This window comes from Curtobacterium sp. NPDC092190 (genome assembly GCF_044755625.1).
In the GTDB taxonomy this organism is placed as follows: Bacteria; Actinomycetota; Actinomycetes; order Actinomycetales; family Microbacteriaceae; genus Curtobacterium.
In genome coordinates this window covers 111455-169125 of sequence record NZ_JBIVRJ010000005.1, presented here as the reverse complement: position 1 = coordinate 169125, position 57671 = coordinate 111455, and the positions used below count along the sequence as shown (strand labels likewise).

Genomic DNA, 57671 nt, shown 5'->3' with positions numbered 1-57671 from the left:
TGACCGTGGACTACTCGATGCCGCAGGAGACCGGACACCGGCCGGGGCTGCGGACGCTGTCGGTCGGGCCGTTCACGGTGTCGACCGTCGGGGCGCACCGGGCGGGCTTCACGCTCTCGCCGTGGACCGCGCAGGAGCTCGGGCGTGCGATGCACCCGTACGAGCTGCCGACGCCGGAGCACGCGTACCTGTACCTCGACGCGGCGCAGCACGGGCTGGGGTCGCGGGCCTGCGGGCTCGACGTGCTCCCGGAGCACCAGCTGTGGCCGCAGGCGTTCTCGTGGAGCGTGGTGCTCGGGTAGGGGCGGCGCGGCGCGGCGGCGGTCGAGTCGAACCAGGAATCCGACATCGAACCAGCCCCAGGGCCTGGTTCCATGTCGGATTCGTGGTTCGGTCCCGGGCGCAGCGGCGGCCGCGCCGCGCCGCTGCCCGGGCTACTCCCCCGCGGTAAGGGCGCGGAGCGCCTCGGGGTCCGACGCGTCGAGGAACTCCGTCAGGCGCTCGGGCTCGCCCGGCTCCTCGATCGCGGACGCCGCGCGGCGCAGGGCGAAGAGCGCCCGGAGCACGCCGCGGTTCGGCTCGTGCGACCACGGCACCGGCCCGGCACCGCGCCACCCCGCCTTCCGCAGGGCGTCGAGACCGCGGTGGTACCCGACGCGGGCGTAGGCGTAGGACTCGAGGGTCGCGCCGCGCGCCCAGGCCTCGTCGGCGAGGAGCGCCCACGCCAGGCTCGAGGACGGGTGCGACACGACGACGCTCGACACCGGGGCGTCGGCGGCGAGCGCGGCAGTCACCTCGGGCTCCTCCGGCAGCAGGGTCGCGGGGTTCGCGGTCGGGTTCGGCAGCAGGTTCTCCGGCATGCCCCCAGCCTGTCACCTCTTGCCGAGGAGCGGCGTCCGCCCTACGGTGGGTGACACCTCGTCGTCACGCGGGGCCGCCGGGGCGGGAGACCGACCGGCAGCACGGGTGGCGGACACGGGGGTCCCCGACGGAACGAGCAGCCTTGCAGTCGATCACCGGTACCGCGCAGTCCTCGCGCTGACACCGTGATCGTCGCGCCCCGTCGGGCGCCCTGGTCGTCGCGCCCCCTCGGGCGCTCCCGTGTGCCGACCCCTCCGGTCGCCGCGGGTCCGGTGTCGTGCGCCCAGCTCACGATCCGGGAGGCACCCCCATGCCCGCAACACCGTCCGTCGTCCTGCACGACCTCACCTTCACCTGGCCCGACGGCACCGTCGCGCTCGACCACCTCACCGCCGCCTTCGGCCGCGGACGCACCGGCCTGGTCGGGAGGAACGGCGCCGGCAAGTCCACGCTGGTCCGGCTCGTCACGGGCCGGCTCCAGCCCACGTCCGGCTCGGTCAGCACGACCGGTCCGGTGGACCACCTGCCCCAGCGGCTGCACGCCCGCCCCGGGGACACTGTGGCGGACCTGCTCGGGATCCGCACGACGCTGACGGCGCTCCGAGCCGTCCTGGACGGCGACGCCTCGGCTGCACACCTCGACGCGGTCGGCGACGACTGGGACGTCGAGGAGCGTGCCGCCGCAGCGCTCGCGGACGTCCCCGGGCTCGACGGCAACGACCTCGACCGACCGGTCACGACCCTCTCGGGCGGGCAGGCGGTCCTGGCGGCCGTGGCCGGCATCCGCCTGCGGGGACGACCGATCGCACTGCTCGACGAGCCGACGAACAACCTCGACCGGCGGGCCCGCGCGGCCCTGCTCGACCTGGTCGACGGCTGGCGCGGCACCCTCGTCGTCGTCGGTCACGACCGGGAGCTGCTGGAGCACGTCGACGAGACCGTGGAGCTCCGCAGCGGCTCGGCGACGGTGTTCGGCGGGACGTTCAGCGCGTACGAGGAACACCTCGCGGTGCAGCAGGCGGCCGTCGCCCGCGAGGTCCGCGTCGCCGAGCAACGGCACCGCGCGGAGAAGCGGCAGCGCATCGAGGCCGAGACGACGATCGCGCGCCGGGCGAGGGCGGGCGAGAAGGCGGGCCGCTCGATGCCGAAGATCCTGGCGAACGAGCAGCGGAAGAAGGCGCAGGAGACCGCTGGTCGGCTCCGGACGGCGCACGGTTCGGCGGAGGCGCGGGCCCTGTCGGCGGTGCGGGACGCCGAACTGCGCCTGCGCGACGACGAGCCCCTGCACGTGGCACTGCCCGACCCGGACGTGCCGGCGTCACGGCGCATCGCCACGATCACCGTGCGCGGGCGGGACATCGTCGTGCAGGGCCCGGAACGCCTCGCCGTGACGGGCGACAACGGCGTCGGCAAGACGACGTTGCTCGACCAGCTCGTCGGGAGCCCCACCGCACGGGACCACCCGGTCCCGGACACCGCGGCGGTGCCGCACGTCGACCGGATCGGGTACCTCGCGCAGCGTCGGGACGGACTCGACGACGACGCCACGGTGCTCGAGAACGTCCGGCGGGACGCCCCGCACGTACCCGACGGGGAGCTCCGGAACCGGCTCGCGCGTCTGCTCGTCCGCGGCGACACGGTGGACCGGCCCGTCCGCTCGCTGTCGGGCGGGGAGCGCTTCCGGGTGGCGCTGGCCGCGCTGGTGCTCGCAGACCCGCCGCCGCAGCTCCTGGTGCTCGACGAGCCGACGAACGACCTCGACCTGACGAGCGTCGACCAGCTCGTGGCGGCGCTCCGGGCGTACCGCGGCGCCCTCGTCGTGACCAGTCACGACGAGACCTTCCTCGAGCGGCTCGACCTGACGGGTCGGATCGCGTTGCGGTAGCCCTTCCGCGCCGACCCGGCTGGCGGCTACCGCTTCCGGGTCGGCCGGATCGCGACCGACTCGATCGTGCCGCGCTCCGGCAGGTCGACGACGGTCCGGACGGCCGCGGCGACGTCCTCGGGCGCCAGGTAGTAGGCGGTGTCGTAGTCCTCGCCGAGCTTCTCGGTCAGGGCGCGCTGCATGTCGGAGTCGGTGCGGCCCGGGTGCACGCTCGACACCCGCACGCCGTTCGCCCGCTCCTCCTCGCGCAGCGCGTCCGCGAAGGCCCGGAGCGCGAACTTCGACGCCGCGTACACACCGCCGCCGGGACCTGCGGTGAACCCCGAGCCGCTGTTGATCGGCACGACGATGCCCCGCGCGGCCCGGAGCGCGGGGAGCGCCAGCCGGGTCAGTTCGGCGACCGCGAAGACGTTGGTGGCGAACACCTGCTCCCACACGTCGCGCGAGGTGTCCGCGATGCGGGTGCCCTGCTCGACCCCGGCGCTGTGCACCAGGACGTCGAGCGACGCCGGCAGGTCCGGCACGTCGCCCGCGCCGAGGTCGCCGACGAACGGTGACGCACTCGGCAGCTCGGCCACGAGCGCGGCGACCGCGTCGGCGGAGCGGCCGCCCACCAGGACGTGGTGGGTCCGCCCGAGGTCCAGCGCGATCGCGCGGCCGATGCCGCGGGTGGCCCCGGTGACGAGCGCGGTCGGGCGGGCGGTGGCGGGAGCGGTGTCGGTCATGCGTCCCACCCTACGGAGCGGGCGTGGCGGACCGGCACCGCGCCTCCCGGCTGTGGAGGGCGGTGCCGGCCGCAGCCGCTGTGCAGGAGCCGGTCAGTCCTTCGAGCGCCCGGCGCTCTCGCGGATCCTGATGCCCTCGAGCACGTCCTTGGCGTGCTGCTCGTCCTGCTTCTCGATCTGGCGGGTGTCGCGCTCGGGGAGCTGGATGTCCTCCTCGGCCCGGATGCCGGCCTGCAGCTGGCGGCCGCGCTCGAGCTCGGCGTCGAACTCCGCACCGAAGAGCAGCGCGTTGTTCGTGATCCAGATCCAGAGCAGGAAGACGATGACGCCACCGAGGGAGCCGTACGTCGCGTTGTAGTTCGAGAAGTTGCCGACGTAGAAGCCGAAGCCGACGCTCGCGATGATCCAGATCGTGATGCCGACCAGCGCCCCGCCGCTCACCCACTTGAACTTGGACTGGCGGATGTTCGGGGCCCAGTAGTACAGCACCGCGACGACGACGATCATGATCGCGAGCAGGATCGGCCACTGCACGATCGAGACCACGAGCGCTGCGGCGTCGCCGAGGCCGATGACGTCGCCGAACGCTCGGGCCAGCGGTCCGGAGACGAGCACGAGGAGCCCCAGCACGAGCAGCACGACGGTGAACACCGTGACGCCGAGCATGGTCGGTCGGAGCTTCCAGATCGGCCGGCCTTCACGGACGTTGTAGATGCGGTTCATCGCACGGCCGAAGGCACCGACGAAGCCCGACGCGGACCACAGGGCGCCGAGCACACCGACGATGAACGTGATCGGCGCCGCAGGCGAACGCACGAGGCCCTCGACCGGGTCGCGGAGGAGCTCGGCGACCTGCCCGCCACCGACGTTCGTGACGACGTCGAGCAGGGTGTCGATCGTGTCCCGCGGGTTCGAGACCAGGCCGAGGATCGACACGATCGCCAGCAGACCGGGGAAGAGCGCGAGCACCGTGTAGTAGGTCAGGCTCGCGGCCAGGTCGGTGCACTGGTCGCTGGTGAACTCGCGGAGCGTCTTCTTCAACGTGTACGTGAACGACGGCTTCGTGAGGTCCGTCGGGCTGTCCGGCTTCCGGGGGTCGTCCGGTGCCGGCTTGTGCTGCATCTCCTGCTGGAGGGTCTTGTCCTTGTGCGCCATGGTCTAGCCCTTCGCCTTCGCGAGGGCCTTCGCCGCCGCCTTCGACCGCGCCGCGGCCTGCTTCCGGTTCTTCGTCGCGCGGCGCTGGACCGCGGCGATGCCGGCCCGCTGCTTCACGCGGTTCTTGTGCACCGGGTCGCGTTCGAGCGACTCCTCGGCCGCCTTGCGCCGGGCCTTCCGCCCCTTCCGTCCGCCGCGCGCCTGGTCGGCGTCGAGCTCACCGCGCGCGCCGAAGGGCAGGAGCGCGGTGAACGCGGTCGAGGCCGCCGGACGGTCGAGGTGCCCGGCGTCGGTCCGCCCGATGCGGGTGCCGAGGACGATCGCCGCGATGCCGGTCGCCGCGGTGACGCCCATCGCGATGAGCGGCGTCGGGTCGCGGTGCCAGCGCTGCCGGGCCTTCGCGAGCGCCAGCCGGGTGCGCGCGGGCACGTCGGAGCGCCGCCGGATCTCGCTGACGCTGTCCGTCAGGCGTTCGCGGGTCCGCACGTTCGCGAGCTCCAGCTCGGGGATGCTGTCCTTGGCCATGCTTCGTGCCTACCAGGCGGTCCCCGGCATGGCACCGAGCGACCGCGGTCTACGGTGCAGCCCATGCTCTTCCGGGACGTCGCCGAGGGGATCCACCGCCTCGAGATCGCACACACCAACACGTACCTCGTCGAGACGGGCGACCGCCTGCTCGTCGTCGATGCGGGGCTGCCCGCCGCGTGGCCGCACCTGCTGCTCGCCGTCCACGACCTCGGGTACACGCCCGCTCGGGTCGAGGCGCTGCTGCTCACGCACGGGCACTTCGACCACGTCGGCACCGCCGCCAGGATGCACCGCGAGTGGGGCACGCCCGTCTTCGTGCACCCGGGCGACCGCGACCTGGCGGCTCACCCGTACTCGTACCGGCCGCAGACGAACCGCTTCGGCTTCGTCGCGGTGCACCCCGGAGGACTCGCACCGCTCGGTCGGATGCTGCTCGCCGGTGCGGCGACGGTGGACGGCATCGCGGAGACGCAGCCGCTGGTGTCCCGCGCCGACGTCCCCGGCAACCCGTGGATCATCGAGACGCCCGGGCACACGGACGGGCACGTCGCGCTGCACTTCGCCGACCGCGACGCGCTGATCGTGGGCGACGCCCTGGTCACCTTCGACCCCTACACCGGTGGGATCGGGCCGCGGGTGGTCGCGCCGGCCGCGACGGCGGACGTCGACGAGGCCGTCGCGTCGCTCGGTCGACTCGAGGACACCGAGGCCCGGCACGTGCTGCCCGGGCACGGCCCCGCGTTCTCGCGGGGCGTGCGCGCCGCGGTCGCGCAGGCCAGGAGGGCAGCCGGCGCCGCGTAGCGCCGGGACCGCCGGGCCCGAGACCCGGGCCTGGCGACGGCCCTCGCACGCACGCGCACGAGGACCGTCGCGCAGCGCGAGTCCCGCGGCAGTGGTGCCGGGCGGACGTCGGACGGGAGGCGCGTGGCAGCCGCGCCACGCGCCTCCCGTCCGTCGTGACGTGCGTTCCGTCCCATCGCACGCGACCTGGGATGTCGTTCCGCTCGTCGGAGGCAGGAAGGAACGTCCGTCTACGCGCGGAACGGCCTCCTCCGCGCGGAACCCGAGCGCCCTACTCGGGCAGGACCACGTCCTCGGGGCGGCCGGAGGCTGCCGAGCGACCAGCGGCCTCCATCAGCGCCAGGCTCCGCAGGTTGTCCCGGCCGCTCGTCTCCGGAGCCGGGCCGCCCTCGACGGACCGGGCGAAGGCCTGCAGCCCACCCTGCCGGTCGGTGTGCTCGAGCGTCGGGAGGTCGACGGCCTCGGCCTCGGCGTCCTGGTCGGCCCGCAGCGTCACGCGGTCCCCGGCGATCTCGCTCGGCGACCCGTCGCGGCTCGTGAACCAGATCTCGCCGTCCTCGCCCTGGATGCTCCACTCCCCCGCCCACGCGGTCCGCGGAGCACGCGAGAGCCAGCTGCCGCGGTAGCTCACGACGAGGCCGTCCTCGAGCTCGATGATCATCGACGTGACGGCCTCGTCCTGGTACTTGCTGTGGCTCGGGTACGACGCGCGGGCGTACACGCGGACGGCCTCGAGCCCGGTGATCATCCGGAGCAGGTCGAAGTGGTGGATCGCCATGTCGTTGATCATCGGGTGCGGGAACCGGTAGTGCGGGTAGGTCTCGACGGGCTGGTCGTTGTCCCACTGCCGGAAGTCGATGCTGATCGCGGACAGCTCGCCGAGCTCCTTCGCCGCGAGCAGCTCCTTGACCGCCCGGGGTGCCGGGTACCAGCGGTAGTTCTGGCTGACCTGCAGCACGAGCCCGAGCTCCTCGGCCCGACGGACCGCCGTGAGCGCCTCGTCGGTGGAGTTCGCGAACGGCTTCTCGACCAGGACGTGCTTGCCGGCCTCGAGGGCCTCGAGCGCGAGCGGCACGTGCGTCACGGCCGGTGCGGTGATGACGACGGCGTCGGCCTCGACCCCGGCGAGCGCCTCGGTGAGCGAGGCGAAGGCGGCGGATGCCGGCAGGTCGAGGTCCTCGCGCACGGCGTCCAGCGTCGCGGGGACCGGGTCGACGAGCCCGACCACCTCCACTTCGGTGACCTGCGGGATGGCGGTGCGGGCCCAGTTGCCGCCCCACCCTCCGAGACCGACGTGGATGATGCGGACCGTCATGCGTGCACTCCTTCGTGACCGGCGCGCCACGACTCCCGTGGCGCGTGCGTCCAGTCTGTCAGGCCGACGACGAGTGTCGTGCAGCCGCACCCACCGCCCGCGCAGCAGCCTGCGTCAGTGCGTCCAGGCGTAGCCGATGAGGGCCATCGTGACGATGAACCCCGCCAGGTAGTTGATCCAGAGGAACCGCTTCCACCCCGCGTTCGCCGCCTCGGCCCCGGCGTCGGTGATGTTCCACCACGGCAGGACGTTGAGCGCGTACGGCACGACGACGATCGCCGCGATCGGCCCCGGGAAGTCCGAGAACAGCAGGGCGACGCCGGCCACGAGGTACGCCACGAACGCCAGCCGGACCGTCGCCCGGGCGCCGATCACCGTCGCGACGGAGCCGATGCCGCCGGCCCGGTCGGCCAGCACGTCCTGCACGGCGCCGAACGCGTGCGAGGCCACGCCCCACAGGAAGAACGCGACGCAGACGGCGACGAGTGCCCCGGTCCAGTGCGGGCCGGCGAGCGCCAGCCCGTAGACCGCCGGTGAGACGAAGTGCGTCGACGACGTCAGCGAGTCGAGGAACGGCTTCTCCTTGAAGCGCAGCCCCGGTGCCGAGTACGCGATCACCGCGAAGACGCTGATCGCGAGCACGAGCCACGACCACGGCCCGTTGCCGCTCAGCGCGCCGAGCACCACGAGTGCGACGAGGAACGGGACGTTCGTGACGACGACCGCCCACAGCGTGGTGCGGTGGACGCTCTTGTCCAGCAGCGCGCCCTCGACCCCGCCCTTCCGCGGGTTCCGCAGGTCGGACTCGTAGTCGAAGACGTCGTTGATGCCGTACATGGCCAGGTTGTACGGCACGAGGAAGTACACGACCCCGACGAGGAACGCGACGAGCGAGAAGCCGCCGCCACCGTCGACGCCGACCCCGCTGCCGAGCAGGTACGCGGCGCCGAAGGGGTAGGCGGTGTTCACCCAGCTGATCGGTCGCGACGACACGAACAGGGCGCGCGCGGTCGACGGTCTGGAGGCACTGCTCACGGTCACGGGGTCTCCTCCGGTCGACGGGGTGGCTGGGTCGGCGTTCCGACCGTACCGGTCCCGCGTCCCGCCCCGCGGACGGTGGGGTGCGCGGACGACCGGGCCCGCGGCCGCTCGAGCAGGACCCAGCAGCTCGGCAGCAGCAGGGCGGCACCGAGCGAGTAGGCCAGGTCCTCGACCGGGAACAGCCCGACCCGGGCGCCGGAGACCAGCGCGTCGTCGTACGCGACGATGCCGAGCCCCACGATCACGTTGTTGAAGACGCCGGTCATCAGGAGCAGGACGACGCCGGCCGCCACGGCGCTGACGACACCGCCCGCACCGAGCCACCGGCGACCGGCCCGCCCACGACCGGCCTGTCCGCGACCGGCTCCGCGGCGACGGGCCGACACGACTCCGGCCGCCACGGCGACGAGCGCGGCGAACGTCAGGAACGGCACCGCGAGCAGGGCGTACGTCGCCGTGCCGGTCACGAGCGTCGCTCCTCGTCGGGCCCGACCCGGGACCCGGCACGGTCGAGCCGCCGGGCCACGACCGGACGCAGGGCACCGAACAGGTCCATCGTCGTCCAGCAGAGCAGCACGAGGAAGAAGACCTCCTCGAGCGGGACCTCGGGCGCGAGCAGCACCCCGGTCAGCAGGTCGCCCTGCCCGATGAAGAAGATGCCGAGGTGCACGCCCGCGACGTCCCACACGAGGAAGAACACGAGCCCGATCACCATCACCGCCGCGGCACGCAGGGGGCTGCGCCAGAAGAACAGCCGGTACCGGGCGTCGAGCACCGCGATGCCGGCGATCGACACCACGAGTCCGGCGAGGTACGCCCCCGGCATCAGCCCACGGTCCGGGCGGACCCGGCCGTCGACGACCCGGCGGGCCCCGACGACGGTGCCGGCAGTGGCGTCGGCAGCGGTTCGGTCGACGTGTCGCCGTGGATGCGCTTGAGCAGCACCTCGGCGCTGATCAGGCACATCGGCAGGCCGATGCCCGGGGTGGTCGAGGCGCCCGCGTAGTAGAGGCCGTCCACCTTGCGGGAGACGTTCGCCTCGCGGAAGAACGCGCTCTGCGCCAGCGTGTGCGCCGGCCCGAGCATCGAGCCGCTCCACGCGTTGTAGTCGTCGGCGAAGTCCTGCGGGCCGATCGTGCGGCGCACGCGGATGCGGTCGCGCAGGTCGGGCACGCCGGAGCGCTCCGCGATGACGTCGATCGCGCGGTCGGCGATGCGCTCGACCTCGGCGTCGCCGGCACCGTCGATGCCGCCCTTCCCGATGGACAGGTCGGCGGGCAGCGGCACCAGGACGAACAGGTTGCTCGAGCCCTCGGGCGCGACGGTGTCGTCGGTGAGCGAGGGCGCGCAGACGTAGATCGACGCCGGGTCCGGCACGTGTCGGTCCTTGCCGAAGATCGCGCCGAAGTTGGCCTCCCAGTCGGCGGTGAAGACCAGCGTGTGGTGCAGCAGCCCGGGCACGGGACCGTCGACGCCGAGGTAGACGAGGACGGCGCTCGGCCCCGGGTCGCGCTTCCGCCAGTGCGGCTCCGGGTACGTCCGGTGCTCCGCGTCGAGCAGGTGCAGCTCGGTGTGGTGCAGGTCGGCGGCGCTCACCACGAGGTCGGCGGGCACGGTGTGCTCCGCACCGGAGGCATCGCGGTGCACGACGCCCGTCACGTGCCCGTCCTCGACGACGATCCGCTCGACGGTCGCACCCGTGGTGATCTCGGCACCCTCGCGACGGGCGACGCGCTCGACCGCGGCGATGACCTCGGTGATGCCGCCCTTCGGGTAGAGCACCCCGTCGGCCAGGTCGAGGTGGCTCATCAGGTGGTACATGCTCGGCGCGGCGTACGGGCTCGTGCCGAGGAACACCGCCGGGTACCCGAGGACCTGCCAGAGCCGACGGTCCCGCACGGCCTTCGCGGCGAACGACGACAGCGGCTGCAGCAGGAGCCGGGCGAGCTTCGGCAGACGACGGAGCACGTCCGGGGCGGCGAGCTTCGTCAGGTCCTGGAAGGTCGTGTAGAGGAAGCGACGGACGGCCATCGCGTAGGTGTCCTCGGCGGAGTCGAGGTACTTCCGCAGCCGCGCACCGGCACCGGGCTCGATCGACTCGAAGAGCGCGATGTTCGCCTCGCGGTCCGCACGCAGGTCGATCGGTTCGTCGTCGCCCTCGCTGTAGACGCGGTAGCCCGGGTCGAGCCGGACGAGGTCCATCTCGGCGTCGGCGGTGGTGCCGAGCAGCCGGAAGAAGTGGTCGAACACCTCGGGCATGAGGTACCAGGACGGCCCGGTGTCGAACCGGAAGCCGTCCCGCTCCCACGACCCGGCGCGGCCGCCGAGCTGGTCGCGCTGCTCGAGCACGGTGACGGCGTAGCCGTCGCGGGCGAGCAGCGCGGCGGACGCGAGTCCGCTGATGCCGCCGCCGACGATCACGGCACGTCGGGCCGGCACCGCGCGCCGCGACGCGGGGGTGGACGGACGGGAGGCACGGGACGGGGTCATGCACGGCCTCCAGACCGGTGGTGGGCTGCGCGGGACGACAGCGGGGCGCGGCCGGCGAGCACGCGCGCGGCGAGCTGCGCCTTCACCGGGTTCGGCACGCGCACCCGCGTCGTCACCAGGCGGTCCGCCGGGCACGCGGCGATCCGGTCGTTGAGCTCCTGGAACAGCGCGTGCGCGAGGCCGACGGCCTTGCGTGCGTCGACGGGGAGCAGCGGCACCGTCAGCGCGGCACGGTCGAGGTCGGCCTGCACGTCGGCGACCAGGCGGTCCTTGGTGGCCTCGTCGAACGTGCGGACGTCGACCCCCGGGAAGTACGAGCGGCCGAGCACCTCGAAGTCGGCGTGCAGGTCGCGGAGGAAGTTCACCTTCTGGAAGGCCGCCCCGAGCGCGCGGGCACCGTCGACGAGCACGGCGTCGTCGAAGGTCGGCCGACCGGCCCGGTACACGAATGCGCGGAGGCACATCAGCCCGACGACCTCGGCGGAGCCGTACACGTACCGGTCGAACGACTCCTGGTCGTGCTCGGTCCGCTCGAGGTCCATGCGCATCGACGCGAAGAACGGCTTCGTGAGCTCCGGCCCGAAGCCCGTCGTGCGGGCGGTGCGGGCGAAGGCGTGCACGACCGGGTTCACCGAGAATCCCAGTGCCATCGCACGCTCGGTGTCGGCCTCGAGCTCGTCGAGCACGGTGCGCGCCAGGTCGTGGTCGAGTCCGGCCTCGGTCGCGGGACCGTCGACGACCTCGTCGGCCACGCGGACCAGGGCGTACACGTTGCGGATGTGCTCGCGGGTGTCCCTGGTGAGGAGCCGGCTCGCCAGGCCGAACGAGGTCGAGTAGCGCTCGATGACGACCCCGGAGGCAGCCTCGGCCGTCGCGTCGTACAGGGGCAGACGCGGTGGTGCGGTCTGGGTCACCGCACGCGCTCCAGCAGTTCAGACACCAGGTGCTCCAGTCGTTCGGCGAGCTCGTAGGGCAGGGCCGCGAGCTCGGCTCGGGCGAGGGCGGCGTGCTCGGCGATCCGGGACTCGGCCGCCGCCTTCGCGCCGCAGGTCTCCAGGGTCGCACGGAGCTCGGCCGCGCGTTCCTCGCCGAGGTCGGGGTCGCCGAGGTAGGGCGCGATGTCGTCCCAGCAGTCGGTGGTCGCGGCGTAGGCGATGAGCATGGTGCGCTTGCCCTCGCGCAGGTCGCCGAGCACGGACTTGCCGGTCACGGTCTCGTCGCCGTAGACCCCGAGCAGGTCGTCGACGATCTGGTAGGCGATGCCGATCTCGCGACCGAAGGCACCGAGGGCGGCCACGACGGACTCGTCCGCGCCGGCGAGCACGGCACCGGACTGCAGCGGCGCCTCGAACGAGTAGACGCTCGTCTTCGCCCGCTCCATGGCCAGGACCTCGTCGACGGAGGGCATGACGCCCAGCGCGAGGTCGACGTCGGTCATCTCGCCCGCCGCACTCGCGAAGACCGCGTCGTCGAGGATCTCGAGCAGCCGCGCACGACGGTCGTCGACGACACCGGACGCCTCGACGAAGCGTGCGGCGGCGACGAGGGCGAGGTCCCCCGCGATGACGGCGGCGCTCACCCCCCGGTGCTCGGCGGTGGGCAGCGCGAGGCCACCGGTGGTGCCGGTGTCACGGAAGGACCCGGCGACGTTCGGCTCCCCGCGGCGCGACCAGTCGCGGTCGATGACGTCGTCGTGCACGACGAGCGCGGTGTGCAGCAGCTCGTACGCGGCGGCGACGTTCGCGGCGGCGTGGGCGTCCGTGCCGCCGAGCCCGGCGTACGCGGTGAGGACCATGCGGGGGCGGAAGCGCTTGCCGCCCATGCTCGCTCGACGGAGCACCCGCCAGAGTTCCTCGGACGGTCTGCCGAACCGACGCGCACGGGCCGACGACACCGCGAAGAAGCGTTCGATGCAGTCGTCGACCAGTGCGAGGTCGATCTGCGCCACGGTGGCCGCTTCCTCGCTCATTGGCCTAACCTATCGGGGCAGATGAACACTTTCCCGGAATCCGTCGTCCTGCTCGCCGAAGACCGCACTCCCATCGGCACCGCCGAGAAGTTCGCGGTGCACACCGAGGACACCCCGCTCCACCTCGCCTTCTCGTGCCACGTGCGGAACGCCGAGGGCAAGGTCCTCGTGACCCGTCGCGCCCTGTCGAAGAAGACCTGGCCGGGGGTGTGGACGAACACGTTCTGCGGGCACCCCGGACCGGACGAGGCGTTCGAGGACGCCGTCGCCCGACGTGCCTCCCGCGAACTCGGCATCTCCGTGCGGGACGTCGAGCTCGTGCTGCCCGACTTCCGGTACCGCGCGGTCGACGCCTCGGGCATCGTCGAGAACGAGGTCTGCCCGGTGTTCCGCGCGGTGACCGACGACGTCCCGGCCCCCGCGGACGACGAGGTCGCCGAGTATGCCTGGCTCTCCGAGGACGAACTGCGGGCGTCGGTCGCCGCGGCGCCGTTCGCCTGGAGCCCCTGGCTCGGGTGGCAGCTCGCGGAGCTCGAGCAGCAGGGACTGCGCGTCACCCGCTGAGCGATCGCTCACTCGACGCACGTCCACCCACCGGGTAACGTGGCCCGCTGGTCGCGCCCCGGCGACCACGGACGACGAGAAGGGCAGGTGAGGCGCGATGTCGGGTGACCATCCTCGATCGGGCCGGACGACCGCCCCGGTCGTCACCGTGCCCGTTCGCTGACGCACGCTCCGCACCGGCTCGACCGGTGCCCGTGCTCGCCCTGCTCCGTCGCGGAGCATCGCGCCTGCCTGCTCCCGAGCACGAGGAGCACGACATGGCACGCATCGACGACGCCGTCTACGTCGCAGGACGTCGCATCGGCGGTCCCGCGACCCTGTCCCGGGCCACGGAGACCGACCCGGTCACCACCACGGCGACGGCCGCGGACGGCACGCTCGCCTGGATCGGCCTGCTGCGCCCCGACGACGCCGAGCTCGAGGCCGTCGCCGCCGAGTTCGACCTGCACGAGAACGCCGTCGAGGACGCCCGCAAGGGACACCAGCGCGCCAAGCTCGAGCGGTACGGCGACACGCTCTTCCTGGTGCTCCGACCCGCCTGGCACCGCGCCGACACGAACGAGGTCGAGTTCGGCGAGGTGCACCTCTTCGTCGGTCGGCGGTTCGTGGTGACCGTGCGGCACGCCGAGGAGCCCGACCTCGCCGCCGTCCGCTGCCGGGTCGAGGCCGACCCGGCGTTCCTCGCCACGGGGTCCGAAGCCGTCACCGCCGCCGTGCTCGACGAGATCGTCGACGGCTACGCACCGGTCGTCGAGGTCATCCAGGACCAGGTCGACGCCATCGAGGACCAGCTGTTCGCGGGCCAGGTCGACCCCGGCGTCTCGAAGCGCATCTACCAGCTGCTCAGCGAGGTGCTCGGGTTCCAGCGCGCCACGGCCCCGGTGCCGGCGATGGTGCGCGGACTGCTCCGGGGCGCCGACAAGTACGGCGTCGACGACGAGGTGCAGCACCGCCTGCGCAACGTGCTCGACCACGCTCTCCGCGTGACGGAGCGGGTGGACTCGTTCCGGGCGCTGCTCGAGAACGCCCTCACGCTGCACTCGACCCTCGTGACGCAGGAGCAGAACGAAGCGATGCGGCGGATGACGAGCGCCTCCCTGGCGCAGGGCGAGGAGAGCCGGCAGCTCGCCCGGGCCGCGCACCGCCAGGGCGAGGAGGTCAAGAAGATCTCGTCCTGGGCGGCCATCCTCTTCGCCCCGGGGCTCATCGCCGGCGTCTACGGCATGAACTTCGACCACATGCCGGAGCTGCACTGGCGGTACGGCTACCCGGTCGCGATCGTGGCGATGCTCGCCCTGGCGGGGATCCTGTGGCTGGTGTTCCGGAAGCGCAACTGGCTCTGAGACGGGTACGGCTGGCGTGCAGCGCGGGGACGTGCATAATGATCTGGCTCGGAATGTGAACGTGCACATCGAGGTGCCACGGCCCCGAGCAGGAGAGAGCAACGATGGCGTCACCGCGGACACAGCAACCGCGCTCGCCCAGCATCCGTGACGTCGCGCGGGTCGCCGGCGTCTCGCACCAGACGGTGTCGCGCGTGCTCAACAACTCGGACGCCATCCGCGCCGAGACCAAGGACCGCGTGCTCGCAGCGATGGAGCAGCTGCAGTACCGGCCGAACCGCGCCGCGCGCGCCCTGGTCACCAGTCGGACGCACACCATCGGCGTGCTCACCGCGCAGCGCTCCCACTACGGACCGGCCGCGACGATGCAGGCGATCGAGGACGCCGCCGTCACGCGCGGCTACTCGGTGACGACCGCGAACATCGCGGCGGCCACCGACGAGGCGGTCCGGGACGGCCTCGGGCACCTGCTCGACCAGGACGTCGAGGGGATCATCGTCATCGCGCCGCAGCAGCGCGTGTTCGACCTCATCGAGGAGCTCGGGATGCGGACGCCCTACGTGGCGCTCCGCACGAGCGGCGGGGACGAGCGCTCGACGCTCTTCATCGACCAGATGGAGGGCGCCCGGCTGGCGACCGCGCACCTGCTCGACCTCGGCCACGAGTACGTCCGGCACATCGCCGGGCCGCAGGACTGGATCGAGGCCGAGGCCCGCATGCAGGGGTTCCTGCGCGAGATGTCCGACCGGGACATGCCCGTCGTGCCGCCGATCCTGGGCGACTGGACCGCGGACTTCGGCTACCACGCGGGCCGCGAGCTCCTGCGGTACCGGGACTGCACGGCGATCTTCTGCTCGAACGACGCGATGGCGCTCGGGGTCATGCACGCGGCGCGGTCGTACGGGCTGGACGTCCCGGGCGACCTGTCCGTGGTCGGCTACGACGACATCCCCGAGGCGAAGCACCTCTGGCCGCCGCTGACCACGGTGGCGGTCGACTTCCCCGAGCTCGGTCGGCGCTGCGTCGAACTGCTCCTGCCGTCCGAGGGGCACACGCTCCGCCCGGTCGACCTCGTGCCGCAGCTCGTGGTGCGCGGATCGACGGGCGCACCCCGGCGCCGCTGACGCGACCACGCGTCGGCCCGGAGGCCCGTGGCGGCCCTGCCCCGCGCCTCCCGTCCGCCCTGCGTGACGCCCGACCACCCCACCTCGGGGGGCGTCAGGACGCGGATTCCGCCGGATCACGCGGGCCGTTACGAAAACGCGACCGAACCGAATTGACAGCCGCGACGGGGCTGTGCGTAAATTACCTCCGTTCCGCCGATGTGAACGGTCACATGGCCGTCACACCGAGCAGGACACCGGACGCGACAACGAGGTCCACGCAGGCACTCCTGCGCCCCCGATGCCGCACCTCACCACCCGAAGGACTGCCGCACCGCAGCGGCAGAAGGAGATGCACCGTGGCGTCAACCCCACAGGGACCGGACCTGGCCACCAGGTCCGTCACCAGCGCCGAGACCATCCTCGAGATGCGGTCGATCACCAAGGAGTTCCCTGGTGTCAAGGCGCTCTCGGACGTGTCGCTCAGCGTCCGCGCCGGCGAGATCCACGCGATCTGCGGCGAGAACGGCGCCGGCAAGTCCACCCTCATGAAGGTGCTCTCGGGCGTCTACCCGTACGGCACCTACAGCGGCGAGATCGTCTACGAGGGCGACGAGGTCCGCTTCAAGGACATCAAGCAGTCCGAGCAGGCCGGCATCGTCATCATCCACCAGGAGCTCGCGCTCATCCCCGAGCTGTCGATCACCGAGAACCTGTTCCTCGGCAACGAGCCCGGCCGCTTCGGTGTCATCGACTGGACCAGCGCCCAGCTCCGCGCCCAGGACCTGCTCGCCCGCGTCGGCCTCGACGAGGACCCGGACACGCAGATCAAGAACCTCGGTGTCGGCAAGCAGCAGCTCGTCGAGATCGCGAAGGCCCTGCACAAGGACGTCAAGCTCCTCATCCTCGACGAGCCGACCGCGGCCCTGAACGAGAACGACTCGCAGCACCTGCTCGACCTCATCGTCGGGCTGAAGTCCAAGGGCATCGCGAGCATCATCATCAGCCACAAGCTCAACGAGATCGAGCAGATCGCCGACGAGATCACGATCATCCGTGACGGCAAGGCGATCGAGACGCTCAACGTGAAGGGCGACGGCGTCAACGAGGACCGCATCATCCGCGGGATGGTCGGCCGCTCGCTCGAGAGCCGCTTCCCGGACCGCACGCCGAAGATCGGCGAGGTCTTCTTCGAGGTCAAGAACTGGACCGTCCAGCACCCGCAGGACGCCTCGCGCCTGGTCGCGAAGGGCTCGAACTTCCACGTCCGCCGCGGCGAGATCGTCGGCTTCGCGGGCCTGATGGGCGCCGGCCGCACCGAGCTCGCGATGAGCATCTTCGGCCGCTCGTACGGCAACTTCATCGACGGCCAGATCATCAAGGACGGCCGCGAGATCAAGATCGCGAACGTCCAGCAGGCGATCCAGAACGGCCTCGGCTACGTCTCCGAGGACCGCAAGGCCCTCGGTCTGAACCTGCTCGACACGGTGAAGCGCTCCACGGTCGCCGCCGACCTGCCGAAGATCTCGAAGGCCGGTGTCGTCGACTCCCTCGAGGAGTACGACGTCGCCGAGCGCTACCGCAAGATGCTCCGCACCAAGGTGCCGACCGTCGAGGAGAACGTCGGCAAGCTGTCCGGCGGGAACCAGCAGAAGGTCGTCCTGTCCAAGTGGATGTTCACCGACCCGGACCTGCTGATCCTCGACGAGCCCACCCGCGGCATCGACGTCGGCGCGAAGTTCGAGATCTACGGCATCATCCAGCAGCTCGCGGCACAGGGGAAGGGCATCATCCTCATCTCCTCCGAGCTCCCCGAACTCCTCGGCCTCTCCGACCGGATCTACACGATCTTCGAGGGCCAGATCACCGCCGACGTCCCCGCGGACCAGGCCGACCCCGAGACCCTCATGCGCAGCATGACCTCCGCGCGGAAGGGCGCACTGATCTCATGAAGAACCTGAAACTGCTGTTCGGCAAGGGCAACAGCATCGGCCAGTACGGCATGATCATCGCGCTCATCGCGATCCTGATCCTGTTCTCGATCCTGACGAACGGGCTCATCCTCGAGCCGACGAACATCATCAACGTGTTCCTGCAGTACTCCTACATCCTCATCCTGGCGCTGGGGATGGTCATGGTGATCATCGCGGGACACATCGACCTGTCGGTCGGGTCCGTCGCGGCGTTCACCGGCATCATCGTCGCCCAGTCGATGGCGCAGTGGAACTTCCCGGCGTGGGCCGCGATCATCCTCGGCCTCGCCGTGGGTGCAGCCGTCGGTGCCTGGCAGGGCTTCTGGGTGGCGTTCGTGAAGGTCCCGGCCTTCATCGTGACCCTGGCCGGCCAGCTCATCTTCCGCGGTGCGAACCAGATCATCGGCAACTCGACGTCGCAGCCGGTGCCGGACGACTACGCGAAGATCGGTTCGGGCTTCCTGCCCGACTTCGGCCCGGACTTCGGGTTCTCGAACGGCACGCTCATCCTCGGCATCGTCACCTGCCTCGTGCTCGTCTTCCTCGAGTTCCGTGGTCGTCAGCGTCGCAAGAAGATGCAGGCCGAGCTCGTCCCGCTCTGGGTCTCGATCGTCCGCACGGGCATCCTGGTCGCCGTCACCCTCGTCGCGACGTACCTGTTCGCCGCCGGCCCCGCCGGCACGTCGATCCCGATCGTCGCGATCATCCTCGGTGTCCTGACCATCGTCTACGGCTTCCTGACCAAGAACACGATCTTCGGCCGCCAGGTCTACGCGGTCGGTGGCAACGCGAACGCCGCCGTCCTGTCCGGCGTCAGCGCCCGCAAGGTCAACTTCTTCGTCATGATGAACATGTCCGTCCTGGCCGCCGTCGCCGGCATGGTCTTCGTCGGCTACTCGGGTGCCTCGGGCCCCGCGGACGGCACCGGCTGGGAGCTCGACGCGATCGCCGCCGTGTTCGTCGGTGGCGCAGCGGTCGCCGGTGGCATCGGCACGATCTCCGGATCGATCATCGGTGGTCTCGTCATGGCCCTGCTGTCCAACGGTCTGTCGCTGGTGGGCCTCGAGTCCAACCGCGTCCAGATCATCCGCGGTCTCGTCCTGCTCGTCGCCGTCGCCTTCGACGTCTACTCGAAGTCGCAGGGGCGTCCGTCCCTGATCGGCGGGATGTTGAAGCAGTTCCAACGCAAGGACACCGAACAGAACACGGTGGCCGCGCAGCAGCCGCGGAGCATCGAGGACCAGCCCGAGAAGGTCAACGTCCAGTAACACGTGGCGGGCGGCCGCTCCGGTGGCCGCCCGCACGATCCCCGCACCACACAGCACCACTCCTCAACGAAGAGAAAGCAATCTCATGCGCAAGAAGCTCATCGCCGGCATCGGCCTGGCACTCGTCGCGGGTCTGGCCCTCAGCGGCTGCTCGGCCCGCGGCAACTCGGACGCCGGCTCGGACTCGTCGGGCGGCGCCTCGAACGTCCAGATCAAGAAGGGCGACCTGATCGGCGTCGCGCTCCCCGCCAAGACCTCGCAGAACTGGGTCCTCGCGGGTGCCGCGTTCGAGAAGTCGATCGAGGACGCCGGCTTCAAGGCCGACATCCAGTACGCCAACGCCGGCAACCCGGTCCCGGACCAGCAGGGCCAGATCCAGTCGATGGTCACCAAGGGCGCGAAGGCGATCATCATCGGTGCCGCCGACGGTTCGCAGCTCGGCACGCAGGTCGCCGCCGCCAAGAAGTCCGGCGCCGTCGTCATCGCCTGGGACCGCAACATCCTGAACACCGACGACGTCGACTACTACGTCGCGTTCAACAACTTCAAGGTCGGCCAGCTGCAGGGCCAGGCCCTGCTCGACGGCATGAAGGCCAAGAAGTCGAGCGGCCCGTACAACATCGAGCTCTTCTCCGGCTCGCCCGACGACGCCAACGCGAAGGTCTTCTTCAACGGCGCCATGGACGTGCTCCAGCCGAAGATCGACGACGGCACCCTCAAGGTCGTCTCGGGTCAGACCTCGTTCTCGAAGACGAACACCCAGGGCTGGCTCGCGCAGAACGCCCAGTCGCGCATGACCGACATCCTGACGAAGTCGTACACGAACACCGAGCTCGACGGCGTCCTGTCGCCGAACGACACCCTGGCCCGCGCCATCCTGACCGCCACCAAGGCTGCTGGTAAGCCGAACCCGGTCGTCACCGGTCAGGACTCCGAGACCGCCTCGATCCCGCTGATCATGCAGGGCGAGCAGTACTCGACCATCTACAAGAACACCACCGAAGAGGCGCAGGCCGCGATCGACCTGGTCTCCGACCTGGCCGACGGCAAGACCCCGAAGACCACCGAGGACAAGAACAACGACAACGGCAAGAAGGTCGTGCCGGCCGTCGAGCTGACCCCGGTCCTGGTCACCAAGGAGAACGCGGTCGAGGCCTACAAGGGCAACGACACCCTCGAGGAGCTCGCCAAGAAGGGCTGATCCCCTCCACGGCAGCACCACAGCACCACAGCACGAGGAAGGCCCCGTCTCGCTCCGGCGAGACGGGGCCGTTCCGCATTGCCGGGAGTTCCGCGTCGCGCTCGTTCCGCACGTCGCTGCACGCCTTGAGCGGGGCGAGACGCCGCCGGTTCCGGCGGCGTCTCGCCGTTCCGGGGGCGTCCCCCGGAGACACGCCCGTCTCGGTGTCGGGGGGGGGGGCAGGCGGACGGGAGGCCCGTGGCGGTGCCGCCACGCGCCTCCCGTCCGTCAGTCGGCCCGCTGGGCGCGGTGCGCGCGCAACCGCTCGACCGCCTCGCGGAGCCGCGGCACGTCCGTCCGGGCCGTCTCGAGCAGGACGGCCGCCGAGGGCACCGCGCCACCGCCCGTCAGCCGGTCGCCGATCACCGATCGCGGAAGACTGAGCTCTAGAAGAGAAGCGGCACCGCCGTGACTTTCGGAAGGAGGGTGACCGCCATCTCGAAGTCTGCTGCTCGGACGAGCCTCTGCAGCATCGCGAGTGAAGGTTCCCGGCGACCATTTTCGTACGTGCTTACCGCGCTCTGCGTGACCCCGGCGCGCGCCGCGAGCTGGACCTGCGTCAGGCCGGCGCGCAGCCGGGCATCGCGGATGATCTCTGACGCCACCACCGGCTGCGGCGCTCGGACGGGAGCTTCGGCCATGGCGCCACGATACACAGAACACGAAATTTCACACGTACGCGATACATTACGGCGGTGCGCGCGGCGCCTCGTCGCGGCGCGCGCGAGCGGCGCAGGGGCGGCGCTCGCCTGGGGCTCAGTCGCGCCGCGAGACGTCCGCCCGGTGGAAGTTCTGCGCCGAGCGCGACGGCGTCGGACCACGCTGGCCCTGGTAGCGCGACTGGTACTCGGCAGAGCCGTACGGCTTCTCCGCCGGGCTCGAGAGCTGGAAGAAGCAGAGCTGCCCGATCTTCATGCCCGGCCAGAGCTTGATCGGCAGCGTCGCGACGTTCGACAGCTCGAGCGTGACGTGGCCCGAGAAGCCCGGGTCGATGAAGCCCGCCGTCGAGTGCGTCAGGAGGCCGAGGCGACCGAGCGAGCTCTTGCCCTCGAGGCGTGCGGCGATGTCGTCCGGCAGCGTCACGACCTCGAACGTCGAACCGAGGACGAACTCGCCCGGGTGCAGCACGAACGCCTCGTCCGGGTCGGTCTCGACGAGACGGGTGAGCTCGGGCTGGTCCTCTGCCGGGTCGATGTGCGGGTACTTGTGGTTGTCGAACAGCCGGAAGTACTTGTCGAGGCGGACGTCGATGCTCGACGGCTGCACGAGCGAGGAGTCGTACGGGTCGAGGCCGATCCGCCCCTCGGCGAGCTGGGCGGTGATGTCGCGGTCGGAGAGCAGCACGCAGCAACCCTAGCGGCAGGGTCCGGCCACCGGTATGCTGCGAGGCTGCCCTGCCGGGCGGCGGACGACGGCCGTCCGACCGGCCGACCACAGGGGGCAACGATGGCCGACCACACCGACACGGTCGACGGGCAGCTCGTCGTCGAGGAACTCGTCGTGCCGGCGACGATGGACGACGACCCGGAGCTGGTGCGGGCGTTCTCGGACTGGCTCGCGGTGTCCGACGCCGCCGAGGTCGCGGTGCACGGGCTGCCCGAACTGGCGTGGACGCCCGCCGAGGCACTGCCGATGTGCCGCGAGCCCGACGCACCGAGCCGCCTGTTCGTCGTGCGCGACGGCGACGGCGAGGTCGTGGCATCGGGGGCGTACGACTCGAAGACGGAGCCGGGCACGACGAACTGCTGGTTGTCGGTGGGTGTCCGCCCCGACCGACAGCGCCGCGGCATCGGCACGCTGCTCGCCGACCACCTCGAGGGCGTCGCCCGCGCCGAGGGACGCACCCAGTGGAAGACCCACGCGGTCTCGCGGCAGGTCGGTCCCGGTGACGGGCCCGGGTACCGCCAGGCGCCGACGGGCTCCGGCGCCGTCCCCGAGGACGAGGCAGCGGTGCGCTTCCTGACCGGACGCGGCTGGCGGTTCGGACAGGTGAACCGTGTCAGCCGACTCACGCTCCCCGCCGATGCCTCCATCGTCCGGGAGCTGCACGACCGCGCGACGACGGCGGCCGGTCCCGGCTACCGGGTGCACTCGTGGACCGGAGCCACCCCTGAACGGTGGCTCGACGACCTCGCGCTGCTGCACACCCGGATGAGCACCGACGCGCCGGAGGGCGACATGCCGGAGCCCGAGGACGTCTGGACCGCCGCCCGCGTCCGGGAGTCCGAGGAGCAGCTCGCGAGCGGGCCGCACACCATGCTGACCGTCGCCGTCGAACACGTCGAGAGCACCACCCTGGCCGGTTTCAGCCAGATCAAGATACCGGCGGAGCCCGCTCGAGCCGTGATGCAGTGGGACACGCTCGTGCTCCGCGAGCACCGCGGGCACCGGCTCGGACAGCTCCTCAAGGTGGTCGGGATCGAGACCGTCGAGCGGGACTTCCCGGGGCGGCCGTCGATCGTCACCTCCAACGCCGAGGAGAACCGGCCGATGCTCGACGTCAACGAGGCGGTCGGGTTCGTCGGGGTCGGCAGCGAGGGCATCTGGGAGCACCGCGACTGACGGCCGATCGGGCGTCCGGAGTCGGGAGCGGGGCGGTCCCGGACTGGGACCGGGGTGTCAGGCGGGCGACCTACCATTGGACGGTCATGACCGTCACGTCAGCCGCCACGCAGCCCGGGGACACGGCACCCGACCCCGCCCCCACCACCGCGCGATCCACCACCGTCGCGACGGTCCTGGTCATCGCGATCCCCCTCGCCGTGGCGTGCGCCGTGCTCGGCATGACCGTGACCGGCGCCTTCACCGCGTCGCAGCAGCTCGTCTCCGCCGGTGACCTGGTCGAGTACGGTCTGCCGGTCGCCCGCGTGGTGCACGACACGACCGCCGCCCTGACCATCGGCCTGCTCGTCGTCGCCGCGTTCGCGCTGCCCGCGAAGAAGGCCGACCACGGCACGATGTCGAGCGTGCAGCACCGAGCCGCCCGGTGGGGCGCCGCAGCCGGTGCCGTGTGGTTCCTGGCGGCCGTCGTCGGCATCGTGCTGACCGGCGCCAACACCCTGGGCGTCCCGCTCACCAGCCCGGTGTTCGCCCGCAACTTCCTGCTCTTCGCGTTCCAGGTCGAGATCGGCCAGTCACTCGTCGTCTCCGCCGCGGCGATCCTCGTCGCGACGCTCGTCGCCGCGTTCGCCACCCGGGTCACCACGCTCGCGGTCGCCACCGTCGCCGCGCTCTTCGCGCTGCTGCCCCTCGCACTCTCCGGGCACGCCGCGGGCGCCCTCGAGCACGCGAACGCGGTGAACTCGCTCGCCGTGCACCTGGTCGCCGTGTGCGTCTGGGCGGGCGGTCTCGTCGCCGTGCTGCTGCTCCGCACCCGGACGAAGGGTGCCACCGGCCGGGTCGTCGCCCGCTACTCGACGCTCGCGGGCTGGGCCTTCGCCGCGGTGGCCTTCTCGGGCATCGTCAACGCCTCACTCCGCCTGACCGGCCCCGCCGACCTCGTCACGACGACGTACGGCTGGCTCATCACGGTCAAGGCCGTCATCCTCGTGCTGCTCGGGCTCGCCGGGGTCGCCCAGCGCCGGAAGCTCGTGCCGGGTCTCCTCCGCGCGCCGCTCGACCGGAAGCTCTTCGTGCGGTTCGCCCTGGCCGAGGTCGTCTTCATGGCCGTCGCGATCGGCGTCTCGGTCGCCGTGTCCCGCTCGCAGCCGCCGATCCCGCAGACGCCGGAGACCGGGCAGGACACCCGCTCCGGCCTGCTCGGGTACACGTACCCGCCGGCGCAGACCGTGCAGACCTACCTGACCCAGTGGCACATCGACTGGGTGTACCTGGCGATCGCCGTCGTCGGTGCCGGCTGGTACCTCCTGTCGGTGCGGAAGCTCAAGCAGCGCGGGGACTCGTGGCCGGTCGGCCGGACCATCGCGTGGCTGCTCGGCTGCGCGCTGTTCATCTGGACCACCTCGGCCGGGCCGGCGGTCTACGGCATGGTGCACTTCTCGTCGCACATGCTCCAGCACATGCTGCTCATGATGTTCGTGCCGCTGCCGCTCGTGCTCGGCGGGCCGGTGCTCCTGGCGCTGCGGACCCTGCCGGTGCGGAACGACGGGTCGCGCGGCGCTCGCGAGTGGCTCATGCTCTTCACGCACTCGCGGTGGATGCAGTTCCTCGCGCAGCCCGCCGTCGCCGGTGTCATCTTCGCCGGGTCGCTCGTGGTGTTCTACTTCACCCCCGCGTTCCAGTACGCGATGCAGTCGCACGAGTGGCACGTCGTGATGGTCGTGCACTTCGTCTTCAGCGGGTACCTGTTCTTCTGGGTCTTCGTCGGCGTCGACCCGGGTCCGAAGCGCCCGCAGTACCCGATCCTCATCATCGCGCTGCTGGCGACCCTGGCCTTCCACGCCTTCTTCGGCGTCGCCGTGATGACCTCGCAGTCCGTCTTCGCGGCCGACTGGTTCCACGCCCTCGGCCAGACCGACGACCGGGCGCTGCTCGCCGACCAGCACACGGGCGGTGGCATCGCCTGGGGCGCGTCCGAGCTGCCGATGGTGTTCGTCGCGCTGCTCGTGGTGCGCAACTGGGTACGGACGGACAAGCGGGACGCCAAGCGCCTCGACCGCAAGGCCGAGCGCGACGGTGACGCGGACCTCAAGGCGTACAACGAGCGGCTCGCCGCCATGAGCAAGCGCGACTGACGCCGATCCCCCGGGCCCCGGGCGGGGTCCGGGCCCTGCGTCGGGTCAGTCGCCGTGGACGATGCAGACGGCGTCGAGCTCCATCGACGCCTCGAGCGCAGCGGTCACACCCGGCTCGCCCTCCGGCCCGAACGGCGTCACCGTGTCCACCCACCACAGCGGCGCGGACAGCGTCGGGGCGTCCGGCAGGATCCGCGCGACCTCGTCGATCGAGTCGACCCGTCGGACACCGAGCACCGTGATCACCGGGTGCGTCGCGTCGCGGCAGACCTGCAGCACCGGACCGTCGTCGAGTGCTCGGACGCCCCACGACTCGTCGTGCAGCAGCAGCGCCTCAGCGACGTCGCGGGTCTCCACCGGTCCACGGCAGAGGAGTGTCACGTCACGCGGCACCCTGACCGCCCGTGCTCCGGCCGGAGGTGGCGTGCGACCCACGGTCGTGACCGTCCAGCGCGCCCTCGTCGTGTGCGGGGTCGAGCGGAGCACCGCCGACGAGCTGCAGGAAGCGGTCCTCGTCGATGCGGTCGAGGAACGACTCGAGCGCCTCCCACCCGTCGTCGAAGCGTACGACCAGCCCACCGCCGCCGAAGCCCGAGGTCGACGTGCGCGGTGGCGGCCACTCGCCGGCACGGTCGAGGAACTCCGCCGCCTCCGGGCCGACGACGACGGCCAGCGGGGTCGGTTCCTCGTGGGCAACGGCACGGACCAGGTGGTCGGCATCCCCGCGGCGCTCCATCACGACGCCGAACACCGGCTCGACCTGGTCGGCGACGCGGTGCACCGCGTCCAGGAGCCGCGACGCGAGTGCCGGGTCGGCACCGTGCTCGGGGATCGTCAGCACCGCGGACATCGTCTCGACGACCACACCGTCGAGCAGGTGCGCGGTCATGGTCGCCGAGAACCCCTCGCCGTGCGCGTACGAGGTCGAGACCTCTGGGGCCTCGTGCTTGGCGTACTGCGTGACGACCCAGCGGTCCCACGGCACCGTGAGCGGCTCGCTGGTGCCCCAGTGGGTGGGACAGGTGCCGACGGTCTCGCACAGGGCCTCGATCGCGGTCCCCATGTCGACCGACCGACCGGCGTGGTGGCGCAGGGTCAGGTCGATGCTGATCTGGCGGACCGAGTCCTGCGACGCGAGGTGTCGCGGTGCCGGCGGACCGACGAGTTCCGGCCCGCGGCGGACGAAGTCCTCGATGCCCGCGGCGGCGACGCCGGTGCGACCGTCCCGCATGCTGCCGTCGGGACCGTCCACGGCCCACGCTGCCTGGTGCACGCCCAACGCGTGCCGCAGGGCGGGGGTGACGGATGCCTCCTGGCCGGTGCGGAGCACGACCGTGCGGCCGGACTCGGACGCACGACGCAGCAGCGAGGCGAGCGACTCCGTCAACCACACGACCGGCGATGCGGAGCGGACCACGATGGCGGGGCCGACCACGTCGTCGATGAGGGGATGCCTGACCATCCGGGTCCTCCTCCGGTAGGGCGTCGGAACCCCCTGGACGGTACACACGCCGACGACACGTGTCCGTCGGCCAGGGGACCTCACAGGGGAGACACGGCGACCGGACCGGACCGACCAGGAGGCCCGCCCCACCACCGCCACGGACCGTGCGGCGCGCGTTCGGCTGGCGTCCAGCGGAGAATCCGCTAGGCTTGTTGCGTCCCGTCCGGCGGGATGCGCGAGTGTAGTTCAATGGTAGAACTCCAGCTTCCCAAGCTGGTAGCGCGGGTTCGATTCCCGTCACTCGCTCCACTGCTTCCTCGCACGTCCGTTGTCATTTCTCACGGTAGGTGAGACTTTCCTCGACTTAGTTGAGACTTCGGGCCGGTCTGCGGACTTCACAGCGCGAAATGCGCACTCCTCCTCAATCGCAGCCTCGACTGGCCCGTTCGCCGGCGCGACGCCGTCGCATCACGCCCGACGGGCCGGAGACTCGGGAATTCTGCACCTACGGTTGCGCCGTCGTCGCCGTTCGTCGACCTGGTCCCGCAGAACCGGTCTCACGAGTGTTCAATCTAGCTCCGCCAGCCGGGCAGCGTGGTTCTGATGTCCAGTCACCACGATTCGGACGTGGTACTCAACGCCTTCGCCAAGATCCTTCACGAGGGCGGGAAGCAACGATGGCTCAAATTCCCCAGGAAGCCTCGGCGCATGGCGAGGTCATCGGCCCGAGTGCTCGGGCGCCTGCTGGAACGCGACTCGCGCACGGAGCGGCCTTCACCAAGTTCCTTCCCGCCGACCCGAGCCGAGCCGCGCCGAGTGAACAGGTGGGCGAGGTAGTCAGCATCAACCTTGCGTTCGAAGGTCACGCCACCGCCACCGGTGGCGTAACGGCTAATCGCGCTCGCACCATGCAGCGATGCTTCGTCAGCCGCCTGTCCGGCGCGCTCTCTCGGGTCCCTCATTCACCAGTTTCTTCTGGCAACCTGAGCGCGGGTGAGCCGGGGTCTCCGGGCTGGTCGTCTGCGCACCGAACCACAACGTTGGTCCGACTAGCGCAAGTTGGGCACGCCGATCTTCATAGTCGGGCATCACCCGTCCCAGCCGTGCCCAGAAGGACGGGCCATGGTGAGGCTCATGGAGATGCGCTAGCTCGTGCGCAAGCACGTAGTCAACGAGCCCTGGGCGAAGCTGCAACGTCGCCCAATGGATTCGAACCCAGCCAACGGACGTCGCTGAGCCCCATTTGTGGCCGAGGTCAGCAACATCGAGCCGTGACGGATCGACCCGAAGGCGCGTCGCCCACTCGGAGACTTGCGGTCGTAGCCACTTGATCCCACGGCTTTGGTACCAGTCGATGATCAAGTCGTAGCCGGTCGCTCGCAGGCGTGAAGGCAAGATCAGCCGACCGCGCTCAAGCCGTACCGCCGCCTGATCGTTCTCAACGATCCGGAGCTGATGGCTGCGGCCAAGATACAAAAAGCCTTCGCCGTCGACCAGTTGTTTGGCCACAGGATCGGCCCGAAGCCGCTCCTTCTCCGCGAGCTTTGTGTAAATCCATTCGCGCTTCGACTTAAGAAACGCGGTCAGCTCCTCGGTCTGGACATCGTGGGCGGCACGCAAGCGGAGACTGCCGTCACGCTCGACCGTCAGGTGTGCGCGTCGACTTCTGCCGGCTCGCTCGACCGGGACCGTCATGCCGTCGAAGACCAGGGCGGTTGTCATGCCGAGCCGTCGGCTCGGCGACTGGCAATAAGCGCCTGATTCGCCTGTGCGAGCTCGACCAACTTATCGGCGATGGCCGGCAGCGACGCAAAGGGGAACAGGTCACGGTCATCAAGTAGGTGAATGAGCTCGGCACGCAGCTCGTCTTGGGCGTGGAGGTTTTGCCAGAACCGCACCGTCCGTGCGCGGGGCACGATGACGTCGACGACAGCTTCTGCAAGGTCAAGGAGAAGGATGCGGACCTCGTCAAGCAAGTCCACGCCGGTGGCGTATTCCGCTTCAAGCACGCCAAAGAAGCGCGAGACGAGCGGGTCATCGTGGGCTGCGTTCGTGTCCGCGCCAGCGGCGTCACCCGTAAGCTCCTCGAGGGCTAGGACGAGCTGAGCCCAATTGCCGGTGAGGCCCTTAAGGATTTCGTCAAGCCGCTCGGACAGTTTCGTATAGCGCGACGGGTCCTCGTCGAAATTCTTCCGGACGTGAAACCGCACAGCGTGTTCCATCTCTGACGCCTTCGCCTTTTCGGACGTAAGGTTTCTGACCTTCGCGATGAAGCCGGGGTCCGTGATGGAGACAGGCGGGATCTTCGTCGATATGTCCAGCGCGGTCACATGCTCGTCGATGAGGTCTCGAACCTTCGCGCCGTACAGTGAGACATCGAAGTCGCCCCCGTCATCCCGATAACGACGCCGAGTGATCTTCTGAATGATCCCGAGCTGCTTGGCATCGTGCACGTATGGCAACGCCTCGGGACGGGGCAAGACGGTGTTGAGGGTCGTGAGGAAAGACTTCAGGAGCACGCTGAACTTGGCCCTGAGCGCTTCGTCAACCAACTCCTCGACGCACGCCTCAACGTCTTCAGCGGTATCGAAGGTTTGAATGCCCGCGCCAGCGAACACAGCAACGGTCCGTGCATGTCTATCACGCAGTTTCGGCAGCTCGTCGGCGATTGAGGTCAAGGCCCCGATGGCGTCCGGCGCATCTTCTGGTGCATACGCTGCAAGGGCCTTCTGGAGGTGCGCTCCAACACCGTAGTAGTCGATGAGCAGGCCAGCGCTCTTCCCTGCCGAAGTCCTGTTGACCCGAGCGATGGCCTGCAATAGTTCCGCGTCTTGGATGAACCGGTCGAGGTAGAGCACCTGCTCGATCGGTGCGTCGAAGCCGGTCAGCAGCATCGTCCGCACGATCAAAAACGCGATCGGGCTGGTCTTTTCCCCCGCCGGACCGAGCGCCTTCTTGAAGTCAGAAATCGCTACTTCCTGCTTAGTCTTGTCCGTCCAGTCGATCCACGCAGGATCGTCATTGTGAGAGCCAGAGATAACGGGTATAAACTCCAACAACCTGATCAGGTCCAGGTGGGGACGGGCCCGCAGCAGAACCTGGGTCGTTCGGTCGAGCGAATCGATGTCGACCTCACCGCTGGCCACGCGCGCGACGTACTCCGGGGCAATCCCCTCAATCTGGGTCACTATCTCGTCACGCACATTCATGAGTGCTTCGCGGTAGCGGACGCACGCGAGGCGGCTTGTCGCGCTGACCTGGGCTTTGAAGCCGTCGGGCAGTACCGCGGATATGTAGTGCCACATCATGGAACGCGCCTTGGCCGCGATCAGCTGCGGCGCTTCGAGAACAGCGCCCGTCGTCGCGTAGCGAGCTTTGAGCTTCTCGAACTCGTCAGGAGTGCGTTCGTCAAACAAGTCCTCGAACAACTCGTCGAGATCGCTGCCTCCCCTGACGGCGCCCTTTGCCGTACGGCCCTCGTAGTAGATAGGGACGACTGCGCCATCTGCTTCCGCTTCGCGGATCGTGTAGCGGTCAATCTCAGCGCCAAAGATCGACTCGGTCTTTTTCTTGCCTTCCTTCATGATTGGCGTACCAGTGAAGCCAACTCTCGCTGCATTCGGGAGGGCCGCCATGAGGTTCGCATGCAGAGTCGATGTCTGCGAGCGGTGCGCCTCATCCACCAACACGACGATTGAGTCGTCGGTGTTCAGTTCGCCTAACTGCTCCGATCCGTCATCGTCGTCATCGGCCAGTCCGCCTCCTCCGGCACTACCCGTGTCGGTGTCGTGATACTTCTGGATCATCGCGAAGACAAGCGCCGGGCCATGCTCCGCCAGCAGCTGCTTGAGCTTCGAGGACTTGCGAGCCCGTTCAACAACCTCGCCAGACAGCTTCACTGTCTCCGAGAGTTGCTTTTCCAAGTCCGTCCGGTCGGTCACGACGACGACCTTGAACTTGCGCAGCAACGCGTCGGAGCGCATGCTGCGCACAAGGAACACCATCGTGAGGCTCTTCCCCGACCCCTGGGTGTGCCAGATTAGGCCGCCTCGACGGTCGTGCTCGCCATCGATCGCGCGGGTTTTTCCCGTCCGCATCCGGTCAATAGCTTTCAAGACCGCTCGGTACTGCTGATAACGCGTAACTATCTTGAACCGCTTGCCGCTCGATTCCGTGAAAAGCGTAAAGTGCCGGACGATGTCCAGCAGGTTGGGCTTCGCGAGCATGCCAGCGGTCAGCAGCTCCTGGCCAGTCAATGCGCTCGGCGCCTTTCCGCGCTGCTCCGCGAGTTCATTCCTGGTCAGCGGCGCCGGGTCCTTCCACTCGAGAAAGTGCTCAGGCAACGCGGTGAACGTCGCCACGCGGGCCTTAACACCGTACGTCGAGACGACGAACTGGTTGGTCCAGAACAGGCTCTCGTTGCCCTCAGGCAAGCCGAGGCCGCGTTGGTTGGCGTATCGGCGCAGCTGCTTGATACCCTCCGCCATGGGGTCGACGATGTACGGACTTTTGCACTCGACGACGACCAGGGGAATGCCGTTGACGAACAAGACGACATCGGGAGCGATGAACTTCTTGGATTGACCACCTGGTTCGTCCACCCGGAATTGACTGATCGCGACAAAGTCGTTCGCCTCAGGGTTGTCCCAGTCAATGAACTTGATGCGCTGGTTCCGACCGCGATCCCAGCCCGGTAGTCCGGAGACGGAAGTGCCCTCAAGAAGAAGGGTCGTCATACGCTCGTTGACCTCCAGCAGCTTGCCAACGCCTGGGCGAGTCACGGCTGACACCGCCTCGGAGATCCGTCTGTCATCAAGCCAAGAACTTCCGTCTGGTCCGGGGTTTAGACCCTCGAGCGCGGACCGGAGCCGACCTTCGAGAATGACCTCGCGAAAGTTGGTTCGCTCGGATACCCCTGGATCCCACTTGTCGCCAACGATCGTGGTGTAGTTCAAGCTCGCAAGCTGATCGAGGAATGGCTGCTCGACGTCAGTGTGTTCGGGCCCTGTGCTCACGCCGCACCCCCATCAACTGCCGAGACGTGACCCGAAAGCAGGGCGCCAACTAGGCCATCCTTCAGCAGGCACAACTTATCGAGCCTCGCGGCCTCATCGTCGACCTTATCGTCGATAGCTCGGAGCGTCGCGGTTATCCTCTGCTGTTCGGCAATGGGCGGAACGGGCACGAGGAGCGATTTGAGAGTGTCAGATCGGATCGCGCCCATAATCCCCCCTTGCTCATCCTTCCGCAGCTGTGTCAACGCCCAGGGGGCATGGTTGAGTTGCGTCATCACGAGATACGGCAGGTAAGCGCCTTGGTCGAAAGTCATCGTCCAGACATGTTTCGATGAAAGCGCTTGGCGAACATCATGCGGCACGAGGCAGGTTCGGCCAACCGTCCCCATGATGGTAATCATGACGTCGTCCGGGAAGACTCTGTAGCGCGACAGTTCCGCAGCTTTCGCTGGAGTAACAAAGCGCCTGTATTCAGCCACGAACTTGTCTGTACGGACATTGTCGATGCCGAGCAATGGTACACCACTGGCAACCAGCTCATGCTTCAATAGCGCGCTTCCGAAGGGCCCACTGCGCATCGCGGGCTGGACTGGCGCAAGCAGGTCCTCCAGCCTGCTAATCGACCAGCCGCTCGGAAGGTTCGACGACCATGTCTCGACAGGGGCATCACCGTCGTACCCGCCGGGCATAAGGAGCTCGCAAATCATCCCTTGCTTCAACGCCTTAAGCTTCTTGACGATGACCGTTGTTGCGCGCATGCCTTCGTCGACGCAGTCGAGGATTCGCGCGATAGCGGCCTGCTCGTCCTTCTCATTGGGGTGGGCTATGGATAGCCACGAGGACAGATCCTTCGGGACGTGAGGGACGCCTGTTCCAGTGCGTCGAGCTTGAATCCACCCGAACTTCGAATGAAGGGCGTGACGAAGGAAGCTGCTGTCAATGTTCGTCTTCGGCCTGAGTCGCGACACGGTAGAAGCGACGACGCCCGACAGCGCGCCTCCAACGAGCCCACTTCGCTCCCCGTCCCAAAGCATCAGCACGTCGTCCGCTTCGGCCGTAACCGCACCCTCCGGTTTCGCATACTGCGTTACTTCACCCGTGTCGAGAGCCACCGCGCCCAAGTAGGGGACCGCGCCGCGCTCATTGCGATCAAGTACATCGACCTTGACACCCTTACGGAAGTCCGCAAGATCGCCGAGTCGCGTCGTGCTCCACTCACTCAAAGCCGAGTTCTTTCAAGAATCCGGCGAGCTTCGCGCTCGACGCAGCACGCCGCTCCTCAATCGCGGGCAGCGTGACGGCGTACTTCTTCCACCACATACCGAGCGCATCCACAAGCGCCGCACGGTGTCGGAGTATGCGGACCGTTGCTTCGCTTCGTAGATCTCGTTCATTGCAGTCGAGAACCAACTCGCGCGCTTCCAGCAGCGACAGACCCGACGCGGCCTCGGCGAGGCGAATCCCGAACGTCGACCGCTGGGCCTTCAGCATTCGCTTGGCTGCGGCGAGCTGCTTCTTCAGCTCCTTCAATTGCGCCTCCGTGAGGGTGCGTTCATCGCCTTCCTCGCCCTCATCGTCTTCGCCGGCGGCGTCGGCTTTGATCGTCGAATCTAGTTCCGAGACCCTGGTTTCAAGCTTGGTGAGCGCTTCTAGGAAGTCCGGTAGCAACGCTTTCGCCACCTTGTGGTCCAGCGGATTGATCTTGGCCTTGTCCTGGTCAAGCGCGTCGAGCACGGTGGACACCCAGGCATCCACCAGGTCCTTGTAGCCGAGGGCTGCGAGCGCCTTGAGGTCGGGGAGCGTCCTGCCCCACCACGAGGCGACAATGCCGTCGATCTCGAAACGATCAAGCATCGTCGTGGAGCTCAGCGAGTTGGCGAACGTCAAGAGAAGTTCTTTCCGAAGTGGCACAAGCTGTGCGTCGGAACTAAGATCATCCAGTCTCGACCGCTCGTTGCCCCACCACTTCCCAATCGCATCAGTAATGGCCGCCTCAGCGGCGAGGAGCCCAGAGTCATTCTCGATCCACTCCTGGAGCGTTTGCCCGCTATCGATCTTTGGGTCGAATGCATAGTAGGCAGCGTCACGCTCGACCAACACGTTCGTTGTGTCGAAGCCGTGTGAACTGAAGAGACTTCCTTTGGCGGCAACCTCGGTTTTCGGCACTCCACCGAATAGGTGGGCGCGGACGTCCTGTGGCTCGGGCGGCGGGGTCGTGTCAACATAGCGCCGGATGTTCAGGTTGTCGTCATTGTCCGAGAGTTCGTTGCGACTGACCACCCGAGCGAAGTTCTGAATGTCTTTGAACTCGCGGTATGCCGCGACAATTTTCTCAATGTGCTCTGGCTCCAGGTAGTTCTGGGCGCGCCCCTCGCGGTATTCGCGGTCGGCGTTGATGATCAGGACCTTGCCCTTGCGCTCGGTTGGCTTGGAGCCCTTCGGGCGCAACACCAGGATGCACGCCGGGATTGTCGTCCCATAGAAGAGTTGCGGGCCCAGCCCGACGACCGCGTCGATGATGTCGTCGTCTAGCATGCCGGCGCGGATCTTGCCTTCATCGCCAGCACGGAACAGGACGCCGTGCGGCATGACCGTGGTCACGAGCCCGTTCTGACGCGTCACCGCCAGCATGTGCTGAACGAACATCAGGTCAGCCTTCTTGCCCTTCTCAGGCGTGAATCCGTACGCGAAGCGCTCGGCGAATGGGATGCCGTCCTTGGTGTAGTTGAGGGAAAACGGCGGGTTGGTGATCACACGATCGAATCGCTGCAGCTCGCCGCCTGAAGTGTGCGCGGGGTCCTCAAGCGTGCCGTCGTCGTTGTTCCGGAGGTCGGCGTCGGGGATGCCATGGAGCAGCATGTTCATCTTGGAGATGGCCCAGACGCTGCCATCCTTCTCCTGGCCTGCGAGGGCGAGGTCGCGCGGGTCCCCGCCGTTCTCCTCGACGTAGTCCTTGGACAGGATCAACATGCCGCCGGAGCCAGTACAGGGGTCGTAGACGCTCATGCCCGGCTTTGGGTCAGCGATCAGGACCATCAGACGGACGACATCGCGCGGAGTGTAGAACTCGCCGCCCTTCTTGCCTGCAGAGTCTGCAAAGTCGCGAATCAGGTACTCGTAGGCGGCGCCGAGTAGGTCCGGGAACTCGAAGTCGGACTTGCGCAGCGGCACCTTGTTGAAGTGGACAATCAGCTCACGAAGTTTCTTGTCCGACATGCTCGACTGGCCAACCTTGCGGTTGAAGTCGATGTGCTGGAGAACGCCTTCAAGCGAGCGGTTGTGGTTCTCCAGCGCCTGAAGGGCCTTGTTCAGGCCGTCACCAATGCCCTTGTGGAGGTGGTCGCGGATTTGCGACCAGCAGGCCTCTTCGGGGACATAAAACGTCTTGTAGAAAGCTGGGGACTCAGCCCTAGCTTCGGCTTCGGATTGCGACCTGCCTCGGGCCAGTTGCTCGGCAACTACCCGCTCGTTTTCTTTCTCGAACTCGTCTGAGGCGTACTTAAGGAACAGCATCCCGAAGATGTATTCCTTGTATGCTGAGGCCTCCATGGAGCCTCTGAGGATGTCGGCAGCTGCGAAAAGATGCCGTTCGAGCTGTGGCAGCGTCAGCCTGCTCATGCCAACCGTCCGATCTGTGCGAGTACGTGACTTACCCTATGGCCGACCGAACCCGGGGCTGACACGCTTCGTTCTAGGAGCCGGGACCGACAGTCCGGGGCGAGGCTCGCCGCGCACCGGCTCGCCGGCGAGGCGTCGCTTAGAGCCAGTACGAGGCAGCCCCGGGAGGGGCACCCGAAGGTATTCCGCCCCGGGTTCAGTGGAGGCTCAGTAGTACCGCTTCGACGGTAGTCGAAGCGGGGTGGTGCCGGTGGTGGTCGTGTTCGTAATCGACGGGTGGACCATGCCGAGTTCGCCGTGGAGCCGTCGGTGGATGCACCAGCCGGTGTACTCGACCGTCGCAATCTCGAGGTCCCGGATGCCGCGCCACAATCGGGCTTCGGATCAGTTCGGCTTCGAAAATCGAGCTCACCACCTCCGCGAGGGCGTTGTCGTAGCTTTCGCCCTTGAAGCCGACCGACGCGTTCACCCCGGCTTCGGCGAGCTGTTCGGCGTAGCGGATCGCTCGATGTCGGACTCCGCGGTCGCCGTGGCGGATCAGGTTCGACCGGTCGCGGCCCTCTCGCATGCCGGGTCCAGGTGCCCATCTCGCGGGCGTCGAGGACAAGGTCGGTGCGCATGTTCCGCGACAACTGCTGACTCAGGATCCGGCCGGAGAACACGTCCGTGACGAACGGGGCGCGGACCTAGCCGGAGGACTTGCGGATTGACGTGATCGGTCTACTTCTCACAGGAGTGGATCTGCGCCGCGTGAACGTTCTCGGACGCCCCGTCACGGGAGCCCGGTCGTCGAAGTGGTTGATGCGCCGGTCGAGCGCAGTGAGGGGCAACTGACAGGAGACCTTTGGGCGGGCGCCCACGCCGCTGTCCCACCATCAATTGGACACGAGGCCGGCCCCGCTGTCGATGTGCCACAGCGCGGTGTCATCGTCGGGAAGGTTCAGGCCCTTCACGCACCACTGGACGGCACACTGAACACGTCTTACGTCTGCCCCGCCTACGACCGCGCCCTCACCCGGTGGCAGGAAGTCGCCCGACTTCCACCCTCCCCGTCGACCGAAGGCCCTCTCGGTCCTTCCCACAAGTCGCACACAGTCAGTGAACCGGCGACGGCGAAGCACGGTCCGATGTCACCACCGGGCCGTGCTCGAGCCATTGAAGACGTGGGGGCGAGCATGATCAGCGCGTCTAAGTTCGCGAAGGGTCTAGTCGTGTACGAGGAGCTTACGGACGACAGCAAAATCAGGTAGCCAACCCCTACGCTCGTAGAATGGCCATTGACCCCGCCCTCTCCGCTTTAGCAGCTAACACCGAATCCACTGAACCCTGGGCCCGCCCCTCCTGTCCGAACTGTCGAAGTGGCTACATCGGCTTCGCGGAACCTAGCGAGGACGAGAGTCACGAGTCAGCACCGCACCACGGACATGAGGCGTTTGAGCCCGACTGGATACGAGGCACCTTCGTGATACGCGGGCAGTGCGAGAACCGGGAGTGTCAGCTTGCCGTGCACGGAACCGGGGACTACTTCGTCGACTACTCGACCCAGCAGGTCGACTTCGACTCGCCTGGCCCCCTGTACTCCTCCTACTACAAACTCACGCACCTGCACCCACCCATGCTTCTCATGCCGATCCCGAAGTCCGCCCCCGAGGAGATCCGAGAAGGAGTTTTGCGCGCGTCGAGGGTGCTCTTTGCCGACCCGGGTCTCGCCGCGACGGCCCTTCGAGCGACAGTAGAGCGCTTTCTGACCGCCGAAGGAGTCACTGGGGGCCCCAGCGGGAAGTTCCAAACCGCAGACGTCCGCATCAAGCAGTGGTCCGCGCAGGACCCGACCCGGCTGGCAGTCGCGAATTTACTTCTCGCCGTCAAATGGTTGGGAAATGCTGGGACTCATGAGGATGCAGACTTGACGACCACCGAAGTGCTAGAAGGCGCTGCAATGCTCGACGAAGCATTTCACCGCGTCTACACCGGTCCAGATCTCGATGCGCGCGCGCAAGTCATCAACACCGCCAAGGGCCCCTCTAGGTAACCCTGATCAACCACTCCGTTGACGCACTGTCGAATGAAGCCCAGCCGCGCCCAAAGTGCGTACATGAGGCGGCCGTGGACAGTCACGGAAGGCAAGGTCAATCTATTAGTTGTTGACCGAACTTCACGACGCCGGCCAGACCCACGGCGGTGGATGAGCGTCCCGCACTCTTGTCGCGTGGCAGTCCCGAGCGACGTGCACAGCAGGTGTCGCGGCGTTCATCGCGGGGTTCGAGAACGCGCTCTCCGTGGCAGCCGCCGCTCCAATGCGTGATTGAGCGAAGTTCCACGCCCCCGCCGCTGTCATGGACATCGAGCGGAAGGCGGCTGCGATGGCCGAGGGTCTAGCGCGTATCTGACCATCAGCGATGGGCGCAGGGCGAGATATGTTTAGGACTCCTACCGGCGCGACGAACCGCGGCAGCTGAGGGCTAGGGCCTCGCCGGCTCCGGGCCTGCCAGAGCTGAGACTCAACGCCTCTCGTCCGTGCTCTCGAACCACGGCGCTCGTCTACGGCGTGCGGTGAAAGATCGATCAGCGAAACGGAAGTTGCCCTTATAGCGCTTGGCCATACGAGGCTTGGTGAGATTGCGCTGCAACGGCTAGGCCGTCGAGGCGCGCGAGAGGCGGACCAAGCCTTGTGCTTTCGTGCCGCTTTTGACCTGGACCCGTCATCGGAACGTCCCAGCACGGCCCAGCACGGCCTTTGCTCATAGGATCGCACCATGGGGCACAAAGAACCGATGACGATCGCCAACGCTCTGCGGCAGATCCAGGAGCGGAGGTTGATACTCCCGGCGATTCAACGGGAGTACGTCTGGAAGCCGTCGCAGGTGATCCGCGTGTTCGACTCGGTGATGCGCGGCTACCCAGTCGGGAGCTTCCTGTCGTGGAGGGTCATGCCGGACACCATCAGTGACTTCAAGTTTTACGGGTTCATGAAGGACTACAGCGCCTTCGATAACAAACACAACCCCGTCATCGACATCCCGACCGACCGCGAAGTGGTCGCGATCCTCGACGGCCAACAGCGACTGACTTCACTCAACATCGGGCTTCGAGGAACGTACGCCTACAAGAACCACGGGGGATGGGCGAACAAGTCCTGGTCCTACCCGGAACGTCGGCTCTTCCTCAACCTCGCCGGCGAAGCACCAGAGAACGAACTCGGGCTGAAGTACCACTTCCAGTTCCTGACCGATGCTGACGTCGAGGCGGCGCGCGACGATGAGACGAAGATCTGGCTTCCTGTGGCGGATGTCTTCGGCGCGTCCGAGATGTCCTCGTTGATCCAGCTCCTCGCCAAGCACGGCGTGGGCAATGATCCTGTCGCCTCCGGGCTGGTCAGCACGCTGTGGGACGCGATCCACAAGACGGCCTCACTGCACTTCTACGAGGAGACCGAGCAGGACATCGAACGCGTCCTCGACATCTTCGTGCGAGTCAACTCGGGAGGGACGGTCCTGTCTTACAGCGACCTCCTCCTCTCAATTGCGACCGCGCAATGGGAGGGTGATGCCCGCGCGGCGGTCCACGGCCTGGTCGACGAGCTCAACAACACGGGCAACGGCTTCAGCTTCTCGCGCGACACCGTACTCAAGGCCGGTCTGGTCCTCAACGACGTCCGCGACATCAGCTTCAAGGTCAAGAACTTCACCGCCGCAAACATGGAGCAGCTCGAGGCTGGGTGGGACACGCTCAGCACCTCGCTCCAGGTCGCCGTCGGGCTGTTGAGCGACTTCGGTTTGTCCGGCGGATCGCTCACCGCAGACAGCGTCTTGATTCCCGTCGCCTACTACGTGCACCACCGGAACCTCGATCACGCCTACCGGCAATCCCCAAACACGCGGGAAGACCGCATGGGGCTGCGTTCGTGGGTACTGCGATCGTTGATCATCCGAGGCATCTGGGGCTCGGGTCTGGACACGCTCCTCCGCGACGTCCGTGAAGTCATCAGAAGTGAGGGCGCCGAGAGTTTCCCAGTCGCTGCCATCGAGCGAGCGATGGCAGCGCGAGGGAAGTCCCTCGCCGTTACCGACGCCCTCTTGGACGACGTTCTGAGCCTCGAGTACGGTCGCCCGCGAACGTTCGCCGTTCTCGCGGCGCTGTTCCCTCACGTCGACACGCGAAACCAGTTCCATGTCGACCACATCTTCCCGGCGTCGCTCCTCGAACAGAAGAGCCTCCGCCGGCTCGCGCAGAGCGACGGAACACCCCAGTTCACGCCCGACGAGATCGCCGAACTCACGGAGCGGAAGAACCAACTGCCGAACCTGGAGCTACTTCCGGGCCTGGAGAACATTGGAAAGCTCGCCGAAGTACCAGCGAACTGGGTCGCGGCCAACTACGCGACCTCCGAAGAGCGGAGCTCGTTTTTGGAGCGGAACGCGTTACCGGACCAGCTCCCGCACGGCGCTGCCGAGTTCGACTCATTCTTCCGTGCGCGCCGGGAGCTCCTCGAGACGCGCATCCGGACGACGCTCCGGCCGGCTGACGTGGAATACGCGCCGCAATCGCCGCCCGTACTGGCGCTCGACGAAGAACTCGCAGGAGGCGACGACGTCGACTGAGTCGAGTCCTTCACCGGGATGACCGGCGCGCGGGTCGACCAAACGGCGGTCCCAGGTCGGCGTCGGAGGAACGACCGGCGAATGAACAAGGCCAGCTCCTCCCGAGCGCATTCAGTCGGCTTCTTCTCGGCCCCAAATCCGAAGGGGCTATTGACAGTGAGAATGGAGCAGGGGTCAGCTCTACACAGAAAGCAAGATCAGTCCAGTGACACCCGCTGAGAACCTGCGGGAAAGTGAGGTGAGCGCGTGAGCTTCGAGTTCCCGCCCTCATGGGATCGTGGCGGCCTTGAATCGACCGGGTTCGAGGGATTCGTGACGTTCACTGAACTCCGTGTACCGCGAGTGCTGCAGTTACCCAAGGACCGGGGTGTGTACGTCGTGCTGTACGCGGGCCCCGAACGGCCAGACTTCTCCACCGACTCTCCGGCGAGGGGGGCGCCATACCCGCCCGAGGTTCTGGCAAGCGCTTGGCTTGAAGAGACGCCAGTTCTTTACATTGGAGCGGCCGACGCGCAAGGGCGAGGGCTTCACCATCGCTTGAAGCAGTACGCACGCCGTGGCAACTCGCACACGGGGGGCCGAGCAATCTGGCAGATCCCCAACGCTGACGAGGAGCTGCTCGTAGCTTGGGCGAAATCGCGCGACGAGCGAGGGGTTGACGTGGAAAAGCGGCTGCGCGCCGAGTTCAGACGGGTCTACGGCCAGTTCCCGTTTGCGAACTGGGTCAGCTGACGCAGCACCATGAGGGACCCGTGTGTACCTAGCCGCAAGTGCCACGTAGACGTGTGCGAAGCCTGCCAATGCTTCTTTCTCGGGGCGCTGTCAGGCATGTCGGGCCGTCATTGAGCAGGTCAATCCGGGATGATGAGCACACGTCATTGAAGCGGCGGCCACGTGGACATCAGCCTTACCGGTATCGAGCATCATCTCGTCATCGTTCAGACTAACAGGCGAGAATCCCAAGCACTCGACGATGGAGTAGCGGATGATGTAGCGCAGCAGCTCATGGACGCGCAGCAGCACGGCGTAGCCGAAATCCGCCAAGCACTGACATGTGTCCAGTGCTCGATGATGGTGAGGACGGAACTCCCTCATGGATACTTGAAGCGGGGTCAGATCCACGACACGTCTACATCACCACCGCTCCCCAATGGGATGCGCTCTTAAAGGAGAACCGCGACGTCTTTCACCGGCTCGCGCAAGGAGAAGGTGGTGACGCGGTGGCGATGATCGTCATCCTCAACGACGTGACCGGGTTGCCCAACTTCACGGATACCGTCCGACCCGTGCATCGAGTGAGCCTCTGACCGGTGCCTGCACCTCGCGAATGCAGCCCGGCTCCGAGTGACGCATCGCACGCCTCTCGCCCGCTGGGCTCATGATTGGAGCGTAGCGAGACCGACAAGACTTGAGTCCAAACGTCTCGATACCCGATGCTTCAACGAGATGGAAAAGTCGCCGGTCCGTTGCTCCTCCATGAGGTCGGCTAGGACGATGGTGAGGCGGCGGCGTCGTCTACTTCAACGTAAAGCTTCGACAACGGATTCGCTCCATTCTTTCGCTGCATGCTCCCCGAAGACGTCGATAGTCCATACGTCAGCGATTGCCTCCCACACCTTCCGTGGTTGCATCGTGCCACCTAGTTGACGCGCCATCTCCTTCGTCCATGCGTGATGATTCTCGATCAAGAGCGCCTTGTCGCGTGCGTCGAGGACTTCACCCGCAGGGCGACCCAGGCGCTCGGCAACTGTCGACCAGTGGTGATCGCTGAGCGCCTGAATCGTCTCCTTTTCTGGCGCTTCGCTGCCAGGTAGACGTCCATAGTCGGTACTCGACTCCTGGTCCGCGTCCACGACGCACCAGGCAGCGCGAGACAGCTTGTCCTTCACCGCAACAGAGGCCAGCGCGATGACTGTCTGTGCCGGTCCGACTGGCGTGATGCTCACGCGCTCAAGGGTCTCCGGTGCTCCCAGCGCGAGGATCCGTTCGATGAGGTACTGCGCTTCCTCGTCCTCGCAGAAGATGTCGAGTTCCTCGTGCCGTTTGTCGTCCATCTTGTTGAGTGCGAAGTCGGAGCTCACACCGTATAGCACCTGGCGCTGCCCGTCCCGATCTACGGCAATGAGGACGCGAGCGAGCGATGGGAGCTGTTCGAGGATGAAAGGTGAGTGCGTCGAGAGAATCACCTGCAATTTCTTGTCCAGCGCAAGACGCAACAACTCGGTCACCAAACCCCGCTGCGCCTGAGGGTGTAGCGAAGCTTCCACCTCGTCAATGATCACGAGGGACCTGTCCGGAGCCTTTGTGAGAAGAGCAACCAGGTCGAGCATCGAGTCCTCGCCGGCGCCCTGGTGGAAGTTCGAGTATTCAACGCCAGCCTGCGTGAGTACCCCGACTTGCTTGTCCTCACTGCGGTCGAGACGAGCTTGGTCGTACGTTCGTCCGAGCGCTCGGCTCAACTGAGCAACCCCTGGAGCGTCGAGGGGTTCGGTCGTGCCGCTGCTGATGACGTCCTGCGCGGTACGGCCGTAGCCGATCTGCATGTTGGCAGGTTGTACGCGTGAGATGTCGAGAAAGAAGGACGAACGCGTCTTCCGCTCAGGAGCACCACGCCAACGGCGCGTCGGCTTCCTGACCGTCACGGTGTCGGTCGTTGCGCCCAACCGAATTGTGTAAGTCAAGACAACACCCTCGACATCTTCCCAAGGAGTGCGCGGGAAGAAGTCATCCGGCGAGTAACTTGCAGCTGCGGTATTGCTCGGCGCGCGATACGCGGCAGCCGCTGCCTTCAGGATAGTGCTCTTCCCGGAGCCATTTGCACCCGCGATCGCCACAACGGGATACCGGAACTCGACCTGCTCGCCGCTCGAACCGCGAAGCCCTTCGATCCGCACGGCTGTCAGGAATTGCGGCCAGCCGTTGTCTGCGTGCCTTGCGCTGTCCCATGCGCTGGTGAGCTTCGGTGCCGTTGGTGCCGCCATGGGTCCCCCGTTCGTGGCCGACACGCATCTTCGTGCGGCTGATGACGTCAAGCTACCGGATCCGAGATTAGTGACCCACCCCCAGAGAACATTTGCCACCCCTCTGGCCGAGCTTCGCGCCACCACGGCCGAAGTTACAGATTCATCCCCAAGCCAAGGGCTCATTGAACAGAACCATCAGCCCGTCCTACCCGGCGAGGCGCCCGATTGCCGGTCGTCCACCGGCCAGCAGCGGACCGCCAACGCGCTGAGCGTCAGTGGCCCCACGTAGCCCGTCCGATCTGATTCTCACGGATCTGCCTCTAACGGACGCCGCTGTTCGTCAGGCAGATCGCGTCAGCTCGGGAGGTTGTGGCGGAGGTCATAGCCGGTGTCGGCGAGGAACTGCAGCCGGTCGCGTACTTCTTGTAGCGATGCCGCGTCGTCGGCGTTGCGGTAGTCGGCGCGGAGGAGCGTGTTGGCGGTGATGATGTCGTCGGTGCGGTCCGTGTAGCCGGCGGCTGCCGCGGTGAGGAAGATCGTGGGGTCGGCGGGCTGGATGAGTTCGGTGCCAGCGAAGCCGATCGTGTCGGGTTCGAAGCCGAGCGCGGCCATGTCGACCTGCTGCTCGGTGAAGGCGACGAGCCGGTATGCCATGTCGCGTTTGCTGATGGCGGGGTAGCCGGGGCGGTCGGAGATGGCGCGGCCGGAGATGCGGCAGCCCGCGTCGATAAGCCGTTCCGCCTGCTTGACGAGCGGCAGGTCTGACGTCCAGCGGGTCCGGGCGCCGCCTGGTCCGGGGTAGCAGGCGATGGCGAAGTCCACGAGGCCTCCGACCTGCCGGGACTCCCACCCGATGTCGGTCCGGCGCACGCGTTTGCCGAGGCGTGCGAGCGCGTCATCGACCTGTCCGGCAGTCAGCCCGGCCCGCACAAGCCCGTCAAAGGTGGAGCCGTTGACGGCGAGCATCCGTGCCACGGCGAAGGTGACGTAGATCGGTGCCGCGTCCTTCCACCGTTCTTTCGTCCCGAGGGCTTGTCGGCCGTCAATCCAGACGCGGCGCCGGTCGACGTCGACCAGCAGCACCGTCGCTGTCTGCTCCGCGAGAGCGATCTGCGTCGCGGTGACGGTCCTAGGCGCCAGCAGGAGCAGTTCCGCATCAGTCGGGTCGTCGTCGCGGGGCGGTTGGGTGAGGGTTGGGAAGCGTGCGCGGCGGCCGTCGGCAAGGCGGATCGTGTCGTGCGACTCCACGACCGCGCGAAGCCCCGCGAGTTTCAGGACAGTGAGCGCCTCGGTGAGGTCGGTGGTGTCGCCGAGCCCGTACGGCATCGTGATTTGCGGCCTACCCGCATACGTGGCGGCAACCCATTCGAGCCGTGGGCCCATCAGCTGCGCTCTTCCAGGGTGTCTGGCCGGATGAGGGCGACGAGCCAGCGGGTTTCTTCGAGGAACGGTTCCCATCCGGTGCGGTTGTCGCCGTGGGGTGGTTCGCAGATGTTGCCGGTGTCGGTGCTGCGGACGATGACCTGCCGCAGCTCGCTGCTGGGTGGGTCGCGGAAGAACACGTGCCCGTGCACGCTGGTCACGTCGAAGGCGACGTTGAGGAGGAACAGGTCAGGCCGAGTGGTCATGGTCGCCACCGTCGTCCGCGGAACAGGGCGATGATCGTCGTCAGGGGTCGTCCTTCTCGCATCCAGTCGAGCGGTGTCAGGACTCGGTCGTCGACTGTGAGGAACTCGAGGGGGGTGGTCATGAACTCGGTCATCGCGGCTGCGTCGAGGAGCGGTTGCGGTGCCGCCGCGTAGAGGACGTCCAGGCCGGGCAGCAGTGACGCCGGGTCGCCGAACTCGGGGAGTGCGGGTTTGACGAGTTGCCAATCGGGGATGCGTTCTTCGCCGTCGAGGTCGAAGCTCGTCAGCCGGTTCGCCTCGAACAGCTCACCAACCTCCTCAAGGCTGATTTGGAGGGCTGCGGCGACTTCTGGCTCGGTGAGGGTCGTGTTGAGGAGGTTCCGGCGGATGCGAGCTTGCGTTGTTTGCCACCAGTCCTCGGGGACGTCCGCCGGACCGACGGCGCTGTGTCCGGGTTGGCGGGGGATCTGTCGGCCTTCATCGGCGTAGGCGCTGAGTTGCTCGCGGGTGACTTCCCCGCGGGCGTACATCCACAGCTGCGACTGCCAGGGCATGTCGTCCGGGAAACCCTCCAAGTAGCCCGAATGGATGACCGCTCGGACTGCTTTTTCCCGCTTCGCGATCTCCGAGGCGGGGATGAGGAGAATTTGCACGATGCGGTTCGCTTCCCGCACTGCCGGCACGCTCAGGTCCGACAGGACCGTGTTGGTTCTGTCGTAGAGCTCGTAGCCGGGCTCGACGTCGATGGGGCGGACGAGGATCTGCGCCAGGTGCGCCTCCGGGTTCTCGGTGTCCTCGAGGAGGACGTGCCCCCAGAGGATCCGGTCGTTTGAGAGGTGCATGGACACCAGACGCATCATCAGCAACTACCTCCAGAGGGAATGGGCGCGAGCATGGCGGGTTAGGGCTGCGGGAAGTCGGCGGCGGTGCGGCCGATGCGTTCGGGTGTGTAGCGGAGGAGGAACCGCATGATGCGGTCCGCTTCGACCATCGCCGGGACGGTCGGATCCTGCGCGGTGGGGTCGACGTTGGTGACGCGGAACCAGGGCGATTCGTCGACGTGATCGATCAGGACCACGGCCGGCTTGTCGTGGGGGTGGTTCGAATCGGTAAACATGACGGAGCCGAAGAACCGGGTGTCGTCGTAGGCCAGCGTCAGTGACAGCAGTTGCAGCATCAGCCCACCCCGCCGCTGCCGTTGCCGGGGTGCCAACGCAGGTCGTGGGCGAGGTCGGATCGGAAGTGCAGCAGCTGCCGCAGCCCGTTCACCGCGTCCAAGTTCGCGGTCACCCAGCTGTCTTCGTAGAGGACGTGCGCGGTGATGAAGTCGTCGGTGCAACACCCTTCCGCGCTCGTGAGAATGGTGGTGTCCTGCGGGATGATGACCTTCACCATCGCGTCATCCGCCGACGCCGGCTCGTAGCCGAGCGCACCCATATCGGGGTGCTCGGCGAAGAACACGGCCAACCGGTCCGGCGGGACGAGCACGCCCGCCTGCTGCGCCGCCCACCGGTCCGACATGACCCCACCGAGACTGATGAGCTGGTCGGCTTGCACGTCGATGGTGTCGTCACGCCGCCAGCAGGTCCGGACCCCGCCGTAACCCGGATACGCCGCGAGAGCCCAGTCGACCAGTGCGGGCCGGTCCGTAGCTTCCCACCCGACAGGCGTGTGAAACACGTGCGAACTAAGGGCCGGCATGGCGGCGCGCACCTCGTCGAAGGGAACCCCGAAGCGGTCGGCGATGGCGTGCGTGCCGCCACCGTGCATGGCAATGCTGCGGGCGATCGCGAACACGGTCCGCCACCCTGGGGTCGCTTCCCGCTGCATCGACGTGCCATGCACTTGCCGGCCGTCCGCCCACACGCGCCCGCGTTTGCCGTTCACCACGATCAGGTCGGGGTATCGGCGCGCCAGTGACAACACCCCACCTTCGGATCCGCCAGGAAGCAGGATCACATCGTCCGTACGGCCGTCGGCGGCGTCGTCGATGACGGTGGCCGTCGGATCTGGGGTGGCGAGGAACGCGGTTCGGCCGTCGTCGAACCGGAGCCGGTCGAACGCCTCCACCCGTGCCGGCATCCCGGCAGCGGCGAGGGCAGTGAGGGTCTGGGTGATGTCTATCGTGTAGCCGAGCCCGAACGGCAACGACAAGATCGTCTGCTCACGGCGGATGTCCTGCACCCACTGCCGGTCACCCACGGGCGCCTTCCCTGTCCCCGTCAGACGGGCGCGGCGAATCGCGGCCCGCAAGCCTCGGGTCGTCTTCGGAGAGCCGCTCGAGCCCGAGGCCGGATGCGTCGAGGATGGCGTTCTCGGAGTCCTCGCTAGCGACGAACGATCCGATCTGCGCGTTGACCGCGACAAGAGTCCCAATCCGACTCCGCGCGTCCAACACGACCGCGGTGACCTCCTCAGCCGTGCAGTCAGAGGTCAGCTCCGGCTTCGACGGGTGCAGGGCGGGGAACTCCAGCTGCTGTACCGGCGGATGCCATTTCACCCCGACCCGCAGCACCCGGCCGTCGGCGTCGTTGCGGTAGAACATTGACCCGAAGGGATGACCCTGGTCGAGGGTGAGGTCCGCGCCGTAGAGGGTCCAACCGTCGGCCGCGTAGGCGGGATCCCATTGCTGAACGGTGAGAGCGCCGAGCCCCATCTTCAGGCCCGGGATTAGCGCCTGCCCGTTCTGCAGTTCCGCGTAGAGGGCCTGCAAGTCTGGGGGACTCTGGTCGCGCAGGTCCGACAACGGGATCCGTGCAATGCTGCGGATGGCGGCCTGCTGCCGTTCGCGGCGCTCAGTTTCGTCCCTGTTTGCGCTCATCGTCGCCTCCCTTTCGTGCGTTTCCGGACTTCTGGTCGGCGACCTGCTGCGCCATCTCGGCTGGTGGATGCCGGTGCTGTGAACGCTACGAAACAGGTGACGTCGGCGGTGGCTCGGGGACGCACCTCCGTCCACGAGCAGGAAAGTTCCTCGCGGATCCGCCAACAGCGCCGGCTCCCGCTGACGCGGCTACAGAACGCGGTAGGTGGCATCGCGGAGCCGGCGTGCACGGTCCGTTGGGAGGGTGCCGTTGCGTCGTGCCGCTCGTTGCTGTGTGGCCCAGCGGGCGATCGCTCGCTCGGTCGAATCAGGGGCGTCGCGACGAGGTGCACGTCCCGTCTGTGCCCAAAACGACTGATGCCGCATCAGCTGCTCCACCCACCGGTCCTCGTGCGGGTCCCACCGGAAGCCGGGGAACGCCTCCAAGCGGAGCGTTTGGTAGCTGCAGTGGCCGGCGCGGACTTCTGAGCGGCGCTGATACGCGAGCCGATCGACGAGCGCTTGCTCCCTCGTCCTTGCACGTGGGCGGCGAGAGTCTGACCGGGGCAGCCGTCCGGTATCGCTGACGAAGTGGTCGAGGTCGTGGACGAAGTTGATCCAGTTCCTGACGGTGGTCGCGGACGATGCGTTCTCCCCGATGTCGGCGAGGTAGAACTCGACGCCCCGGCGCTGGTCGACGCTCAGGAGCGGGATCGGCCGGTCGGCAACTTCTGCGTAGAGCTCGTGGAGCTCCGAGACGTAATCCGGCGCGCGGTTGGACGTACCCATTGGTCCCTTCCCGGGACCGGCGGTCGGTCCCGGGAAGGGGTATGCGCGGACGCAGACACGATCACGTCGACGGGTTCCTGCTCGCTGGGTGCTCAGTCCAGAAGCAGGAAACAGAACGCGTCGTCGACGCTTACGGTCGCTACACGTCCGCAGGCAGGACGCCCTTCCAGCCCGCGATCACACCAAGGACGGCTGTCGTGGCGCCGCGGACGACGGAGCCGTCGACGAAGCCAGGGAAAGGAGGCACCAGCAGCACCTCGCACTCACGCTGCTGCGCGAGATTGGCCTCTCACCGAGGACGCGGCGCCTGGTGCACACCAGCAGTGCTCGACGCTCGCGAGGTCTGCGCTGCCCGTATTTGGCGGAGGACTGCCTGCGCAGTGCGTTCGGGTATCGCCTCCAGCAACGCTTGCAAGTCACTGGCTGCGGGAGCTTTCGGCGCCTGCGCCGCTGGCGCGTCCATGACATCCCCGAGGACCAGGTCGGCAAGAGCGATGTCCTCGAGCCGCAGGATCGCCTCCCCGCGCAGCAGTCGAAGCAGCCGCGGATAGCTCGTGTCCGCCTGCGCTGCGTACTGCTTCGGGCTGAGCCCTCGCGCTTGCAAGCGTTCTCGGATCCGCAGCACCTGCTGATGCTGCAGCTGCGCTGCCCGGAGAAAGACCTCCGCCCTCCGGTCAGCAGCCTGCAACCACCGCAGCACCGGCGTGTGCCCGAAGCCTCGTGCGTCCTCAGCGAAGTCCCGTGGGACGAAGCGCGGCCCTGCCATCCCGACCCTTCCAAACCTCTCAAACGCGCCGAAAAAGCACCAAAAGGAGCATATTCATGCCAGAAGCAGGACCCAAATCGTGTTTCCTCCCCGCTGGCCACTGCGTCGCCGCACAGGGGTAGACATGACCCTCACTACCCCGATGAACCCGGCCCTGGTCTTCGGTTCGCGAGCCCTCCCGCAGCCACGGGCCTCCAGGCCGAGGAGCAGAACGCCGCAGCCCGCGCTGACGTCGGCGGACGCTGCGGCGCTTGCGCTGCCGGCGACCGTCACGTGGATGCCCAACGTAGAACGCGCCCGCCCGAAAACGGCGGCCGCGAACTCGGACCTGCTCAACCGAGAGCTCTACGACGTTGCGCTCTTCCGGCAACCGCACCGGTACCCGCGCCAGAAGAACATTCAGGGCCTCTACTTCTTCACCGGCGCCAGGAAGCACGTCTGGCACGAATCACAACTCGAGGCGCAGGTGATGCGGTGGCTCGACATGCGCGAGGACGTCATCGCGCTCAGCGCGCAGCCGATGCGCATCGACTTCGCGGACGGCACGTCGCACACGCCGGACCTTCTCACCCTCCACAGTGACCACCGTCAGGTGCTTCGCGATGTGAAGCCGGAGAGGTACATCCCGAAGTTCCAGGAGCAGTTCGCCAAGACGCGCGCGTTCTGCGAGCACGTTGGCTTTCACTACGAGGTCCACCACGAGCTGCCCCGACAGATCGACGTGAACCTGTCATGGATAGCCGGATTCAAGCACCACGGCTACCGCCCCATGCCGGAAGACATCTCCCGGACCGTCGACGCGCTGCACCGGCCGCTTGCTCTCCGGGACGCCGCTCGACTGCTCGACCCCGATGACCTCGCTCGTGGCCGCTCCGGGCTGTTCCACCTCATCTGGAGCGGACTGCTCGGCTTCGACCTCACCGCCCCCATCTCCGACCGCACTCTCATCGAACGGCTCCTCCCATGACCAGCATCAACACCGATGACCCCATCGAGCTCCGCGACGGCAGCATCCATCAATTCATCGCCAGCTCCGGCAGCGTCGTCCGCCTCCGCAACAGCTCCACCGGCCAGACCCAAGACATGCACATCGCAGAGCTCAGCCAGCAGTTCGTCGGACTGCCACCAACCTCCCCAGAGGCTGTCCGCCGGTTCGAAAAGCTGCCCGAGAAGACCAAGAAAGCCGCCATCACGATGGCGGACCACCTCGAGGAAATCGAGACGGGCGTGAACCCCACCCGAGACGAACGCCGTCCGGAGTACAACCTCGAGAAGACCACGCAGAACCAGCGCGTCGCGGCGAAGGTGCAGGAGCTGCGGAATACCGGGCAGGCTGCATCCCGCGCCACCGTGATGCGCAAGCTCAAGACTTGGCGGGAGGACGGCGCATCGGCACTCGCTGATGGCCGAGCACCGCGGTCAGACCCGCCGCTCAAGAACATCAACCCCGACGTCTACGACGCACTGTGCGACGTCATCGCGGACCAGAAGAACCGGTCAACCGGCACAACGAGCCGCCTTATCAACGAGACAGCCGCGACCCTCGTGAAACGGCACGGCGCCGACGCACCAGCCATGCCCTCGAACGCGACCATGTACCGCTACATCAAGGTGCTGACCAAGGGCAAGCACACCACCGGCTCAGCGTCGACACGGCGGTCCTTGGAAAACCGGCCGAAGCGTGTCTTCAAAACTCGCACGGAAGTGCTGCCCGGCGCCGAGGTGCAAGTCGACTCCACCACACTCGACATGTTCGTCAAGTCGCCCAGCGGCGACCCCGTTCGCCCCATCCTGACGGTTCTGCTTGACCGCGCCACACGCCTCGTGCTCGCGTTCACCCTCCGCCTCGTCGCCGGGAAGGCGGTCGACCACGTCGCCCTCCTCGCCCAGGCCCTGACGCCGCCGCAGAACCGTCCCGACAACACCGCGTTCCGAGCGATGGTGCAACGGGAGAACCCCTCCGTAACGCTCATGAGTCCCGAGGAACGCCGCGAATACGAGCGGACTCGCCCGTTCGTGCACCCCCGCTGCATCGTGATGGACAACGGAAAGGACTTTGTCTCAGAAGCCTTCCGTGCCGCCGCCGAAATGCACTGGGTCGACATCCGCTACAGCGCCCCGCACACCCCAACCGGCAAGCCGCTCGTGGAACGCAACTTCGGCAGCATCGCCTCCCTCCTCCTGCAGTACCGCAACGGCTACGTCGGTCGGTCCCCCGAGTTCCGCGGCTACCACGTCGAACGCGAAGAGCTCATGGACATCTACGCCCTCCACGAACTCCTCGACGACTGGTTCCTCAAGGTCTGGAACCACCGCCCACACGGCGGCCTCCGCGACCTGATGCACCCGAGCCAGAAGCTGACGCCGTATCAGATGTTCACGGAAGCCTCGCAGGTGACCAGCAACCTCAAGACCACCCTCACCCGTGATGACTACATCGCGATGCTGCCCACCCTGCACCGACGCGTCACCGACACCGGCATCACCATCAACTACCGCCAATTCGACTCCGAGGAACTCGACCCGCTGCGCAAGACGTTGTCGGACCTCCGGCGCCGCAACGGCAGGCACGAAGTCAAGCTCGACCCCTACAACCCCATGAAGGCGTGGGTCGCGAACCCGAAGGGCGGCTGGATCGAGTGCACCGTCCGCAACGCAGACGCGCGCTTCTACCCGCACCTCGAAGACAACGACTTCACCCTCACCGACGCCGAAACTGACCGCGGCGACGTCGCCGCAGTGACCGCGGCACTTGCCGGGGCGCCGCTGCACACGGCCATCGAAAGTACGCCGAACCTCCCCTCCACCGACTCCACCGACCCCTCCGACGATGACGACGACGACGTCATCTACGTCCTCGACTGAAACGACCCTCCGATGATTCACTTCCACGGCGACGACCGCCCCGCAGCCCTGCACCGCCTCGAGACCCTCGACGCGTTCCTCTCCGGCAGCTTCACAGCGCCCGCCGCACTCGACGACCAGGCGTACGGCGCGTTGACGGCAGAAGCCCGGGCCGCACACGACCGAGCACGCATCCTCTACCTCTCCGGCGGCATCGTCCTCGCCACACCGCATTACACCAAGGCCCGCACACAGCTCGAGAAGGCGTTCGCAGCGAACGCCGGCCGGAACTCCGGCCATGCCGGCGTCGTCATCTCCGGCAACTCGACCCTCGGCAAGACCACGCTGTGCAAGAGCCTCATGCGGCACATCTACCGCTCGTACGGGACCCAGTTCCCCGACTTCCGCGCACACAACCGCATCCCCGTGGTCTACATCGAGGTTCCCGCCGGCTCCACCGGCAAACTCCTCATGCGCACCTTCGCTGACTTCTTCGGCCTCACCGTCAGCAGCAGCGAAACGATGCTGAGTATCCGCAGCCGCGTCGTCGACCTCCTCAACGCCGCTGGCACGCAGCTCGTCGTCATCGACGAACTCCACAACCTCTCCCGCCACACCCAGGGCAACGGGGAATCTCACGACCTGCTCAAGAACCTCCACAACGACCTTGCCGCGACGTTCCTCTACGCCGGCATCAACGTGAAGAAGATGCTCGCCACCGAACGTGGAGCACAGATCGGCGGTCGGTTCTCCCTGCTGGAGCTGCGCCCGTACAACCTCAGCAGCCAGAAGGAGGCCAGGACCTGGAAGGCGCTCATCAACACCTTCGAGAAGCAGCTCCCGCTGCGCCACCAAGAGCACGGCTCCCTCGCGGACCTCGCCGACTACCTCCACGCCCGCACCAACGGTTCCATTGGCAGCCTCGGACGGCTCCTCACTGGCGCCGCCACCGAAGCCATTACCGACCCGAGCATCCCCTTCGAGCGCATCGACCGAGCGCTGCTCGACGCGCAGGAACTCGACGCCGCCGCCGAGTCCGCATACGCCGAGCACGCCGCCCGCAACGCCCGCAGCAAGAAGGCCCTCCTGCCAGGAATCGCAGCATGAACGACCTCCTCACCCGCCGCTACCCGATGACCGTCAAGCCCCTCCACCGAGAGACCGAATCCAGCTACACCCGCCGACTGCTGACGGCAAACCGCGAACTCGAATCGCACCAGAAGCAGCTGCTCCGCGCCGCGAAAGCTGAATCGGCGACCCTGGCCTGGCAGGACGTGCTCGAGCTGAAGACCGGCCGCCACCTCCGCTTCGGCGTCCCGCTCTCCACTGCCGAACTCGATGGTGGCGAGCACCGCTGCGAGCTCTGCCCGGACGCCAGCAACGTGCGGCTGATGTGCGCGCTCTGCACTAAGGGCGAAACCGTCGTGCAAGCGCCCGGCTTCACCAACCCGGTGTGCATCCGGCACCGTCGCTGGGTCGGACTCGACCTCTCCACCAGGCAAAGCACGGTCGACGCCACCACCGTCCGCGCAGCACTTCGCTTCGACCGGCTCCAGAAGAGCGGCCGACTGACCCCGCACCTCCACAACGTTCTTCGGAGTGCGACCGCTCGAATCGGCAACGGCGACGTCGCAGACCTTGCCGTCATCGTCGATGTCGCCGCCGCGGTGACCACCGGTCGGTTCCTCGAGCAACTCCTGCGCCCTGGCACGGACTATGCGCACGCCTACGCCGTCCTCACCGACGCTGTAACCGGTCTCGCCGGACGCAACGCTACCCCGGTCACCGCCGCGCTGTGGGGTTACTTCCGCCCGACCTTCTGGGCCCTCCGCCACGCAGTCGTCACGGCAACACCGTACGAACCTGCCTGGGCACACGACCAAGCCGTCCCGCTGCACCTCGCCGATGCGTACGTCGCCGCACACGAGGTCATCCCCTTCACGTCCTACAACGCCGAGGACAAGCGCACCAGTGGCCTCCGGCTCGGCCGCGGCGGCCTCGTCATCTGCGACCACGGACACCAGCACTCCAGCAAGGGTCGATGCCCGGTCTGCACCAACAGTGCCGTCGCCCCCGGCTACAACGACCTCGCAACCACGCACCCTGACATCGCCAAAGAGCTCGACCCCGTTCTCAACGGCAAGAACACCGCTCAGACCATCCAGGCCGCAGCCCGACTCAGCCTCGCGTGGCGCTGCCCACGCAACCGACACGTCTACTGGGCCACCGCATCGAACCGAACCCAGGGCGGGACCAACTGCGGCATCTGCAGCAACCGCACCATCGTCGCCGGCATCAACGACCTCACCACCACCCACCCCCGCCTCGCCGCCGAACTCGACCCCGCGTACGAGGCAGGTCACCCCGCCACGAAGATGTGCGCCGGCAGCGGAGACAAGCCCGAATGGATCTGCCCCGACTGCGGACACCACTACAAGATGTCCCTCTACAACCGCAGCCAAGGCTCCGGCTGCGAGCCCTGCCGCCGCGCCGGACTCCGAAGCACGCGCACGAGCCTCGTCGACACGCACCCCGACATCGCCGCACAGTGGCACCCCACCCGGAACAACGGCAAGCAGCCCGAGGACTACTCCTACGGCTCGAACGATGAGGTCTACTGGCTGTGCGCCACCAGCGCCGCCCACTGGTACCCGCAGCGCATCGACCGAAAGGTCCAGGGCTACGGATGCTCGCTCTGCTCCAGCCGACGACTGGTCCTCCGAGTCAACGACCTCGCAACCACCGACCCGCTCCTCGTCACCGAGTGGCACGACTACCTCAACGTCCCCAAGCGGCCCGAGCTCATGTTCGCCGGAACCGACCGGCACTGGTGGAAGTGCGCCTTCGGACACGTCAAGCAACAGAGCGTCCCGAACCGTCGGAAGTCCCGCGGCTGCACCGACTGCGATCCCGAGGACAGGATCCTCAACTAGAACTGAACAACACTAAGACGACGGCGAAGCTCACCAGCTTCGCCGTCGTTTTCGTCGTTCTGGCCAGTCAGCCCAAAAGGTCTCACGTCCGGTGAGAAGATTCCGGAACGCCTCAATCCGGCGTTCTCAAGCAGCGCATGGTCTCATCGCTGCGAAAGAGTCTCACCTGACTTGAGAAATGACATCCGTCATCGGCTTCGGCCCCGGGTCGTCGTCGCGTCCCCGTCGTCATGCCCCGTCGTCGCGCTCCCGGACGGCGTCGACCACGATGTCCGCGGACGGGCCGGAATCTCGGTGAGGTACACGCGGCTCCGAACCCGCCCGGGCAGCGCCTGGTAGACCTCGTTGGACGAACGCGTCAACGGTCGATGCACCGTGTGGGCTCCCGACGGAGCCGGCGGCCCTCGTGCTCCAGTCCCGAGCGGCTCACCCCACCTCCGGCGTCCCGGACCCACACATCACGCACGTCCGCACAACGAAAGGACCACCCATGAGCTTCCTCGGCTTCATCCTCCTCGGCCTCATCGCCGGCGCCATCGCCAAGCTGATCCTCCCCGGTCGGCAGGGCGGCGGCTGGCTCGCCACGCTCGTCCTCGGCGTCATCGGCGCCCTCATCGGCGGCTGGATCGGCGGCGCGGTCTTCAACGTCGGCTACGACGGCTTCTTCAGCATCCAGTCCTGGATCATCGCGATCCTCGGCGCGCTCGTCGTGCTGGTGATCTGGGGCCTCATCACGGGCCGCCGCGGGAGCCGCGCGTAGTCCACGAGCTCCACGACGACGGGAGGCGCGGTGCCGGACGGCACCGCGCCTCCCGTCGTTCCACCAGTCAGCACGACCCGGAAGACCCCGCCATGCACCTGCGCCGCTCCCCCGCCCCGACCAGCGTCCGCCCGAGCACCTGGACCGACCCGTACGGCCGACTCGCGGTGCGCTGCCTGCAGACCGTGGTGATCGTCGTGGTCATCGGCGGGATCGTCACCGCTGCGACCACACTGAGCCTCGTCACGATCCCGGTGCTGCTCGCGCTCATCATCGCGTCGGCCCTGCACCCGCTGGTCGGCTGGCTCCGTCGGCACGGGGTCCCGTCGGTGCTCGCCACGACGATCGCGTTCGTGGCCGTCCTCGCGGTGCTCGCCGGCGTCCTGTGGCTCCTCGTCGCCGCCGTCGCGAACCAGTGGTCCTCGCTGCAGGACTCGGCGGTCGACGGGCTCCAGCAGGTGCAGGACCTGCTCCACGAGCTGCCCGTGCGCATCACCGACGGGCAGATCGAGGACGCCGTGGACGGTGTCGTCGACTTCGTGACGAGTGCCCGGTTCGGGGCGGGGGCCATCGCCGGCATCTCGGCGGTGACGAACGTCGTCACCGGGGCCGTGCTGATGGCGGTCATCCTGTTCTTCTTCCTCAAGGACGGCCCCGCGCTGTGGGAGTTCCTGCTCCGCCCGTTCACCGGCGAGCAGTACGACCGTGCGCGCCGCATCGGGGACCGCGTGGTGACGACCCTCGGCGGGTACGTGCGCGGGACGGCCGCCGTCGCCGCCTTCGACGCGGTCGCGATCGGCACCGGGCTCGCCGTGCTCGGCGTCCCGCTGACGATCCCGCTCGCGGTGGTGGCGTTCGTGACCTCGTTCATCCCGATGATCGGCGCACCGATCGCCGGCACGCTCGCGGCGCTCGTGACCCTCGTCGCACTCGGGCCGGTGAAAGCGGTCATCGTCGTCGCGATCGTCGTGCTCGTCAACCAGATCGAGGGCAACTTCCTGCAGCCCGTGCTCATGGGCAGGACGCTGCGGCTGCACGGGCTCGTCATCCTGGTCGGGCTGACCGCGGGCACCGTGCTCGGCGGGGTGACCGGCGCGCTGCTCGCGGTGCCGCTCATCGCCGCCGGGTGGGGCGTCGTGCAGGTGTGGAACGGCGAGGACGCCCCGGCGACGCCCTGGCGGCAGAAGCGGCGCGAGACGGTGCCGGTCGGCTGAGCGCCGGGCGGTCACCACGCCGCACTACGCTGCCCTGATGGACGGGACACAGCCGGACGAGACCCGGTTCGACGGGCACGTGGTGATCGGCGGCGGCGTGGTCGGCGCCGCCGCGGCCTGGGCCCTGACCGCCCGCGGCGAGCGCGTCCTGCTCGTCGAGCAGCACCCTCGCGGACACCTCGAGGGTTCGTCGCACGGCGCGACCCGGATCTTCCGGCAGGGCTACAGCGACCCGGAGTACGTCGCGCTGACGACCCGCGCGCTCGCGCTCTGGGACGCCCTCGAGTCGACGACCGGCACGACGTTGCTCGACCGGACGGGCGCGGTCGACCACGGCCGGCCCGAGGTGGTCGACGCCATCGCCGCGGCGCTGGCGGACGCCGGGATCCCCCACGAGACCCTGACCCCGGAGGCCGCCGCGGACCGCTGGCCCGGCATCGCGTTCGAGGGGCACGTCCTGACCCACGCGACGGCCGGACGCATCCGGTCGGCCGACACGATCGAGCTCCTGCTGACGCTGGCGGAGCGGACGGGCCTCGCCGAGCTCCGGTTCGGCACCCGGGTGGCGGCGGTCGCGGACCACGGGGACGCGGTCACCGTGACGCTCGACGACGGCACGGCGCTCCGCACGGCGAGCGTGGTGGCCGCGGTGGGGTCCTGGGCGCCCACGCTGGTGGGTGACGTGCTCGCCGCACGCGGGGCGCGCCTCCCGGCCGTCCGCGTCACCCAGGAGCAGCCCGCCCACTTCCCGACCCACCTGCCGGACGAGGCCTGGCCGTCGTTCGTGCACTGGGCCGACGGCGACGACGTGTACGGGTTGCTGACCCCGGGCGAGGGCGTCAAGGTCGGGTTCCACGGCACCGGCCCGGTCGTCGACCCCGACGCCCGCGACAAGCGCCCCGTGCCCGAGGAGGCAGCGCGGCTGCAGGCCTACGTCGCCCGGTACGTCCCCGGCGTCGACGCCACACGCCCGACGTTCATGAGCTGCCTGTACGACACCACGCCGGACGAGGACTTCGTCATCGACCGGCGCGGACCGCTCACCGTCGCGACCGGGTTCTCGGGCCACGGGTTCAAGTTCGCGCCGCTGCTCGGGGAGCTCCTCGCCGACCTGGCGACCGGTGGCGAGCCGATCCCCCGCTTCGCCCTCTGACCGCCCGCCGCCCCGCTACGGTGGTCCGGTGCGCGTCGTCATCGCTCCCGACTCCCTGAAGGGCACCGCCACGGCGGCCGACACCGCGCGGGCGGTCCGGGCCGGGTGGCTCGACGAACGGCCGGAGGACGACGTCGTCACCGTGCCGATGGCCGACGGCGGCGAGGGCACGCTCGACGCGTTCGCCG

The 57671-nt window shown here is 67.9% G+C and carries 51 protein-coding genes and 1 tRNA gene (2 of these 52 running past the window's edge); 23 read left to right on the top strand and 29 right to left on the bottom strand.

Going from position 1 to position 57671, the window contains the following annotated elements:
• A protein-coding gene (locus tag ACIQFY_RS13710) for a glycoside hydrolase family 2 TIM barrel-domain containing protein (RefSeq protein WP_400340613.1) crosses the window boundary here: on the top strand, positions 1-302 show its final stretch. The gene continues 2755 nt to the left of window position 1, outside the view; the window shows 302 of its 3057 coding nt (coding positions 2756-3057); the start codon falls outside the window, past its left edge; its stop codon occupies positions 300-302.
• A 132-nt stretch (positions 303-434) separates the two neighbouring features.
• Here the strand turns inward: ACIQFY_RS13710 and ACIQFY_RS13705 are convergent, their stop codons facing one another.
• On the bottom strand, positions 435-860 hold the full coding sequence (locus tag ACIQFY_RS13705) for a DUF3151 domain-containing protein (RefSeq protein WP_209676372.1): 426 nt from the start codon (positions 858-860) through the stop codon (positions 435-437).
• Positions 861-1171: 311 nt separating this feature from the next.
• Here ACIQFY_RS13705 and ACIQFY_RS13700 point away from each other — a divergent pair, with 311 nt between their 5' ends.
• Positions 1172-2746, top strand: coding sequence for an ABC-F family ATP-binding cassette domain-containing protein (locus tag ACIQFY_RS13700; RefSeq protein WP_400340538.1), 1575 nt, complete (start codon positions 1172-1174; stop codon positions 2744-2746).
• Positions 2747-2772: 26 nt separating this feature from the next.
• On the opposite strand, the gene ACIQFY_RS13695 is transcribed toward ACIQFY_RS13700, so the two are convergent.
• From ACIQFY_RS13695 to ACIQFY_RS13685, 3 genes are all read right to left on the bottom strand, one after another.
• Positions 2773-3471 (bottom strand): SDR family oxidoreductase, encoded by a 699-nt coding sequence (locus ACIQFY_RS13695; RefSeq protein WP_326496701.1) that lies wholly within the window; start codon positions 3469-3471, stop codon positions 2773-2775.
• Between the two features lie 93 nt (positions 3472-3564).
• Positions 3565-4626 (bottom strand): YihY/virulence factor BrkB family protein, encoded by a 1062-nt coding sequence (locus tag ACIQFY_RS13690; protein WP_066651884.1) that lies wholly within the window; start codon positions 4624-4626, stop codon positions 3565-3567.
• A gap of 3 nt (positions 4627-4629) precedes the next feature.
• Positions 4630-5151 carry a hypothetical protein gene (locus ACIQFY_RS13685; RefSeq protein ID WP_209684174.1) on the bottom strand — a complete coding sequence of 174 codons (522 nt, stop codon included), beginning with the start codon at positions 5149-5151 and terminating at the stop codon, positions 4630-4632.
• Positions 5152-5214: 63 nt separating this feature from the next.
• Here ACIQFY_RS13685 and ACIQFY_RS13680 point away from each other — a divergent pair, with 63 nt between their 5' ends.
• A complete protein-coding gene (locus tag ACIQFY_RS13680) occupies positions 5215-5955 on the top strand; it encodes an MBL fold metallo-hydrolase (RefSeq protein ID WP_066651881.1) in 741 nt (246 codons plus the stop codon).
• 271 nt (positions 5956-6226) lie between these two features.
• Here ACIQFY_RS13680 and ACIQFY_RS13675 read toward each other — a convergent pair whose 3' ends face one another.
• The 7 genes from ACIQFY_RS13675 to ACIQFY_RS13645 form a co-directional block, all read right to left on the bottom strand.
• A complete protein-coding gene (locus ACIQFY_RS13675) occupies positions 6227-7270 on the bottom strand; it encodes a Gfo/Idh/MocA family protein (RefSeq protein ID WP_251154163.1) in 1044 nt (347 codons plus the stop codon).
• A 114-nt stretch (positions 7271-7384) separates the two neighbouring features.
• On the bottom strand, positions 7385-8311 hold the full coding sequence (locus tag ACIQFY_RS13670) for a prenyltransferase (RefSeq protein WP_144411207.1): 927 nt from the start codon (positions 8309-8311) through the stop codon (positions 7385-7387).
• The gene (locus ACIQFY_RS13665; protein WP_400340535.1) at positions 8308-8778 is read right to left on the bottom strand and encodes a lycopene cyclase domain-containing protein; all 471 of its coding nucleotides are present in this window, start codon (positions 8776-8778) and stop codon (positions 8308-8310) included. Before ACIQFY_RS13665 ends, ACIQFY_RS13670 begins: the two co-directional genes overlap by 4 nt.
• Positions 8775-9137 carry a lycopene cyclase domain-containing protein gene (locus tag ACIQFY_RS13660; RefSeq protein ID WP_209684182.1) on the bottom strand — a complete coding sequence of 121 codons (363 nt, stop codon included), beginning with the start codon at positions 9135-9137 and terminating at the stop codon, positions 8775-8777. The genes ACIQFY_RS13665 and ACIQFY_RS13660 overlap by 4 nt, the downstream gene beginning before the upstream one ends.
• Positions 9137-10801, bottom strand: coding sequence for a phytoene desaturase family protein (crtI, locus tag ACIQFY_RS13655; protein WP_400340533.1), 1665 nt, complete (start codon positions 10799-10801; stop codon positions 9137-9139). Before crtI ends, ACIQFY_RS13660 begins: the two co-directional genes overlap by 1 nt.
• Positions 10798-11715 (bottom strand): phytoene/squalene synthase family protein, encoded by a 918-nt coding sequence (locus ACIQFY_RS13650; RefSeq protein WP_209684186.1) that lies wholly within the window; start codon positions 11713-11715, stop codon positions 10798-10800. The genes crtI and ACIQFY_RS13650 overlap by 4 nt, the downstream gene beginning before the upstream one ends.
• Entirely contained in the window at positions 11712-12770 is a 1059-nt protein-coding gene (locus ACIQFY_RS13645) for a polyprenyl synthetase family protein (RefSeq protein ID WP_066651867.1), read from the bottom strand. Before ACIQFY_RS13645 ends, ACIQFY_RS13650 begins: the two co-directional genes overlap by 4 nt.
• Before the next feature lie 21 nt (positions 12771-12791).
• On the opposite strand from ACIQFY_RS13645, the gene idi reads away from it, so the two are divergent.
• The 6 genes from idi (at position 12792) to ACIQFY_RS13615 (ending at position 20222) form a co-directional block, all read left to right on the top strand.
• Positions 12792-13334 (top strand): isopentenyl-diphosphate Delta-isomerase, encoded by a 543-nt coding sequence (gene idi / locus ACIQFY_RS13640; protein ID WP_400340530.1) that lies wholly within the window; start codon positions 12792-12794, stop codon positions 13332-13334.
• Between the two features lie 257 nt (positions 13335-13591).
• Entirely contained in the window at positions 13592-14677 is a 1086-nt protein-coding gene (locus ACIQFY_RS13635; RefSeq protein ID WP_400340529.1) for a magnesium and cobalt transport protein CorA, read from the top strand.
• A 104-nt stretch (positions 14678-14781) separates the two neighbouring features.
• Positions 14782-15801, top strand: coding sequence for a LacI family DNA-binding transcriptional regulator (locus ACIQFY_RS13630; protein ID WP_400340527.1), 1020 nt, complete (start codon positions 14782-14784; stop codon positions 15799-15801).
• A gap of 407 nt (positions 15802-16208) precedes the next feature.
• Positions 16209-17732, top strand: coding sequence for a multiple monosaccharide ABC transporter ATP-binding protein (gene mmsA, locus ACIQFY_RS13625; protein WP_209676583.1), 1524 nt, complete (start codon positions 16209-16211; stop codon positions 17730-17732).
• Positions 17729-19021: a multiple monosaccharide ABC transporter permease gene (gene mmsB / locus ACIQFY_RS13620; protein WP_251154168.1), complete on the top strand. Its 1293-nt coding sequence runs from the start codon at positions 17729-17731 to the stop codon at positions 19019-19021. Before mmsA ends, mmsB begins: the two co-directional genes overlap by 4 nt.
• A gap of 85 nt (positions 19022-19106) precedes the next feature.
• Positions 19107-20222, top strand: a complete 1116-nt coding sequence (locus ACIQFY_RS13615; protein WP_066651861.1) for a sugar-binding protein — start codon at positions 19107-19109, stop codon at positions 20220-20222.
• Positions 20223-20489: 267 nt separating this feature from the next.
• On the opposite strand, the gene ACIQFY_RS13610 is transcribed toward ACIQFY_RS13615, so the two are convergent.
• The 3 genes from ACIQFY_RS13610 to dcd form a co-directional block, all read right to left on the bottom strand.
• The gene (locus tag ACIQFY_RS13610) at positions 20490-20627 is read right to left on the bottom strand and encodes a hypothetical protein (RefSeq protein ID WP_326496709.1); all 138 of its coding nucleotides are present in this window, start codon (positions 20625-20627) and stop codon (positions 20490-20492) included.
• A 20-nt stretch (positions 20628-20647) separates the two neighbouring features.
• Positions 20648-20902, bottom strand: a complete 255-nt coding sequence (locus tag ACIQFY_RS13605) for a helix-turn-helix transcriptional regulator (RefSeq protein ID WP_326496710.1) — start codon at positions 20900-20902, stop codon at positions 20648-20650.
• Between the two features lie 115 nt (positions 20903-21017).
• A complete protein-coding gene (dcd, locus tag ACIQFY_RS13600) occupies positions 21018-21605 on the bottom strand; it encodes a dCTP deaminase (protein ID WP_326496711.1) in 588 nt (195 codons plus the stop codon).
• Between the two features lie 102 nt (positions 21606-21707).
• Between dcd and ACIQFY_RS13595 the strand changes: the two genes are divergently transcribed.
• Together ACIQFY_RS13595 and ACIQFY_RS13590 are read left to right on the top strand one after the other, a co-directional pair.
• Positions 21708-22823, top strand: a complete 1116-nt coding sequence (locus ACIQFY_RS13595) for a GNAT family N-acetyltransferase (protein ID WP_400340526.1) — start codon at positions 21708-21710, stop codon at positions 22821-22823.
• Positions 22824-22909: 86 nt separating this feature from the next.
• Entirely contained in the window at positions 22910-24955 is a 2046-nt protein-coding gene (locus ACIQFY_RS13590; RefSeq protein WP_400340525.1) for a cytochrome c oxidase assembly protein, read from the top strand.
• A gap of 45 nt (positions 24956-25000) precedes the next feature.
• On the opposite strand, the gene ACIQFY_RS13585 is transcribed toward ACIQFY_RS13590, so the two are convergent.
• Positions 25001-25312, bottom strand: a complete 312-nt coding sequence (locus ACIQFY_RS13585; protein WP_209684196.1) for a hypothetical protein — start codon at positions 25310-25312, stop codon at positions 25001-25003.
• A gap of 25 nt (positions 25313-25337) precedes the next feature.
• Positions 25338-26417: a DUF6177 family protein gene (locus ACIQFY_RS13580; RefSeq protein ID WP_400340523.1), complete on the bottom strand. Its 1080-nt coding sequence runs from the start codon at positions 26415-26417 to the stop codon at positions 25338-25340.
• A gap of 217 nt (positions 26418-26634) precedes the next feature.
• Between ACIQFY_RS13580 and ACIQFY_RS13575 the strand changes: the two genes are divergently transcribed.
• A tRNA-Gly gene (locus ACIQFY_RS13575) sits at positions 26635-26708 on the top strand.
• A gap of 615 nt (positions 26709-27323) precedes the next feature.
• Here ACIQFY_RS13575 and ACIQFY_RS13570 read toward each other — a convergent pair.
• Genes ACIQFY_RS13570 through ACIQFY_RS13555 form a run of 4 tightly spaced genes read right to left on the bottom strand, consistent with a single transcriptional unit; the run spans position 27324 to position 35032 of the window.
• On the bottom strand, positions 27324-28121 hold the full coding sequence (locus ACIQFY_RS13570; RefSeq protein WP_400340521.1) for a M48 family metallopeptidase: 798 nt from the start codon (positions 28119-28121) through the stop codon (positions 27324-27326).
• A complete protein-coding gene (locus ACIQFY_RS13565; RefSeq protein WP_400340520.1) occupies positions 28118-31414 on the bottom strand; it encodes a type I restriction endonuclease subunit R in 3297 nt (1098 codons plus the stop codon). Before ACIQFY_RS13565 ends, ACIQFY_RS13570 begins: the two co-directional genes overlap by 4 nt.
• Complete coding sequence (locus tag ACIQFY_RS13560) at positions 31411-32637, bottom strand: restriction endonuclease subunit S (RefSeq protein ID WP_400340518.1); 1227 nt, start codon at positions 32635-32637, stop codon at positions 31411-31413. The genes ACIQFY_RS13565 and ACIQFY_RS13560 overlap by 4 nt, the downstream gene beginning before the upstream one ends.
• Entirely contained in the window at positions 32630-35032 is a 2403-nt protein-coding gene (locus ACIQFY_RS13555; RefSeq protein WP_400340516.1) for an N-6 DNA methylase, read from the bottom strand. The genes ACIQFY_RS13560 and ACIQFY_RS13555 overlap by 8 nt, the downstream gene beginning before the upstream one ends.
• A gap of 1270 nt (positions 35033-36302) precedes the next feature.
• Here ACIQFY_RS13555 and ACIQFY_RS13550 point away from each other — a divergent pair.
• From ACIQFY_RS13550 to ACIQFY_RS13540, 3 genes are all read left to right on the top strand, one after another.
• A complete protein-coding gene (locus tag ACIQFY_RS13550) occupies positions 36303-37064 on the top strand; it encodes a DUF4145 domain-containing protein (protein ID WP_400340515.1) in 762 nt (253 codons plus the stop codon).
• Between the two features lie 742 nt (positions 37065-37806).
• On the top strand, positions 37807-39633 hold the full coding sequence (locus ACIQFY_RS13545) for a DUF262 domain-containing protein (protein ID WP_400340514.1): 1827 nt from the start codon (positions 37807-37809) through the stop codon (positions 39631-39633).
• Positions 39634-39879: 246 nt separating this feature from the next.
• Positions 39880-40365, top strand: coding sequence for a hypothetical protein (locus ACIQFY_RS13540; RefSeq protein ID WP_400340512.1), 486 nt, complete (start codon positions 39880-39882; stop codon positions 40363-40365).
• 90 nt (positions 40366-40455) lie between these two features.
• On the opposite strand, the gene ACIQFY_RS13535 is transcribed toward ACIQFY_RS13540, so the two are convergent.
• The 9 genes from ACIQFY_RS13535 to ACIQFY_RS13495 all read right to left on the bottom strand — a co-directional run bounded on the left by ACIQFY_RS13535 (position 40456) and on the right by ACIQFY_RS13495 (position 47813).
• Positions 40456-40677, bottom strand: a complete 222-nt coding sequence (locus ACIQFY_RS13535) for a hypothetical protein (RefSeq protein ID WP_400340511.1) — start codon at positions 40675-40677, stop codon at positions 40456-40458.
• A gap of 476 nt (positions 40678-41153) precedes the next feature.
• Entirely contained in the window at positions 41154-42614 is a 1461-nt protein-coding gene (locus tag ACIQFY_RS13530) for an ATP-dependent nuclease (RefSeq protein WP_400340509.1), read from the bottom strand.
• A gap of 336 nt (positions 42615-42950) precedes the next feature.
• A complete protein-coding gene (locus tag ACIQFY_RS13525) occupies positions 42951-43922 on the bottom strand; it encodes a hypothetical protein (RefSeq protein ID WP_400340507.1) in 972 nt (323 codons plus the stop codon).
• Between the two features lie 56 nt (positions 43923-43978).
• On the bottom strand, positions 43979-44224 hold the full coding sequence (locus ACIQFY_RS13520) for a hypothetical protein (RefSeq protein ID WP_400340506.1): 246 nt from the start codon (positions 44222-44224) through the stop codon (positions 43979-43981).
• Positions 44221-45072 carry an antitoxin VbhA family protein gene (locus tag ACIQFY_RS13515; RefSeq protein ID WP_400340504.1) on the bottom strand — a complete coding sequence of 284 codons (852 nt, stop codon included), beginning with the start codon at positions 45070-45072 and terminating at the stop codon, positions 44221-44223. Before ACIQFY_RS13515 ends, ACIQFY_RS13520 begins: the two co-directional genes overlap by 4 nt.
• 53 nt (positions 45073-45125) lie before the next feature.
• Entirely contained in the window at positions 45126-45401 is a 276-nt protein-coding gene (locus tag ACIQFY_RS13510; protein ID WP_400340502.1) for a hypothetical protein, read from the bottom strand.
• Complete coding sequence (locus ACIQFY_RS13505; protein WP_400340501.1) at positions 45401-46426, bottom strand: hypothetical protein; 1026 nt, start codon at positions 46424-46426, stop codon at positions 45401-45403. The genes ACIQFY_RS13510 and ACIQFY_RS13505 overlap by 1 nt, the downstream gene beginning before the upstream one ends.
• A complete protein-coding gene (locus ACIQFY_RS13500) occupies positions 46419-47045 on the bottom strand; it encodes a hypothetical protein (protein WP_400340499.1) in 627 nt (208 codons plus the stop codon). Before ACIQFY_RS13500 ends, ACIQFY_RS13505 begins: the two co-directional genes overlap by 8 nt.
• Positions 47046-47234: 189 nt before the next feature.
• Positions 47235-47813, bottom strand: a complete 579-nt coding sequence (locus ACIQFY_RS13495) for a helicase associated domain-containing protein (protein WP_400340498.1) — start codon at positions 47811-47813, stop codon at positions 47235-47237.
• 890 nt (positions 47814-48703) lie between these two features.
• On the opposite strand from ACIQFY_RS13495, the gene ACIQFY_RS13490 reads away from it, so the two are divergent.
• The 8 genes from ACIQFY_RS13490 to ACIQFY_RS13455 all read left to right on the top strand — a co-directional run.
• Positions 48704-49546: a TnsA-like heteromeric transposase endonuclease subunit gene (locus ACIQFY_RS13490; RefSeq protein ID WP_400340496.1), complete on the top strand. Its 843-nt coding sequence runs from the start codon at positions 48704-48706 to the stop codon at positions 49544-49546.
• The gene (locus ACIQFY_RS13485) at positions 49543-51444 is read left to right on the top strand and encodes a hypothetical protein (RefSeq protein WP_400340494.1); all 1902 of its coding nucleotides are present in this window, start codon (positions 49543-49545) and stop codon (positions 51442-51444) included. The genes ACIQFY_RS13490 and ACIQFY_RS13485 overlap by 4 nt, the downstream gene beginning before the upstream one ends.
• 12 nt (positions 51445-51456) lie before the next feature.
• Positions 51457-52530: an ATP-binding protein gene (locus ACIQFY_RS13480; RefSeq protein ID WP_400340492.1), complete on the top strand. Its 1074-nt coding sequence runs from the start codon at positions 51457-51459 to the stop codon at positions 52528-52530.
• Positions 52527-54356: a zinc-ribbon domain-containing protein gene (locus ACIQFY_RS13475; protein WP_400340490.1), complete on the top strand. Its 1830-nt coding sequence runs from the start codon at positions 52527-52529 to the stop codon at positions 54354-54356. Before ACIQFY_RS13480 ends, ACIQFY_RS13475 begins: the two co-directional genes overlap by 4 nt.
• A 490-nt stretch (positions 54357-54846) precedes the next feature.
• Positions 54847-55116: a GlsB/YeaQ/YmgE family stress response membrane protein gene (locus ACIQFY_RS13470; RefSeq protein WP_066651839.1), complete on the top strand. Its 270-nt coding sequence runs from the start codon at positions 54847-54849 to the stop codon at positions 55114-55116.
• Positions 55117-55208: 92 nt separating this feature from the next.
• Positions 55209-56330, top strand: coding sequence for an AI-2E family transporter (locus ACIQFY_RS13465; protein WP_209684209.1), 1122 nt, complete (start codon positions 55209-55211; stop codon positions 56328-56330).
• A gap of 37 nt (positions 56331-56367) precedes the next feature.
• Positions 56368-57483: an FAD-dependent oxidoreductase gene (locus ACIQFY_RS13460; RefSeq protein ID WP_400340487.1), complete on the top strand. Its 1116-nt coding sequence runs from the start codon at positions 56368-56370 to the stop codon at positions 57481-57483.
• Positions 57484-57511: 28 nt separating this feature from the next.
• On the top strand, positions 57512-57671 hold the beginning of the coding sequence (locus ACIQFY_RS13455) for a glycerate kinase (RefSeq protein ID WP_066651833.1). The gene runs 902 nt beyond the window's last position; 160 of the gene's 1062 nt are visible here — the first part of the coding sequence; it begins with the start codon at positions 57512-57514; its stop codon lies beyond the right edge, outside the window.

Excerpts from the sequence above, each read along its gene's own strand:
- ACIQFY_RS13690 (WP_066651884.1), bottom strand. The coding sequence starts at position 4,626 with ATGGCGCACAAGGACAAGACCCTCCAGCAGGAGATGCAGCACAAGCCG.
- ACIQFY_RS13470 (WP_066651839.1), top strand. The coding sequence starts at position 54,847 with ATGAGCTTCCTCGGCTTCATCCTCCTCGGCCTCATCGCCGGCGCCATC.
- ACIQFY_RS13605 (WP_326496710.1), bottom strand. The coding sequence starts at position 20,902 with ATGGCCGAAGCTCCCGTCCGAGCGCCGCAGCCGGTGGTGGCGTCAGAG.
- ACIQFY_RS13485 (WP_400340494.1), top strand. The coding sequence starts at position 49,543 with ATGACCAGCATCAACACCGATGACCCCATCGAGCTCCGCGACGGCAGC.
- ACIQFY_RS13525 (WP_400340507.1), bottom strand. The coding sequence starts at position 43,922 with ATGCCGTACGGGCTCGGCGACACCACCGACCTCACCGAGGCGCTCACT.
- mmsA (WP_209676583.1), top strand. The coding sequence starts at position 16,209 with ATGCGGTCGATCACCAAGGAGTTCCCTGGTGTCAAGGCGCTCTCGGAC.
- crtI (WP_400340533.1), bottom strand. The coding sequence starts at position 10,801 with ATGACCCCGTCCCGTGCCTCCCGTCCGTCCACCCCCGCGTCGCGGCGC.
- ACIQFY_RS13685 (WP_209684174.1), bottom strand. The coding sequence starts at position 5,151 with ATGGCCAAGGACAGCATCCCCGAGCTGGAGCTCGCGAACGTGCGGACC.
- ACIQFY_RS13595 (WP_400340526.1), top strand. The coding sequence starts at position 21,708 with ATGGCCGACCACACCGACACGGTCGACGGGCAGCTCGTCGTCGAGGAA.
- ACIQFY_RS13500 (WP_400340499.1), bottom strand. The coding sequence starts at position 47,045 with ATGAGCGCAAACAGGGACGAAACTGAGCGCCGCGAACGGCAGCAGGCC.
- ACIQFY_RS13475 (WP_400340490.1), top strand. The coding sequence starts at position 52,527 with ATGAACGACCTCCTCACCCGCCGCTACCCGATGACCGTCAAGCCCCTC.
- idi (WP_400340530.1), top strand. The coding sequence starts at position 12,792 with ATGAACACTTTCCCGGAATCCGTCGTCCTGCTCGCCGAAGACCGCACT.
- ACIQFY_RS13570 (WP_400340521.1), bottom strand. The coding sequence starts at position 28,121 with ATGACAACCGCCCTGGTCTTCGACGGCATGACGGTCCCGGTCGAGCGA.
- ACIQFY_RS13675 (WP_251154163.1), bottom strand. The coding sequence starts at position 7,270 with ATGACGGTCCGCATCATCCACGTCGGTCTCGGAGGGTGGGGCGGCAAC.
- ACIQFY_RS13635 (WP_400340529.1), top strand. The coding sequence starts at position 13,592 with ATGGCACGCATCGACGACGCCGTCTACGTCGCAGGACGTCGCATCGGC.
- ACIQFY_RS13580 (WP_400340523.1), bottom strand. The coding sequence starts at position 26,417 with ATGGTCAGGCATCCCCTCATCGACGACGTGGTCGGCCCCGCCATCGTG.
- ACIQFY_RS13520 (WP_400340506.1), bottom strand. The coding sequence starts at position 44,224 with ATGACCACTCGGCCTGACCTGTTCCTCCTCAACGTCGCCTTCGACGTG.
- ACIQFY_RS13555 (WP_400340516.1), bottom strand. The coding sequence starts at position 35,032 with ATGAGCAGGCTGACGCTGCCACAGCTCGAACGGCATCTTTTCGCAGCT.
- ACIQFY_RS13660 (WP_209684182.1), bottom strand. The coding sequence starts at position 9,137 with ATGCCGGGGGCGTACCTCGCCGGACTCGTGGTGTCGATCGCCGGCATC.
- ACIQFY_RS13510 (WP_400340502.1), bottom strand. The coding sequence starts at position 45,401 with ATGCTGCAACTGCTGTCACTGACGCTGGCCTACGACGACACCCGGTTC.
- ACIQFY_RS13480 (WP_400340492.1), top strand. The coding sequence starts at position 51,457 with ATGATTCACTTCCACGGCGACGACCGCCCCGCAGCCCTGCACCGCCTC.
- ACIQFY_RS13490 (WP_400340496.1), top strand. The coding sequence starts at position 48,704 with ATGACCCTCACTACCCCGATGAACCCGGCCCTGGTCTTCGGTTCGCGA.
- ACIQFY_RS13495 (WP_400340498.1), bottom strand. The coding sequence starts at position 47,813 with ATGGGTACGTCCAACCGCGCGCCGGATTACGTCTCGGAGCTCCACGAG.
- ACIQFY_RS13615 (WP_066651861.1), top strand. The coding sequence starts at position 19,107 with ATGCGCAAGAAGCTCATCGCCGGCATCGGCCTGGCACTCGTCGCGGGT.
- ACIQFY_RS13530 (WP_400340509.1), bottom strand. The coding sequence starts at position 42,614 with ATGGCGGCACCAACGGCACCGAAGCTCACCAGCGCATGGGACAGCGCA.
- ACIQFY_RS13460 (WP_400340487.1), top strand. The coding sequence starts at position 56,368 with ATGGACGGGACACAGCCGGACGAGACCCGGTTCGACGGGCACGTGGTG.
- ACIQFY_RS13550 (WP_400340515.1), top strand. The coding sequence starts at position 36,303 with ATGGCCATTGACCCCGCCCTCTCCGCTTTAGCAGCTAACACCGAATCC.
- ACIQFY_RS13700 (WP_400340538.1), top strand. The coding sequence starts at position 1,172 with ATGCCCGCAACACCGTCCGTCGTCCTGCACGACCTCACCTTCACCTGG.
- ACIQFY_RS13465 (WP_209684209.1), top strand. The coding sequence starts at position 55,209 with ATGCACCTGCGCCGCTCCCCCGCCCCGACCAGCGTCCGCCCGAGCACC.
- ACIQFY_RS13695 (WP_326496701.1), bottom strand. The coding sequence starts at position 3,471 with ATGACCGACACCGCTCCCGCCACCGCCCGCCCGACCGCGCTCGTCACC.
- ACIQFY_RS13705 (WP_209676372.1), bottom strand. The coding sequence starts at position 860 with ATGCCGGAGAACCTGCTGCCGAACCCGACCGCGAACCCCGCGACCCTG.
- ACIQFY_RS13590 (WP_400340525.1), top strand. The coding sequence starts at position 22,910 with ATGACCGTCACGTCAGCCGCCACGCAGCCCGGGGACACGGCACCCGAC.
- ACIQFY_RS13545 (WP_400340514.1), top strand. The coding sequence starts at position 37,807 with ATGACGATCGCCAACGCTCTGCGGCAGATCCAGGAGCGGAGGTTGATA.
- ACIQFY_RS13630 (WP_400340527.1), top strand. The coding sequence starts at position 14,782 with ATGGCGTCACCGCGGACACAGCAACCGCGCTCGCCCAGCATCCGTGAC.
- ACIQFY_RS13680 (WP_066651881.1), top strand. The coding sequence starts at position 5,215 with ATGCTCTTCCGGGACGTCGCCGAGGGGATCCACCGCCTCGAGATCGCA.
- mmsB (WP_251154168.1), top strand. The coding sequence starts at position 17,729 with ATGAAGAACCTGAAACTGCTGTTCGGCAAGGGCAACAGCATCGGCCAG.
- ACIQFY_RS13645 (WP_066651867.1), bottom strand. The coding sequence starts at position 12,770 with ATGAGCGAGGAAGCGGCCACCGTGGCGCAGATCGACCTCGCACTGGTC.